We start from the raw sequence: 57,671 nt of genomic DNA on the forward strand, positions 1-57,671 counted from the left end.
AGTTGAAATAAAAAAGAGATTACCACCAAATTTGACGAAGAACCATATAAATGGTAATTATCTTGCACCTTGCACTTTTGACTGTTAATGGCTTGAATACGAATTGATTGGTGGCGTGCAAGATATGGTTGCAGATGCGTGTAAGATAAAGTGTCTTGCACGCATCTGTTTGTATTATGAAAGCCTTACAACATGGTAGAGAGTGCCTCGGTTGGCACGTTTGGAAGGTATATTGTGTTTGCAGAGTATCCGGCCGAATACGCTTGTCCGTTTATTAGACAATGATATAGTGCTGTTTTTGTTGATATCTTCCAGTATTTCTGCCGGAGAAAGCCATTCACCACCTTCTTCCTGCTCTTTGGCCGGACGAAAATAACGATAGAACAGTTGCTCTTCGGGTGTAGTCTGTTCAAACTCCCGGTTGTTTTCTGTCATCATCCGTTCCTCTTCCCGGTCAAACCAATAACGTTCGTTATGATCCAGTTCATACATGGCTTGTGCATAGAGTTGTTCATAATCTATGGCATGACTGTTGTCTATTGTATCCGTCACTTCTATACAGATAAAACGGCGGCTGCCCGAAGGATCGGTGAGCAAGTCTTTCTGGTTACTTGTAGCGATGAATGATGCATAGCGCCGCATTTCCAACACGGCATTCCCGTAGGGTTTACGCATATTTACCACCGGTTTTTGAAGAATATGTTTCAAGTATCCTTGCTGATTGGCGCTTATCTGGTCGAACTCGTCAATATTGATTAGTGCAAACCGGTTAAGGTACCTTTCGGCTTCCTTTTTCTGTGAGAAATCAATGCTGTCCGTATAATATGCCCGTATGGCAGGCGGGATAATGCTCCGGCAAAATGTAGATTTACGAGTTCCTTGTCCGCCGACCAATAGGGGAGACACATTGTTTGCATATTTTTTATCCGTTCCACGCCAGTGCATCACCATATTAAGGAACCAACGGTGAAACAATTCCGTCCAGTAGGGATTCTTACAGGGCACTGTTTGCGCCAGTCCACGGATACGGTCGCGTCCGTCCCAGACCGGGAGATGGTAAAGGAATTCTTCCAACGGATTGAATACCGGTACACGGTTGGAGTAGATATATCGGCTGATGTCTCTGTCCCACAAGGGGATACCTTCAGCTTGTGCGTCCAGTGCGATGCTGTTTAATACCCGTTTGTCAATCGGATTGAAGTAAAAACGGAATGAGTTTCGTTCGCGGTATTCCACCTCACCTATTTGGGTGTTGTAGCGGAATTCATAGCGTCGTTTCATAAATTCCTCGGTTTGAAAAGCCAGTGCCTGTTCTTTACCCAGGCTGCTTTTCTTGCCAAATCCTTCACACTCGTCATATACATTTCTGATTAACTGGCGGATAATCGCTTCCTGATTTCGCAAGTAGTAGTGAAAAATAGTACGTTTCACCGTTTCTTCTTCAGGAATACCCGACTGGAAACAGTTGACGGCCAATTGTGTCACTACTGCCTGAAAGTCTCCCTCTCTCGGGCGGGCGCCTTCATCTTCTGCTTTGTAAATCTCTTCATGAGTTTTCCTCAATGCCGCTTCAAAGAGCATAAATAGAGCTTTCTCCGTATCGTATTCCGGTACCGCTCGTGTCAGTGGCGACTTTTCCGAATGTACGGCTTCCCGATAAGATAGTTCCTCGGGCATTCCCATGGGCTGTGACAGATAAAACGGTACGGCATTCGGCCTGTACATGAGTTCTGTATCGTATGATAGTCGTGAATATTGTTCCAGCGTAGGTTCTTTCGATAAGATATTGAATGGAATTTGTGGTTGGTAACATTTCACGGCAAGCCGGTAGGCATGTGCATGGAATATTTCCGCTTCCTCTCTTTTTTGAGGAAGCGAATTGTCGGGGCGGGTAAATTTCACCCAGATCTTTACGCTCCGTTTGCTCGAACCGGTAAAAGCGCAGTACGTTTGCGGCTGTTCCCAAGCGAGTTGTTTCACTAATGCGATTTCTGAACTGCCTGCGAGCGGGCCGACGGTGAGTTCTACTATCCCGTTGTAACTTTTCATCTGTATGCCACCTTCCGTTCTGCGGAATTCTGCGGCAGGAAGAATCTTCGGCAATTTGTCTGCTTCATAGCAGCGTGAGTCGGGGAGGCTATATCGTAACACTTCTCTGAAAGCGGATACAGGCTGTGCCTTTGTTTCAGTTCGTGTTTTTTCTATCCATGTTTCAATTTCCATTGTAGTTAATGCAGTGGATTTGTCCTTGACTCTCAATTGAGTAACCTTCATCTTTTTTGTTGATTTAAATAGTTTATAAAGGTAACCATAACTATCCGGTCTGACAAGTAAATCCGGTTGTTTTATCCGTCAACTAGGACTTTTCCGTCATTACTGAACAGCTTGTTTCCGGTTGATTGCTGTTCCGGTTTGTTTCAAATGCTTGAAACACTTTGTTTAATTGCTTGAAACAAAGTGTTCACTATAGCGAAACACATTGTTTAGATATAGCAAACACTTTGTTCCAAAGCATGAAAACAGATTGTTTCTCGGCATGAACAACTCATTCTCTGCATAGATTCTATAAATTAATGCGTATCTTCCGTGGATGTAGTGCAGTTCTTTTTGAGTTTTATTCAGCGTGTAAGATATAGGTATCTTGCACGCATCTGCAACCGTATCTTGCACTCGATTAGAGTGTTGTATATTAGGGAAATAAGGCGAAAAAGTGCAAGGTGCAAGATGTTTCTGTGTTTTTCAAACTTTATTGTAGGGGGATTCAAGTGCACATCTTTACAAAAATAGAGGGGAACTCCTGAATGAATCCATTTGTTCCCCTCGAGGGTATAGCTAGCCTCTGTCTCTTATATTTTCAAAGGCAAGTAGTAACATCTAAATGTTACGTTTTCGACTTTGCAGTCGTTCGGGTGCCGCTCCATCCGAATTGACTTGCCTTTGTGATTATTGCTAATTTGTCGTTTAATTGCAAATTTATAGGCACAAAAAAAGCGGAGAGCATTTGCCTATCCGCCAGTGAGGGAGTCGAAGCCCTAAACACACACACAGGAAACACCCCCCGCATATTGCAAGGAGCATTTATCTGCTTCTCTGTGTGTTTGGAATTTTCGACTTTTCACTAGCACAGAAATCAGCTAAACGCTTTTTTTCTTAAAACAAACAATACAGTCGCACTACGACTGATTGTGCAAAGATAACAATTAATTAAGTTATACAGTCTTTCATCCTATGTTTTTTTCTCTGTGCAGAGTGTTTTTGTTCTATGTTCCATAAAATCGTTTGAAATAGTCTGGTTCCCTTGCTATGACTATATCTCATAAGATTCATATCGTTTATTTTTTATATTTTTACTAAACCTCTCGGAGTTGTGCGAATTATTATTATTTTTGCCTCACATAATTTCTAAACAATAATTAAATTATTTATTCGTATGAAAAAGGCCTTATTATTATTCGCTTTAGTAGCGATAAGTGCGGTGAGTATCAATGCTCAAGACAATCTGAAATGGGGTGTGATGGCAGGTATGAATGTTAGTAAATACACCATTACAGGTTTTGACAGCAGGATAGGTTTTCACGCAGGTGTTAAAGCGGAAGTGGGATTGTCGCAGGCTTCGAATGGCGGTGGTGCTTATATGGATTTCGCTGCATTGCTCACATTGAAAGGTGCTAAAGTTGATGGCGGATCACTTGCAAGTATAACATTTAATCCATACTATCTGGAAATACCGATACGTGTAGGATATAAATATGCTGTGAATGATGATTTCTCATTATTTGGTAGTGTAGGTCCTTATATGGCTGTCGGACTGTTTGGAAAAGCAAAAGCGAAGGTAGATGGTGATTATTTTGATTTCGATGAAATAGGAGGCAATTCTGCATCCGAAGATATATTTGGAGACGATGGTCTGAAACGATTCGACTTCGGTCTTGGACTGAAAGCCGGGGTTGAGTTCAGCAAGAAATATCAGGTTGCCATAAGTTATGACTTTGGACTTGTTGAGGTAATCAAAGAAGTAGGAATGAAGAACAGAAACCTGATGATCTCATTGGGATATATGTTCTAAAACGGATTTTGCAACTTTGTTGCATAAATCATTTGTTACCTTTGCGTCAACTAAATGATGAATGTTATGGGACATTGTAGTTGTGGCGCTCATTCATGCGCAGCAGAAAAAAAGGTTGATGCAAAGGTTTCGGTATTCCATGAATATGGGAAAGTGATATTTTCTCTCCTGCTTCTGGCAGGTGGAATAATTATGAATGCTCTCGATTTAGCATTCTTCCGTGAAGGATCTGTAGCCTTGATATGGTATATCGTGGCCTATCTTCCGGTAGGAATTCCAGTGATGAAAGAAGCCTGGGAAAGTATCAGGGAAAAAGACTATTTCAGTGAGTTCACTCTAATGATTATAGCTACTTTGGGAGCTTTCTATATTGGTGAATATCCGGAAGGAGTAGCCGTGATGTTATTCTATACAGTAGGAGAACTGTTTCAGGATAAAGCGGTAGATAAAGCCAAACGTAATATCGGAGCCTTATTGGATGTAAGACCCGAGAAAGCATTAGTGCTCCGGGAAGGCAATCTTGTTATTGAAAGCCCTAAAAAGATAAAAGTCGGTGAAATCATAGAAATAAAGGCAGGCGAACGGGTACCATTGGATGGAACCATGCAGAATGAAGTGGCTGCCTTCAATACAGCCGCATTAACGGGGGAAAGCGTTCCTCGTAATATTCGGAAAGGTGAAGAAGTACTTGCCGGAATGATTGTAACCGATAAGGTTATCCGGCTTGAGGTAACGAGACCTTTTGATAAGAGTGCACTTGCCCGAATATTGGAACTTGTTCAGAATGCTTCCGAACGTAAGGCTCCGGCTGAATTGTTTATTCGTAAGTTTGCGCGCATTTATACACCTATTGTTATAGCGCTTGCAGTGTTAATTGTTTTGTGTCCATTTGTTTATTCACTTATTAATCCTCCATTTGTATTTGCATTTAATGATTGGCTATACAGAGCTTTGGTCTTTCTGGTGATTTCGTGTCCCTGTGCGTTGGTGGTTAGTATTCCGTTGGGCTACTTTGGGGGAATTGGAGCGGCATCCCGGTTGGGAATTTTATTCAAGGGTGGTAATTATCTGGATGCTATCACTAAGATCAATACAGTGGTATTCGATAAAACTGGAACCCTGACAAAAGGAACCTTTGAAGTACAGGCCTGTAAAAGTGCAGGCGAGGTTTCGGAAGAAGAATTAGTGAAACTGGTTGCTTCGGTAGAAAGTGATAGTACTCATCCGATTGCCAAGGCTGTTGTGAATTATGCGAAAGAACAAAACATTGAATGTGTAGCTGTTACCGGTACAAAAGAATTTGCCGGCTATGGTTTGGAAGCAACGATAGACGGGGCTATGGTTCTGGTCGGTAATTGCCGGTTACTGTCTAAGTTTGATATATCCTATCCAAAAGAACTGCTGGAAATAACGGATACCATCGTGGTCTGTGCTGTTGGAAACCGTTATGCAGGTTATCTGCTGCTGGCTGATGCCCTGAAAGAGGACGCAAAGGTAGCTATTGACAATTTAAAAGCTTTAAATATTGAAAACATCCAGATACTATCCGGTGATAAACAGAGTATTGTTACTAACTTTGCAGAAAAGCTCGGTATATCGAAAGCTTATGGTGACCTGTTGCCGGAAGGAAAAGTGAATCATCTGGAAGAGCTGCGGCAGGATGAGGCAAACCGGATCGCATTTGTCGGTGATGGAATGAACGATGCACCGGTGCTCGCTCTAAGTCATGTTGGCATTGCTATGGGAGGACTGGGTAGTGATGCGGCTATTGAAACAGCCGATGTCGTGATACAGACAGACCAGCCGTCGAAGGTAGCCGAAGCTATCAAAGTAGGAAAACTGACACGAAGAATTATTTGGCAGAATGTATCACTGGCATTTGGAGTGAAATTACTTGTATTGATTTTGGGAGCCGGTGGAATTGCTACTCTTTGGGAAGCTGTCTTTGCAGATGTGGGTGTTGCGCTACTTGCCATTATGAATGCTGTCAGAATACAGAAAATGATAAAATAGGAGAAAGATGGAAGAAGATATTTATTTGGATAAGTTGGATAGAAGAGGTATCAAGCCAACTGCCATAAGGCTTCTGGTGATAAAAGCGATGATGCAGGCAGAGCGTGCGGTGTCATTGCTCGATTTGGAAACACTGCTCGATACAGTCGATAAATCGACTATATCCCGTACCATCGCTCTCTTCTTGTCTCATCACCTCATACATAGCATAGACGATGGGAGCGGCTCGTTGAAGTATGCCGTTTGCGACAACTCCTGCAATTGTGTGGTACAGGATTTACATTCGCATTTTTATTGTGAGAAATGTCATCGTACATTCTGCCTGGAAGGTACACATATCCCGGTGATTGATTTGCCTAAAGGATTTACTTTGCATAGTATAAACTATGTACTAAAAGGAGTTTGTTCCGAATGTACTTCTCAAAAATGACAGATATTTTATAAACTTCGATGCGCAGTTTTATTCCATTCACTAATTTGGATAGGATAATCACTATATTTCGCACTTTGAGTACCTGTAACTTCAGTTTAGGTACTTTCCCCATTTTGTCTATTTTTTTAATTGACGAATTATCCCCAACTTTGCATAGTCATTTGAATTGGAGTCTTGAAAGATTTATAGACTAAGTGGGGGGTATATGTGATATGTAAGTAATTGGAATAAAAGCCGAAAAAGAGATGTATTTTCTCTTTTTCGGCTTTTTGCTAATATTGTTTGATTAGTCAATATTGGGATTCAATGCGTGCCAGTCTTTAATAGCTGGGATGATCCCCATTTCAATCACTTCATCACGAAGTTTGCATAAATGCTCGTAGCTTTTTTCCAATTCTTCCTGTTCGGCAGGAGTTCCGGCTACTTCTTTATAAGTGACGCCGTCTTTAGTTATTGAAGTTTCCATCGCCATCATGATATGGTCGAACTTACTGTTAGAAACATACGTTCCGGCAGGCCAGCGGAAAGGTTGTCCACCCATAGCAGCGGCAATCATTTCGATAGAAAGATAAGCCGGGCTTTGGAAAGAAGAACGACCGCGCAGGTCGATAATATGCTTACCACCCTGGATGACACGTACTTTCAGTGCTTCCCAATCTGCCAATGGAAGACGGGTAGTGCCGATGAAATCGGTCAAAGGCTCTCCTTTTATTTTGGTTGTAGATGCGAATACAGCCATTTGTTCGCCATGACCACCATACGTACGGCAATTCTGAATGTCGGAAGCCGGGATATGGAAGAATTTCACCAGTTCGTTTTGCAGACGGGTGCTGTCCAAGGCAGCCAGTGTAGAAACTTGAGAGGGTTTCAAACCTGAATACAACAAAGTAATCAATCCGGTGATGTCTGCAGGATTAAAGATCACAACGATATGTTTTACGTTTGGGCAATATTGATGAACATCTTTACCGAATTGAGCGGCAATTTCTGCATTTCCCTTCAGCAAATCTTCGCGGGTCATACCTGCTTTACGGGCAGCTCCACCGGAAGAGACAATGTAAGAAGCTCCTGTCAGCGCTTCTTTGATATCGGAAGTAAATGTAAGGTTGACACCTTCAAAACCGCAGTGATACAATTCTTCAGCTACTCCTTCCAGAGCCGGGGCAAATGGATCATACAGGCAAATATTCGGAGTGAGTCTCATCATCATGGCTGTTTGTGCCATATTGGAGCCGATCATTCCGGCAGCTCCTACAATCGTAAGTTTCTCGTTGGTTAGAAATTCCATAAGTTTATATGTTTAAAGGTGAATAATTTACTTTTTCTTTTTGTCGCTACAAAGTTAACATATTAGAAAGCAGATTGTTCATTGCAAATAGTTTTGCCCGATAACGAAAAGTTATGGCTGACTGTTTGAGAGATCTATTCAAAATAGATTATCTTTGTGTCTTATTACAATAAATAGATAAGAATATGAGCATCGAATTAGAAAAGTTCAATCAGCTTGAAGTCGTGAAAGAAGTAGATTTCGGCGTATATCTCGATGGTGGGGAAGAAGGTGAGATTTTGTTGCCTACCCGCTATGTGCCCGAAGACTGTAAGATAGGAGATTTTTTGAACGTGTTTCTTTATCTGGATATGGATGAAAGACTGATTGCTACGACGCTGACTCCGTTGGTGCAGGTAGGTCAGTTTGCCTGTCTGGAAGTCTCCTGGGTGAATCAATACGGAGCTTTCCTGAACTGGGGATTGATGAAAGACCTGTTCGTTCCGTTCAGTGAGCAGAAGATGAAAATGCAGGTTGGGCGGAAATATGTGGTCCATGCGCATTTGGATGAAGAGAGTTATCGTATTGTGGCTTCAGCAAAGGTGGAACGTTATCTGTTGAAAGAAAAGCCGGAATATACTCCGGAAGCAGAAGTGAATATCCTTATCTGGCAGAAGACGGATTTGGGCTTTAAAGCGATTATAGATAATAAGTATAGCGGTTTGCTGTATGAAAATGAAATATTCTGTCCGTTGGAAACAGGAATGGAGATGAAAGCTTTTGTGAAACAGGTGCGTGAAGATGGTAAGGTAGACCTGATTCTTCAGAAACCCGGTTTTGAAAAGATTGACGATTTTTCGAAAACGCTGCTCGACTATATCAAAGCGCATGGAGGACGGATCAACTTGAATGATAAAAGTCCTGCGGAAGATATTTATGACACGTTTGGTGTTAGCAAGAAAACCTTTAAGAAAGGAGTGGGCGACTTGTATAAGAAACGTCTGATTACCTTGCATGAGGATGGCATTGCTTTGGCGGATTCCTAAACAGAATAGGGATTTCCCTACATACGAATAGAGAGAATCATTGGGGTGGGGAGTTTCCTCACCCTATTTTTGTGCTATCAGATTAAAGATATAAATAATAAAAACTAGATAAGCTATGCGTAAGATTATAATAAGTTTCTGCATCCTGTTCGCTGCCCTCTCCTTACAAGCGCAGTCTGTTAACGGAATCCGTATCGATGGCGGGAATACTCCGATTCTTGTTTACCTGGGAGGGAACCAGATATGTTTACCTACTACTACCTGCTTTATAGCCAATTTAAATCCCGGACATTATACTGTTGAAGTGTTTGCCACCCGCTTTACCCGTGCGGGAGAGCGAGTATGGAAAGGAGAAAAATTATATAAAGATCTCGTTTATTTTGATGGGAGAGGAGTGACAGAAATATGGGTAGACGGACGTGATAACATGCGCCCGGAAAGACCCAGCCGTCCCGAACAGGGAGAACATCGTCCGGGATATGGTTACAACAGGGTGATGAACGATCAGCTCTTCCAAACGTTTTATAAAGAGATGAAGAATGAGCCTTTTAAAGATGACCGTATGAAGTTGCTCAATGCTGCATTGGCTGGTTCTGATTTCACATCTGCCCAATGTCTCCAACTGACCAAACTATATACATTCGATGATGACCGGATGGAGATTATGAAGATCATGTATCCCCGGATTGTAGATAAGGAAGCTTTCTTTACGGTGATTAATACCCTGACATTTGGCTCCAGTAAGGAAAAGATGAAGGATTTTATCATAGGGTACGGTAAACGTTGATACTATTAACTAAAAACGATACGGTTATGAAAAAGATACATATTATGCTGTGTTTGGCATTGGGAATATTGGTCAGTGGCTGTTTTACCAGCTATGTGTCTACCAAACAGATGATGGGTATATATCAGGGAATGACTCAATCGCAGGTAGAGTCCGTTTTAGGAAAACCTGATTTCCGGCGTTTTGACGGTGATATGGAAGAATGGGAATTCCATCGTGATAACGGTACGCCTGTACTTACTTCGGAACCTGTGACGATAATCGTTCAGTTTGTAAATAGAGAGGTGGTTAGTATGGATACGTTCAAAGGTTATGGCAGACCTGCACCGATGCATTCCGTTGTAGTACCGCCTGCTGTGAACACTACCGTTGAAGTCTTTCCTAATCATGAACAAGTGGAAGAAGCTCGTTTGATGACTGATCCGGAGTTTGATGAATTTATCAATAAGCTCAAAATAACGGTTATGAATGAAGACCAGAAGAAGCTTGTCGATCGGATGTTGAGAACGTATGATGTCACTTCAAATCAATGTGTGAAAATAGTGAAGGAGATTTCGTATACTCCTGACCAGGTGGAGATGATGAAGAAGCTGTATCCTTATGTAAGGGATAAAAGAAATTTTAATAAGGTGATCGATATTTTATTTTCTAATGCATATAAAGATGAGATGCGTAAGTTTATTGAGGAATATCATCAGAATAATAAATGATAGGAGATTGAATTATGAAACGAATACTGTTTTTACTCTTTGCTGTCGGTCTGACTGCCAATATGACCGTAATGGCTGGAATGAGCACTAGCAAGGTACGTAAGGAGACGCGTTTTCTTACCGATAAGATGGCATATGAATTGAGCTTGAGTACACAGCAATATAATGATGCGTATGAAATTAATTACGACTTTATTTATTCTGTCCGTAATATCATGGATTACGTAGCACGTGGTTACGAATGGGCATTGGATGATTATTATGAAGCGTTGGATATCCGTAACGACGATCTTCGCTGGGTATTGAGTGATGCACAGTATCGCCGGTTCCTCGGTGCCGGGTATTTCTATCGGCCAATCTATGTAACCGGAGGGAAATGGAGTTTCAGGGTTTATGTTAATTACCCGAATCGTAGTTTGTTTTATTTTGGTGTGCCTTACCATTACCGTACTTATTGTGGAGCACATTATCGTCCACACTTTCACCATGTGAGTTATTATCGGGGCAGATATACTAATTTCAACCATTATTCTGCACCGCATCGGGTGAGAGATCAGCGAGTATTCCACTCTTATCGTCGTTCGGATTTCGGTTCTGTCCGGTTCCGTCCGAATACTTCCACTCGTCCGCATAATGCACCGACACGTCCGGGTAATTCTTCCCGTCCGGGTTCATCGACAACGCGTCCTGGTACGTCTCGCCCAAGTACCTCTACTCGTCCTGATACTTCTACTCGTCCCGGAACGACAACAAGACCTGGTACGTCAACACGTCCCCGTCCGGAATCTGGAGGAGATCGACCTTCGACTTCTGTCAGACCATCTACACCGTCCGGAAGTGGAAGACCTGGTAACAATGTTGCTCCTGATAAAAATGGGAATACGAATAGAGTAGAAAGTGATCGTAATTCTGGTCGTCGTCCGGAAACAGGTTCCGGTTCTTCAAGCTCTAATCGCAGACCAACAAGCGGAAGTTCAACTGGTTCCAGTTCCTCCAATCGTGAAAGTGGAAAAACAAGTAGCAGTTCGAGAGAAAGTTCAAGTAAACGAAACGATAGTGGTTCCTATAATAGAAATAACAGTTCCGAGAGAAATAATAGCTCTTCCGGTTCCAGTCGCGGTAGTTCCAATCGTAGTAGTTCCAGTCGCAGTGATTCTGGTCGCAGTAGCGGTAGTACTACCAGTCGTAGCAGCAGTACCACTTCTAACCGGAGTAGCGGTAGCTCGAGCTCTACCCGGAGCAATGTTTCTAGTGGACAAACAGAAAGACGCTCTTCTTCCGGAAGTACGAGAAGCAATAGCACTCAAAGTTCTTCCCGTTCCTCTGAAAGAAACAGCAGCAGTTCAAGAAGATAACCTATTCCTTTATTATTTATATCAATCTCATTACTCCTCAGCGGAAGGAGAACTAGACTCCGGGTTTTCACCGGCTAGACTATTCCGGGCAGCGCCCGTAACTTGGATATCGGGGCGGATACTATCCGCCTCGATTTCACTTATTACTCCTTTCTGTGCAAGCCGCTTGGCTATCAACTTATAATAGCCTTCCATATTCTCCTTTAACTGTCCGCCTTCAGCAAAAGAGCTGCGGAAATGCTTGGGCTTCGGGATAATGGAAGCCAGGAAAATACTTTCTTCCGTGTTCAGTTGTGAAGGGCGTTTATTGAAATAATAAGCAGAAGCTTCCTGAATACCATAAACGAGCGGTCCCCATTCAACAATGTTCAGATATACTTCGTACATGCGTTCTTTAGAAGTTAATCTTTCATTTTCTATTAGCCATACAATCAATGCCTCTTCCAATTTACGTGCAAAGTTCTTATTACGGTTCAGGAATACATTCTTTACGAGTTGCATGGTGATCGTGCTTCCTCCACGTGCAAAGCGTTTCACTTGCAGGTCGTAAATCAATGCTTCCCGTAGGGCGTCGGGCAGGAAACCGCGATGGTAAAAGAATGCTCCGTCTTCACTTTGCATAACGGACATTCTTAGGATGGGTGAAATGCTATCCAATGGTGTAAAGTGTTTGCACGAGGGACCAATAGGAAAAGTCCGCACCGGTATTCCATTCTCATAAGCTGTATAAATGAACTCGCCGGACATTTTGGAGAGTGAAGTGGCTCCATAGCTTGTGATGCGGAAGTCTTTCTCTTTCAGTTCGGATTCCAGTTTGAGACTATCTAGTTGTGCAAAATCAATATCTAATAGAAAATGATAGGCCAACTCGCCACTTGTCTTGATGCCTTCCAGATTGCTGAATAATCCTTTGGGGAGAGAGCTGAACAGATCATCTGCCGGAAACCAGGATTTGTTGACCGCAGCAGTGAAATGCCAGTTTCCTTTCTCTTTCTCGGCTCGCAAATAAGGATGAAACTGGAGTTTGTTGAAATCAACAATGGTCGTGCTATCCAGCTCGAGTGAGTGCCCGCTTATGTTCATCTCGTAACAGAGTTGTCCACGATTGAGATGAATTACTTCAGGAGAGAGAGCTTTATGAAATACGTCAAGTCCGTTCACTCTCGCTTTTCCTTTGAGGAGCAGTTGATTGGATGCACGCTTATCTTTAGTCATATTATAAGATAGGGTGTCGAAAGTGACTTCTGCTCCAAAACGGCGGGTAATATAAGGTAGTGAGATTTTTCTTTTTTCCGGGGCAAAGAGAGATGCTTTTAATGTATAGTCTCTTCTGTTTAGTTCGCCGGTCGCTTCCCATAGTTGTTGAGGAAGTGTATCTTCTTTTATCTGAATGGTTGATTGGAAATGATTGTTCTCAATAATAAAAGAAGGAATGTTGACTGCAACGAAATTACTATCTTTACGTTCGGTTATATTGATTTGCCTGAGTTGCCCGTTTTCAGGCAGGAAACCGTAAATGAGGTTTAATATCCGGTCAATACGGTTGGCATAGTCACTTTCTATGACAGGTTGGAGTTCTGCTTCTTGTTGCCGTTTAAAGAACAGGAAATCGTAGTTAGCTATGCTATCATGCTTGATGAAGTTGATTGCAAGGCCATTCATAAGCACATTCCGTACTTCGATTTCTCCTTTTAGCAATTCCCAAAAACTTAGTTTTACATTGACGGATTGTAATGTCAGGAGGGTATCCCGTTGGTTGGGAACAATAGAAAGTCCTTGTAAAGCCACTTCATTGTAGCCTTTCATTCGTAACTCCTGATAATGAATTTGTAGACCGTATGTTTGTTCGGCACGTGTAGCTCGTTTGTCAACGATATGGCATAAAATGACATTGCGGAATGCAAAGAGACAAATAAGGCTGGTAAGCAAGATACCGGTAGCCGATAGAATGATAATTCTTTTTTTGCTGGACGTTTCCATCTTCTTTTTCTTGATATGATAATCGCTGCAAAGGTAGATAATAATTCGGGCAACAAGCGGAGTATTTTCCCATTTTTAGAGTTATATTCATCAGTAGAAAGAAGAAAATGCGAAAAAAATGGTTAGTTGTTCGCTTTTAAGCGTACAACTGTTCGTTTTCGTACACCGTTCTGTTTTATGATTTCCTTGATTATTAGTTAGTTATCGTTTTGGCACGCTCGTTGCATCTCTATAGTCGCAAGCGGACAACGAAGAAAAATGAAAAAAACTTCAGAAGGTTGCAACCGTTTGAGACGCTTGATCCGTCTAATAAACAGAAGAACAAAAACAGAATGTTGAACAAATAAAAAATATACAATTATGAAGACTACAGTATTATTCAGAATGATCGTTTTAGTTGCTATGGTATTTGCAGGAATCGCTAATACAACAGTGAAGGCACAGGGTAATAACTTCATTACTAATGAAGAAAAAGTAGATGATCTTGTAGTATCGAAAGTGATTTACAGACTCGATGGTTCTCTCTATCGCCACATGAAATATGATTTTACCTATGACGATCAGAAGAGAATGTCCTCCAAAGAAGCTTTCAAATGGGATGCTTCTACTGAAAAATGGATACCGTACTTTAAAATTGATTATACTTATTCATCTAATGAAATCACTTTGGTATATGCACGCTGGAATGACTCTCACAGAGCTTACGACGCATCTGTTGAAAAGAGCGTTTATGAACTGAACGACGCTAATATGCCGGTTGCTTATATGAACTATAAATGGAATGATAAATGGATTGAAGAATCCGCTGCTAGCTGGACTATGAATGTATCTACTCCGGCAACTAATGAAGCAACTCTGCTGACTGCCAGCAGATAAAAATAAATCGGAGTTGTGAAACTCCTTCTCTCTCTTTTAATTTAACTACATTAAAAACGGTGGATTTCCTTATGGGATAATCCACCGTTCTGTTTTTCTAATGAACAGTTACGATTAGCTTTTGTAACTCTTCAATATCTATTTAACGAGTGGTAGATATTCTCCATAACCTTCCTCTTTCATTTTATCTTTCGGGATAAAACGAAGTGAAGCGCTATTGATGCAATAGCGTAATCCACCTTTCTCTTTCGGCCCATCTGTGAATACGTGTCCCAAATGAGCATCTCCGGTTTTACTGCGTACTTCCGTACGTATCATGCCGTGCGAAGTATCTTTCTTTTCTGCGATTAGATCTTTTTGAATCGGTTGGGAAAAGCTTGGCCACCCGCAACCTGAATCAAACTTGTCGGTAGAGACAAACAGAGGTTCTCCGGTAGTAATATCCACATAAATGCCGGGACGATGCTCATTCCAGTATTTATTGTGGAAAGCAGGTTCAGTGGCATTCTTTTGGGTTACGGCATATTGTTCCGCCGACAATTCCTTACGAAGGGTTGCATCATCCGCTTTTTGATACGCTTTAGCTTTCGGCGCATTCGCTTTGCGTGCCATTTCGAATAAAGCGGGATTGATATGGCAGTATCCACCCGGATTTTTATCCAGATAGTCCTGGTGGTAAGTCTCTGCCGGATAGAAATTTGTCAATGGCTTTACTTCTAGGACGATAGGAGTTTTATATTGCGCGGATAATAGTTGAATCGCCTGCTTGATGACAGGGAGATCTTCTTTATCTACATAATAAATTCCGGTTCTATACTGCGTTCCCCGGTCATTACCTTGCTGGTTGAGGCTGGTAGGATCGATTGTCTTGAAATATAGATCGAGCAGTAAATTCAAATCTACCGTTTTCGGATCATAAACCACCTTTACTGTTTCGGCAGCATTGGTTTTTCCTGAACAGACCTGTTCATAACTCGGATTGGCAACATTACTGTTGGCATACCCTACCTGAGTATTTTCTACTCCTCGAATTTGTTTCAGGAAATGTTCTGTCCCCCAGAAACATCCTCCCGCAAAATAGATTTCTGCTTGATTCTTCATTGGTTTAGCAACTCCTAAAAATGTATTACTAATCATTACAATCACTAGGACGATAAAATACTTCATATCCGTTAGTTCTTTCTATAATAACGAATGAACCAACGGATATGTTTTAAGGAACTACTATACTAAACTCAACTTTATTTTTTTTCATTCAATGACCTGTCCTTTGTAGAAATCCAGAATTTTAGTCCGGAACAGGTAGTCATATTTTGCCTGCAACTTATCCGAAAGAGCTTTCGTCAGATTAAGTTTGGCTTCATTGTATTCCACAAAGGTAGCCTTGCCGTTATTGAACTTCTCACTCATCAGGCGGAAAGATTCTTCGTTGGCTTTTACTGCCACTTCACTGGAGTTGTATTTACTTTCTGCTGCCAGAGCATTGTACCAGGCTTGCTGAATTTCTTTATAGAGTATTTTTTTACTGTTATCCAACTTCAAGGATAAATCTATTTGTTGCAAACGAGCGGTGCGTACCCGGTTTCTTGTGGCAAAACGGTTGAAGATTGGCACGCTCAAATTAAATCCTATATATTTATTCAGATTGTTTTTCATCTGACTGCCGAAGCTGCTCTCTGATCTTCCGCTAACCGTATAATAATTACTTCCCAGACCGGCACTGAAAGAGAGTTGTGGATAAAACGCACTTTGGGCAATACGAATACTATTAAGACTACCTTGTAAACGATATTCTGCAGCCTTAATGCTTGGTTTGTAAGTAAGCGCCTGTGTATATATGTCATCCGGTGGAGTGAGAGATTCGAACTCTAATTCTTCCTTAGGGCTTTCGAGTACAAATCCTTCAGGCGTGGGTAATTCCAAGAGTTGGGTGAGATCCAGTAAGGACAGTTTGTACGTATTGTCTGATTGTACAGCAGTCATTTCATCCTGTGCAACACGGGCTTGTGCTTCGGCCACTTCAGAAGAGGATGCCTTACCCACTCCCTGAAGACCTTGAATACGTTTTAACTGGTCTTTGCTTAAATCGACCTGATTATGAGCAATCTTACTTAATTCTTGATTGAATAAAACCTGTAAATAAGCCGAAGTGACATTGATTGCAATATCCTCTCTGGCTTTATTCAAATCTTCTATGGCAGCTTTTAAATCCAGTTTGGCAAGTGAATATTGGTTGGACAGTTGCAAACCGGTAAATATAGGTACGTTTGTTCCCAAGCTGAAACTGGTATTGGCGCTGTTGATGTCACTATACGAGTTGTCTATCGGAGAAGCAGTACGGCCCCAACTCCAGTTTTGGCTGGCACTACCGCTCAAATTCGGAAGGCGTGCCCATTTAGTAGTGTTTACACTCACTTTGCCTGCTTCGACATTATTGGCCGATTGACGGATTTCTATATTATGCTCAATGGCATAGTCGATACATTGCCGCAGCGTCCACGCTTGCGAAGAGTTGTTCTGTGCCTGGATGGAGGTGATTCCGACTCCGGCAAGCAGAATGGCTGATATGGTTTTACGAATTATTTTCATCGGATTCAATTATTTATCTTTTTTCTCTGCACCACGTATTTTGTCCTGAATGGTTACCCCTTTCTTGATTTCTATCTTGATTCCATCACTCATACCGGCAGTCACCTGTGTACGCTGGAACTTTTGTTCGGGCACTGAATCTGTCATGATGTACACAAATGTAGAGTCACCACTAAATTCAACAGTGCTTTCGGGCACTGCCAATACCTGATTGGCTTTTTGTAATACGATTTCCGCATTAGCCGAATATCCGGAACGAATCTGAACAGAATCCGGAATGGTAATCGCAGCCTTGATTTCAAACTGGTTGGCTCCATTGGTTTCCACCCCTTTCGGAGAGATATATTCCAGAATGGCATTGAAAGTCAGATTCTGTAAGGCTCCGATGGTCAGCTTGATTGGCATTTGTTCGTGGATACGTCCCACTTCTGTTTCATCAATATTGCCGCGGAAAATCATATCGTTCATGTTGGCTACCGTAGCAATCGTGGTTCCATCATTGAACGTATTACTCATAATCACCGAATTACCAGCTTTTACAGGTACGTCCAGGATTAACCCGTCAATGGTAGAGCGAATCATCGTGCTACTGAAAGAGGCACTGTTTTTGGTAATTCCTTCTTTTACGATTTCCAGATTGTCTTTGGCCGTCTGTCTCTCTTCGCGAGCCTGTTTCAAAGCCACTTCACTTTTCTCGTATTCCTCCCGGCTAATTAACTGACCGTCATACAACTTCTTCACACGGGCGAAATCCGTTTCTGCCTGGGTTGCATTAATTTCTGCCAGGCGCACACGGCTTTCTGCAGAATTCAGTTGTCCGAGTTCAGGGATTACTTTTACTTTGGCAATAACTTCCCCTTTTCTTACAGCTTGTCCGGCTTCTTTATATACTTCGTCGATAATACCCGAAATTTGCGGTTTGATTAAAATTTCGTCTCTCGGTTCCACTTTTCCGGTAGCTACTGTAGTTTTTTGGAGGTCAGTCATTTCCGGTCTAACTGTTTCGTAAGTGATTACCTTAGGCTTGGATTTCTGATAAAGGAATACGAATGTTCCGACAAGAATGATAGCAATGACTACCAATAATGTGATTTTCAGATACTTTTTCATGATTTTATTTATAATTTTATTATTTACGATTGATGATTGAAACTAAACTCCTCACATATCCAGATAACTGTTCCACTTCCTTATTCATCCCGAATCGCCTCAATCGGTTTGATAGCCATGGCCCGGTAAGCAGGTGCCAGACCTGCCAACATTCCCAGTGCGATTAGAAGGGCACAAGTACCGATTGCCAGTCCGAAAGTAACTTGAAAACGGGTGTCCCCTCCGTCAGCGTTGGCTCCCATTTCTACAAGTTGCAACACCATGACGGCAAAGGATATTCCACACATTCCTGCAATGGTGGTAAGTACCATACTCTCTGATAGAATTTGTTGCAGAATATCTTTCGGCCGTGCACCGATCGCCCGGCGGATACCGATTTCTGTGGTACGTTCTTTAACGGTCACCATCATAATATTGGATACTCCGATGGCACCTGCCAGCAAAGTTCCCAATCCTACCATCCAAACAAGTATGTTGATACCGGTAAACAGGTTATCGACCATAGAGAACATAGCTTCGGCATTCAGGCACATAACAGCCTGTTTGTCATCCGGGGAGATATAATGTGCGGCTTTAATGACCTGTTCCATTTTGGGTTGTATTTCAGACACTTTGACTCCATGCTTCGCAGTGAAACAGATCACATCAATTCGTCCTCCCAGATTATATGTTTGCTGCATCGTAGTAAAAGGAAGAGTGACGGCCTCCGAAGCCCGTCCCTGTATATTCATGTCCCCTTCGGAAGAAGACATGCCAATCACTTGATAATAAATGCCATCTACTCTTACATATTTGCCACACGGGTCTTCTCCCGGTTTGAAAAGACTTTCATAAATTCGTTTTCCGATGACACATACTTTGCGTGCTTCCTTTATATCCACCTCATTGATGAACCTGCCGTATGCCATTTCCTGTGATTCAATGTGGAGATAATCCGGATACAATCCTTTCACGCTACAATCATATTTCTTATCTTCGTATACGGCTTTGGAACCCCAACGGGCTACGGACGGAGTAATGATCTCCACCTCTTTCACTTGGGAGCGAAGACGGTCGATGTCGGTAGATTCCAGATTCCACCATCTTCCTTTGCGGAAGCCTTTGTAAGCCTCGCCCGTTCTTTGCGAGACAAGGAAACCGGAATTGGTGGCAAATCCTTCAAAGTTTTTTTTCATCATGTCCTCCAATCCTTGCCCGCCGCCGATAAGGGCTACGAGCATAAAGATTCCCCAGAAAACACCGAATGCAGTCAGCAGGCTTCTCGTTTTATTTCTTGTAATGGTAATGAGGATTTCCTCACAGGTATCCATGTCTATTCTCATAGTCTTAATCTGCTCTAAGTGCTTCGATCGGTCGGATGCTAACTGCTTTTCGGGCAGGGAATAATCCGGCTAACGTACCAGCTATTATTAATGTGAGTGTAGCCTGTATGGCGATTCTTATATCTACTGTCGGATTCAGGAAAACGGTTTCCGTCCACATTCCGGTGTCCATGGTCTGATTGCCGAAAGCGCTGTTCATCCATTCGGTCACTCCGATACCGGCTACCATCCCGATATATCCGAATATGGTGGTGATGGTGACACTCTCTACAATAATCAACCAGAGAATGGAAAGCGGTTTGGCTCCCAAAGCCTTACGAATACCAAACTCGCGGGTACGTTCTTTGACGGTAATCAGCATGATGTTGGAAACTCCAACGATTCCGCTAAGTAACGTAAAGATGCCGATTACCCAGATGGCGATACGCAGCATGCCCGAACCTTTTTGCTGTTGCAGATAGTTGGTAAACCGGTTCCATATCCAGATAGCACTGTGGTCCGTTGGGTCAAACCGATGGTTGGCTCCCAATACTTTACGGTAATGGGCTTCAAAAGCCTCATTAGCCTCTACTGTTTCCAGATTTTTGGTAGTCATGACCAGGTTATTCAGTTTGTCTCCTTTATTATAAATCGTTTGTAGAGTGGTAAAAGGAATGTAGGCATCGCTGTCTCCGCTATCTCCTTTATCATTATAAAGACCTACTACCTGATAAACCACATTTCCGGCGTTGACAAACTGTCCGATTGGCTCGGTATGAGTCTTGTTAAAAAGGATTTCTGCTGTTTTCTTATGGAGTACAATTACTTTCCGGCGTTCCTTGATATCGATTTCATTGATAAAACGTCCTTCGAAAAGCTTCACGACTTCTACCTCTGTATGATTGGGATATACGCCGGAAAGGTTCAGGCTGACGTATTCTTGCCCGAAACTAAGATTTACGCCTCCCTGCCACACGGTTGCTCCGGCCTTGATGACATGATTCGGGAAATAATGACTGGTAGCATCCATGTCTTTATTGTCCAGTTGCACCCGTCTTCCTTCTTTCAGTCCGTCGTATGATTTACTGGTCCATCCCGGAAAAATCTTGATGGAGTTCATGGCACGTTCGGAAGCCGATTGCTCGAATGCGTGGATCAGTCCGTTACCTGCACCTAGTAGGACGATAAGCATAAAGATTCCCCATGCCACGGCAAATCCTGTGAGAAAAGTCCTTAGCTTGTTGCGTTTGATGGTACTATATATTTCTTGCCAGATGTCAATCATGATAATGTTTGTATAGTGGTGGATTTTAGATTATTTCATGATACCGTCTTTTCCGAAAGGAGAAGCGTCATGGTCGATATTATCTTCAATACGTTCGATGATTCCATCTTTGATATGTATAATCTTGTCTGTCTGGTTGGCGACTCCACTTTCGTGGGTGACAACGACAATCGTCATTCCCAGTTTATGAAGATCTTTCAGAATCTGCATCACTTCTACGGAAGTTTTGCTGTCCAAAGCTCCTGTTGGTTCATCTGCCAGAATGATTTGTGGTTGGGTGATTAAAGCTCGTGCAATGGCTACACGTTGTTTCTGACCGCCACTCATTTCGTTCGGCATGTGATGTGCCCAGTCTTTTAAACCCAGGCGGTCGAGATATTCCAAGGCAAGCGCATTTCGTTTTTTGCGACTTATACCCTGGTAAAATAAAGGAAGTGCTACATTCTCTACGGCATCTTTAAAGGAAATCAGATTGAATGACTGGAAAATAAATCCGATCATACGGTTCCGGTATTCGGCAGCTTTGGTTTCGCTCAAGTTCTTGATAAGTACGTTGTTCAAGTAATAATCTCCGGTATCGTAGTTGTCGAGGATTCCCAATATGTTGAGTAAAGTTGATTTCCCAGACCCGGATGCCCCCATGATAGAAACAAATTCCCCCTGTTCAATGTTGAGATTGATACCTTTAAGTACATGGAGAGGCGCTCCGTTGTTGTAGGTCTTGTTGATATTCGTTAGTTGTATCACAATTTTCTTTATTTAGTTTCTGTTTTCTGATAATTTTCTACTATTAGACGTGCGAAAGATACGAAAAGTTGCAAACAGGTTGAACTTTTTTCAAAAAACATTTTGTAGACTCAATCTTCTTTACGTAATTTGTGTGCAGTAAACTTAATGATTAACTAACCCTTTTAAATAAAAGTATCATGAATTCAAACATGGAAAAACCCTACGTAGTAGGTATTGACATAGGCGGAACGAATACCGTCTTTGGAATTGTAGACGCACGCGGAACTATTATTGCCAGCAGTTCAATCAAAACATCTGGTTACCCTACAGTAGAAGAATACGCTGATGAAGTGTGTAAAAGTCTGCTTCCATTGATTATTGCTAATGGTGGTGTTGATAAAATCAGAGGTATTGGTATCGGTGCTCCGAATGGCAACTACTACACGGGAACGATTGAATTTGCTCCGAACCTGCCTTGGAAGGGAATTCTTCCGTTGGCTGCCATGTTTGAAGAAAGACTGGGTATCCCCACTGCTTTGACAAACGACGCAAACGCTGCTGCTATCGGTGAAATGACTTACGGTGCTGCCCGTGGTATGAAAGACTTTATCATGATTACACTGGGTACTGGTGTGGGTAGCGGTATCGTTATCAACGGTCAGATGGTGTATGGTCATGACGGTTTTGCAGGTGAATTGGGACACGTTATCGCCCGTCGCGATGGTCGTCTTTGCGGTTGTGGCCGTAAGGGATGTCTGGAAACTTACTGTTCGGCTACCGGTGTAGCTCGCACAGCCCGTGAATTCCTTGCTGCCCGTACGGATGCTAGCTTGCTTCGTAACATTCCTGCAGAAAACATCACTTCAAAAGATGTGTATGATGCAGCTGTACAAGGTGATAAACTGGCACAGGAAATCTTTAACTTTACAGGTAACATCTTGGGTGAAGCACTGGCAGATGCTATTGCATTCTCCAGCCCTGAAGCAATTGTATTGTTTGGTGGTTTGGCTAAGTCCGGTGACTATATCATGAAACCAATTCAGAAATCAATTGATGATAATATCCTGAATATCTATAAAGGCAAGACTAAACTGCTCGTTTCCGAATTGAAGGATTCTGATGCTGCTGTACTGGGCGCCAGTGCATTGGCTTGGGAACTGAAAGATTTGAAAGAATAACATTTCATTATTATAATAAAGGTAATGAAGCCTCGGGAGTTTATGACTTTCGGGGCTTTGTTTTATTTAGTCCTTTCTGACGTGTACGGCTTATTCAGACAAAGGGTTATTCTCACCGAAGTGAGAAAATATTCTTATACCTTTGAGGAATTATTCTCATTGCAATGAGAATTTTTTCTCATAGGCATGAGAATGTTTGAGAAAATATACAATAAAAAAGGGAACCTCATAATGAAGTTCCCTTTTTTATTTCGAATCGAAAAGTTCGGCTTATTAGTTAGCTCTTTTTTCTTTGATTCTAGCTTTCTTACCAGTAAGAGCGCGCAGGTAGTACAATTTAGCGCGACGAACTTTACCTACCTTGTTCACTTCGATGCTATCGATAGCCGGTGATTCGATTGGGAAAATTCTTTCTACGCCTATAGTTCCTGACATTTTACGTACAGTAAAACGTTTCTTGTCTCCGTGACCGGCGATTTTGATAACAACACCACGGTACAACTGTACACGTTCTTTGTTACCCTCGATAATACGATATGCTACTGTTACAGTGTCTCCTGCTTTGAAGCTCGGGTGCTGTTTTCCGGTAGCAAATGCTTCTTCTGCAATTTTAATTAAATCCATTGTTGTTATTATTAAATTGTTTCATCGTTACAACGCAACATACCAAGTATCTCTTCTCTTGACAGCGATTGCGCGAAAGCGGTGCAAAGTAACGAATTATTTGCCAGATAGCCAAATGTTTTTGTATATTTGTGGCATATCTAAAAATAGCGAACATGAAACAGACTTATGTAAAGTATCTGATGGTGGCGACGTTTGCAGGAGGCTTCCTGTTTACTTCCTGCCGGACCGCACGCGAGACTACGGCACAGTACGAAGTAACCAAAGTAGAGGGTAGCATGATAACGATTGATTCTGTTTGGGACACCATTCCCAACGCGAAAGCTGCCGAAATCTTAAAGCCTTATAAGGAAAAGGTGGATGCGATGATGTATGAAGTCATCGGCACCAGTGCGATGAAAATGGACAAAGGAGGTCCCGAAAGTTTACTTTCCAACCTTGTTGCAGGTGTTTTGCAGCAAGCGGCTGTTCAGGTGTTGGGGAAACCTGCTGATATGGGATTGGTAAATATGGGCGGCTTGCGTAATATCTTGCCCGAAGGAGATATCACGGTAGGTGATGTGTTTGAAATTCTTCCTTTTGAGAATTCTCTTTGCGTACTGACTATGAAAGGAACAGACTTGAGACGTCTTTTTGAAGCGATTTCATCTCTGCACGGAGAAGGAGTGAGCGGTATCCGCCTTGAAATCACCAAAGATGGAAAGTTGTTGAACGCCTTTGTCGGTGAAAAACCACTAAAGGATGACCAGCTTTACACGGTGGCCACTATCGACTATCTGGCAGATGGAAATGGACGGATGGATGCTTTCCTGCAGGCAGAAAAGAGAGTATGCCCCGAAGACGCAACCTTACGCGGACTATTTCTTGATTATGTACGCAAACAGACTGCCGAAGGCAAAGCGATTACCTCCAAACTGGATGGACGTATTACCATAAAATAAAAAGGAGAATCTAAAAATATTGAATATGAAAAGAATTCAGATATTATTCCTGTTATGTCTTGCATTGAGCTTTACTTTCTCAATTTTTGCGCAGGATAAGGATACCAAAGAAGTGATTATTTTACAAACAAGCGATGTGCATAGCCGTATCGAACCTGTCAATCAGAAGGGGGACGAATACTATAACAAAGGCGGTTTTCTTCGCCGGGCTGCTTTTCTCGAACAGTTTCGCAAGGAGCATAAGAATGTGCTGCTTTTCGACTGCGGAGATATTTCTCAGGGAACACCTTATTATAATATGTTCCGCGGAGAAGTGGAAGTTAAACTAATGAATGAAATGGGTTACGATGCTATGACTATCGGTAACCATGAGTTTGATTTCGATGTGGATAATATGGAACGTATTTTCAAGATGGCTAATTTCCCGGTTGTTTGTGCCAACTATAATCTGGATGCTACGGTATTGAAAGATATAGTTAAACCCTACGTCGTTCTTGAGAAATATGGTTTGAGAATTGGTGTGTTTGGCCTTGGAACCCAACCCGAAGGGATGATTCAGGCTAATAAATGCGAAGGAGTCGTTTATGAAGATCCTATCCGCGTATCCAACGAAATAGCTGCTTTGTTGAAAGACGAAGAAGGTTGTGATTTGGTAGTATGCCTGTCTCATCTGGGTATTCAAATGGATGAACATCTGGTTGCCGGAACACGCAATATCGACGTGATTCTGGGCGGGCACTCTCATACATTTATGAAAGGCCCCAAAACATACTTGAATATGGACGGAAAAGAGGTGCCTGTTATGCACACGGGAAAAAATGGTGTTCGTGTAGGCCGTCTCGATTTGACTTTGAAACATAAATGAAGATAATCCCCTCAATAGTAACGCTTTTATTCCTTATTGCGGCCGGCACGGTTTCAAGTCCGGCGCAGAATGCTACAATCGTTGAACCTCTGCTGGTATATAAAGCCCTTCAGGACAAGGACTGCCGGCACTGGGTTGATTCGGTTATGGATAAGCTTTCCTTTAAAGAAAAGGTAGGGCAGTTGTTCATCTATACCATTGCCCCGGTAGATACCAAACGAAACCTGGAACTGTTGCGCGAAGTCATCGACACCTATAAAGTGGGCGGACTTCTCTTTTCCGGTGGGAAGATGCAAAATCAGGTTGAACTGACAAACCGGGCGCAACGGCAGGCAAAAGTCCCTTTGATGATTACCTTTGATGGAGAATGGGGGCTGGCCATGCGTTTGCGTGGTATGCCTGTTTTTCCACGGAATATGGTATTGGGATGTATCCGTGACAACAAGCTGCTCTATGAATACGGGCGTGAAGTTGCTCGTCAATGCCGACAGATTGGAGTACAGGTCAACTTTGCTCCGGTGGCGGACGTGAATATAAATCCTGAAAATCCCGTAATCAATACCCGTTCTTTTGGAGAAGATCCGATACAGGTGGCTGATAAGGTAATCGCTTATGCTTCCGGTTTGGAAAGTGGAGGGGTTTTATCTGTGTGTAAACATTTTCCCGGACATGGAGATACCGATGTTGATTCGCATAAGGCGCTTCCGGTACTTCCTTTCACTCGTGAGCGTCTGGACAGTGTGGAACTTTATCCTTTTAAAGAAGCCATCCGTGCCGGATTGGGCGGTATGATGGTAGGACATTTGCAAGTTCCGGTGATAGAACCGATTGGTGGACTTCCGTCTTCCTTGTCCCGCAATGTCGTATACGATTTACTGACAGATGAACTGGCGTTCAAAGGACTCATATTTACGGATGCGCTTGCCATGAAAGGAGTGGCGGGAAATGGAAATGTCAGTTTGCAGGCTTTGAAAGCTGGTAATGACATGGTATTGTCTCCCCGAAACTTGAAGGAAGAGATACCGGCCGTACTGGAAGCCATTGAAAAAGGAGAGTTGACCCGCGAAGATATTGAAAGCAAATGTCGTAAGGTCTTGACTTATAAATATGTGTTGGGACTGAAGAAAAAGTCGTATGTACAATTATCCGGTCTGGAACAACGGATTAACAGTCCGCAAACGCGTGATTTGGTTCGCCGGTTGAATTTAGCGGCAATAACAGTTCTGAACAACAAGAATCATATTCTCCCCTTGCATACAGACAAAGAGCAGACGATTGCATTGCTCGAGGTAGGAGATCCCGGAGAAACTGATGCGTTGGCGAAACAACTTTCCCGCTATACGTCTTTGGCTCGTTTTTCCCTTCGTGCCAATCAGACGAAAGAGGAAAATCAGCGGTTGCGTGATTCTTTGTCTACCTATAAACGGATTATTGTAGCCGTCAGTGAACAGCGGCTGGCTCCTTATCAGCCTTTCTTTGCTAAGTTTGTTCCCGAAAGCCCGGCCATTTATCTGTTTTTTACTCCCGGGAAGATGATGTTGCAGATTCAGCGCGCGGTGGCTCATGCTTCGGCGGTGGTGCTGGGACATAGCTATAGTAGTGACGTGCAGCGCCAGGTGGCAGATGTGCTATTTGCCAAGGCATCTGCAGACGGACAGTTGTCGGCAAGTCTGGGAGAACTGTTCCCAACGGGAGCAGGAGTGACTATTACCCCTAAAACGCCGTTGCATTTCGTTCCGGAAGAATACGGGCTTTCCTCTGCTCATCTAAAACAGATTGATTCCATTGCATTGGATGGTATTCGTCAGGGAGCCTATCCCGGTTGCCAGGTGGTGGTGCTGAAAAACGGTCATATTATGTTCGACAAGGCTTTCGGTACTTATACGGGTAAAGGAAGTCCTCGTGTCGAATCTACGAATATCTACGATCTGGCTTCCCTTTCAAAAACGACGGGTACCTTGCTTGCCATTATGAAACTCTACGATAAGGGACGTTTTAATCTGACAGATAAAATTTCGGATCATTTGCCGTTCTTGCAACGTACTGATAAGAAAGATATAACGATTCAGGAAATTCTGTATCATCAGTCCGGTTTACCTTCCTGGATTCCTTTTTATCAGGAAGCCATCGATAAGGATAGCTATGACGGAAGATTGTTCAGCGCACGTAAAGATGTCCACCATCCGGTACAGATTGGTACGACTACGTGGGCGAATCCGAAATTCAAATTCAAGAGTGAATATATTTCTCCGGTCAAGACCGGTGATTATACTGTTCAGATCTGTGACAGTTTGTGGTTAAACCGTTCTTTCCGAAAGGTGATAGAAGAGAAAATTGCAGAAGCTCCGTTAAAGCAGAAGCGCTATGTATATAGTGATGTCGGATTTATACTCTTGGGAATGTTGGTGGAACAACTGGCCGGTATGCCTATGGAAGCCTATTTGCAACGTGAGTTTTATGAGCCGATGGGGTTGGAACATACAGGTTACCTGCCTTTACGCCGCTTTGCCAAATCGGAAATTGTCCCTTCCAACAAAGACCGTTTCTTGCGTAAAGAGACTTTGCAGGGATTTGTACATGATGAGGCTTCCGCTTTCTTTGGCGGATTGGCCGGAAATGCCGGACTTTTCTCTACTGCCCGTGATGTAGCCCGCGTTTATCAGATGTTGCTGAATGGAGGAGAAATAGATGGACAACGTTATCTTAGCAAAGAAACTTGCCAGCTGTTTACTACTGAAATCTCGAAGATCAGCCGGCGTGGCTTAGGTTTTGACAAGCCCGATGCAGACGATCCGAAGAAAGGAAATTGTGCGCCTGCTGCACCTGCCGAAGTATATGGCCATACCGGATTTACCGGTACATGTGCATGGGTGGACCCAATGAATGAACTGGTTTATGTATTTCTTAGCAACCGGATTTATCCGGACGTAACGAACCGCAAATTGAACCAGCTGCACATTCGTGAGCGAATACAGGGAGCTATTTATGATGCGATGAAGAAAAAATAAAAAAAGAAAGGTAAAAGGTATCTATATTAAAAGCTACCTTTTACCTTTTTTATTATTAACGTAATATTCTGATAGTTGCAGTTCTTTTTAGAACGATACACCCAGGCGGAAACCGAAGTTGCTCAATCCATCTACACTGTAATGCAGTACATCAGCCTTGTTGGTACCATAGCTGTAGTACAAAGCAAAGTGCAAGCCCGGTCCGTAAACCCATGGGAATACATTGATACCTACTTCAGGAGAAGCGTAGAATCCCCAACTGTTTTCTCTTGCTTCCAACATATTGAAGTTAGAGCGGACTTTTGCATATTCAGCACCTAATTTAGCACTGACATAAGGTTGGAAAGATCCACCGCGATTCCACTGGTAACGTGCAGCGGCACCGAAAGGCAATTGGAAAATGGTATGTTGCTGATCGGTAGTCACTTCACCGGCACCCATCTGGAAGGTTTCGCGACCTACATATTCGTGGTTGCTGTGATAGTTGAGGAAAAGCCCCAAGCCAATGTTAGGAGTCACAAAATAACCACCTTCAAAGTTCATACCCCAACCGCTTGCTTTATCTGCAAAGTGATTACTTAGCGGAGCATTGAACTGCCAGTCGATATTCGCATATCCGTTGTCTGATAGCTGTGCCTTAGCCGGCATGGCGAAGGCGATGGCAATAGCCGCCAAGGCTACTACCTTGAAGTATATATTTTTTCTTGTTTTCATAACAGTTGTAGTTGTTTATTTGTTAGTAAGATAAGGTGACTGTGTAAATGACTGGTTGACAGCTTCTACTGCAAGAGTACGGTTGATAGCTTTGGAACCAGTTTCAAATCCGGTCAGATAACTTGTCCATACAACAGGCAGTTTTTTACTGTCTCCCTGTTCGGCTTTCAAGTTCACCATTTCTGTCAGGAAGGAGTTGGTGCTATAACTATAAGTTACAGCGTACGGGTAGTACCATCCACCACCCCAGTTGCCACCCCAGTAGCCAGGTCCCCAGTATCCGGGATAACCCCACCACCATTCAGGTTGTGTGTAGCTGGTGAAATAATAAGTACTTGCGATGTAGCTCACTTGGATACCAAGATCTGCACTTTCTTGGTCTGCTGCTGCTTCGTAGCCTCTGGCTACCATATTGTCTGTATAAGCAGCCAGAATTTGTTCTGCGCCTTCACCTTCGAGATATTCCGGTTCTTTACTGTCACTAATCACCAGAATCTGGGGTGCCAGATAGAATGTAGGAACTTTGAAATCGGCTTTCTTGTCATAGTTAGTGTATACCAGATAATTGTCATCCAGTTTACCCATGTCCGGGTCTTTTTCACATGAAGCGAGTGCAAAGACCGCCAATAAAATAGGAATTAATTTCTTCATATCTTTTATAATGTTTAGGTTATATAAAAATCACGCCCAGGTACCTTGGGCTTTTGATACAAACAACAAGAAAGGTGGAAAAAGGTTCGCGTGGAAATTTCTTTTGCCGGAAAATTAACATATTTCTTTGGCCCGGCGGAAAGAAAAACGGTGAGCGCTCTGCCCTATTATCAGGGAGTTTGCTCACCGTTTATTATTTACAGATATTTATTTGAAAAATCCGTTTATTAAAACAGAGGTTTTAGTAGATCCGGTATTTCTACCTTATCAAGTTCCAGTTCAGTTACCCGTTGTTTACCCAATTGAGTCAGATGGAAATACATCTGTCTCCGGTCTTCACTTCCGAGTGATCGGACGATTAGTCCTTTTTCTTCCAGTATCCGCAGCATTTTGGATGTGTGTGAGGGGCTTAGTTCGGTTTGTTTAGACAGGTTGGTAGCCGTCACTTTGTCCGAAGCCTCTTTAAGGGCACACAATATCATTGCTTCATTAAGCGTTATCTGGTACATTTTTTCAAATGCTGTTTCAAAGTTTCCCATTGCTTTGAATACATCACGCATTGCACATATTGTTTTCATACCTTATTTAAATATTTCATTTGTTCATTTTTTAAATAAATAGATTAACGTTTGCGTTATCCGCCCGTTCCATATACGTTGCTACGCCGCCAATGGTCACCTCGTCCAGGAGTTCTTCTTGTTTGACTCCCATCACGTCCATTGACATCTGGCAAGCAATAAATTCCACACCGTTTTCCAGCGCTTGCTGGCGCAGGGATTCCAGTGAATCAATCCCTTTTTTGTTCATGATATACCGCATCATTTTTTCGCCTATTCCGCCCATGCTCATCTTAGAAAGTTTCAGTTTCTTGGAGCTGGAAGGCAGCATCATACCAAACATTTTTCCGAAAATATCCTTTTCGGTTTCCGGTTTGTGCAACTTCTTGATAACGTTCAGTCCCCAGAAAGTGAAGAAGATGGTGACTTTTTGTCCCGTAGCTGCTGCGCCGTTTGCCAGTACAAAAGTAGCCAAGGCTTTGTCCAAATCATCACTAAACATGATGAAGGTTTTTCCTTTGCCCTCACATGAAGTAACAATATTGCACGATTTTGGTTCTCCTTTTTCTATTACAACAATAGATTTTCCTCCGGAGGTATCTTTCGAAATCAATTGATTACCCGTCGAACTGCACCATGCGGCGGCGTCGCGCGGAAAGCCTGGATCGGTTGAGGTGATTTCCACCCGTTCGCCTGAAACCAGTGTATCCATTGTTTTCTTCATTTTCAGAATCGGACCGGGACACTGTAACCCGCAGGCATCCACCCGGACTGTTTTGGCAGGGGTAGCAGCAGTGACGGGAGCCGTAGAAACGTTGGGTTGACTGGTTTGGGAAGCGGTTTCCTTTTGTATGGGTGATTCGTCCATTTCGTTTCCATTTTCTTCCCGTATGATGATGGGAGCAGTGGCAGCCCGATAAGTCTTTAATCCTCCCGAGAGATTACGTACCTTGTCAAATCCGTGTTGTGTCAGTATACGGTAAGCAAGATACCCCCGTAACCCGACTGCACAGAATGTATAAATCATTTTATCTTTCGGTAATTCTGCCAACCGGTTGCGAAGTTCATCCAACGGAATATTCACGGCACCCGGTAAGCTACCCAATGAAAATTCATCCGGGGTGCGGACATCCAACAGGAACTTATTTTCCATTTCAATGTCTCGCAATTCTCTCCAATACACAGGATTGGTTTTGCCTGTGATGATATCTTCAGCTACATATCCTGCCAGTGCTACCGGATCTTTGGCCGAAGAGAACGGAGGAGCATACGCTTGTTCCACTTTCATCAGATCGTAGATTGTTCCCTCGTGCTTGATGACAAGTGCGAGTTCGTCAATCCGTTTGTCCACCCCATCGTAACCAACGATTTGTCCGCCATACAATCTTCCTGTCTTTTTATCGAAAGTGATTTTAATGCTCATCGGCATGGCATCCGGATAGTAACCGGCATGGGAAGCGGGATGAATGGTAGACGACATATAGTCTATCTCTTCCTGACGCAGACGCTTGCCGGGTAAGCCGGTTGAAGCAACGGTCATGTCGAAAACCTTTGCGATTGAAGTACCGATAGAGCCTTCGTAAGGAATCTTTGCTCCGAGGACATTGTCCGCAACGATGCGTCCCTGACGGTTGGCGGGTCCGGCGAGATAGTTGAGCCAGGGTTTGCCCGTGATCGGGTGGCGGAACTCGATCGCGTCACCGATGGCATAAATAGACTCGTCAGAGGTTTGCAGGTAATCGTTTACAGCGATACCTCCTGCAGGACCGATAGTCAGTTCGGCAGCCCGTGCCAGATTGGTTTCCGGACGTACGCCGATAGATAGAATAACGATGTCGGCAGAGATTGACTGGCCATTCTTGAAAGTAACTTTCAATCCTCTTCCATCCCGGCTAAAAGAGGCGACAGCTTGCTCCAAATAGAGGTTTACTCCTTTATCCATCAGATGTTGATGGACAAGTGATGCCATCGAAAAATCAATAGGGGCCATCACTTGATTGCCCATTTCCACAATCGATACTTTCGCTCCCTGTGCATGTAAGTTTTCCGCCATTTCAAGGCCGATAAATCCGGCTCCTACGACAACGGCTTTTCGTGGGGCGTGGCTCTTGATATATTCTTTGATCCGATCTGTGTCGGTGACATTCCTTAGTGTGAAAATTCCACTTAGGTCGATTCCGGGAAGAGGGGGGCGTACCGGAGAGGCTCCGGTAGATATGACTAACTTATCATAGCTCTCTTCATAAGTATCTTCACTGCTTTGCCGGATGGTCACTGTCTTTCTTTTCCGGTCAATGAAAATCGCTTCGTTTTCTGTACGTACATCTACGCGAAAGCGTGTAGAAAAGGCTTCGGGCGTTTGCACGAACAATTTATCCCGTTCCTCTATCACTCCCCCTATATAATAGGGCAGGCCACAATTGGCGTATGATATGTACTTTCCTTTTTCTAAAAGGACAATTTCAGCTGTTTCATCTATTCGTCTGATTCGGGCAGCAGTGGTGGCTCCTCCTGCAACTCCCCCAATAATAATTATTTTCATCTGTTTATAGCGTAAATAGTTTCCTTTGGAAAGAACAAACTGTATGGAAGAAATGTTCATGGATTCAGATAAAAAAACTATATTTGCACACCCTGTTTTTCATTCTTCTATTTAATGTAGATAAATTGTATGAGTAAAATTCTTATTATTGACGATGAAGTCCAGATTCGCAGTCTTTTAGCTCGTATGCTGGAACTTGAGGGCTATGAAGTGTGTCAGGCAGGTGATTGCAAAGCTGCCATCAAACAACTGGAAATTCAATCGCCCGACGTAGCTTTATGCGATGTTTTTCTTCCTGATGGAAACGGAGTGGATCTGGTGTTGAACATCAAGAAAATAGCTCCCAATGTAGAGGTGATTCTTCTTACTGCTCATGGCAATATTCCCGACGGGGTGCAGGCTATTAAAAACGGTGCATTTGATTATATAACAAAAGGAGATGATAATAACAAGATTATCCCTTTAATCAGCCGTGCCGTGGAGAAAGCAAAGATGAATGTCCGTTTGGAAAAACTGGAAAAGAAAGTCGGGCAGATGTACTCGTTCGATTCTATTCTGGGTGAGTCAAAGGTGTTGAAAGAGGCTGTATCTCTGGCGCAGAAGGTATCTGTGACAGATGTTCCCGTATTACTGACGGGGGAAACAGGAACAGGAAAGGAAGTTTTTGCGCAAGCTATACATTATAGTAGTAAACGGAGCAAACAGAATTTTGTGGCAGTCAACTGTTCGTCTTTCAGCAAAGAATTGCTCGAAAGCGAGATGTTCGGACATAAGGCCGGCTCGTTTACCGGTGCACTGAAAGATAAGAAAGGACTTTTTGAAGAAGCTAATAACGGAACGATCTTTCTGGATGAAATCGGAGAGATGGCTTTCGAACTGCAGGCAAAGTTACTGCGTATCCTTGAAACAGGAGAATATATAAAGATCGGTGATACCAAGCCGACAAGAGTCAATGTGCGTATCATTGCTGCTACCAACCGCAACCTGCAGGAGGAGATCAAAGCAGGACATTTCCGTGAAGATTTGTTTTATCGTCTTTCGGTTTTTCAGGTGCATCTTCCTTCGCTCCGTGAACGTACCGGTGATATCCGGATTCTTGCAACTGCTTTCGCCAAGAGTTTCTCCGAAAAACTTTCGTATGCCATCAATGAGATGACTCCTGCTTTTCTGGAAGCTCTGGAACAACAGCCGTGGAAAGGGAACATCCGTGAATTGAGAAATGTGATTGAGCGTAGCCTGATTGTGTGTGAAGGGGGGCGACTGGATATTTGTGATCTTCCTTTGGAAATCCAAAACACTCATTATGAATGTTCGGATGATAGTGTAGGCAGTTTTGAGTTGGCCGCAATGGAACGCAGACATATTGCACGTGTGTTGGAATATACAAAAGGGAATAAAACGGAAGCTGCCCGTTTGTTGAAAATCGGACTTACCACCCTGTACCGGAAGATAGAGGAATATAAAATCTAAGCATACATTTTCTTAAGTCCTTTTATGCTGGCTTTGGGATATATAGCATTTCAAAATAGGCAAAAAGGACTTGAGAAACCATACCATAAGGACTATCGGAAATTTTTTGCATCTTCTTCCTCTTTGTCAATCAAAGTTGTGGCACTGCTTTTGATGGCTTGAATAATAGAAGAAGTGAAGCCTTTGTGCTCCAGTTCGTTCAATCCTTTTATAGTGGTTCCGCCCGGAGTGGTTACTTTCTCTATTTCCAGCAATGGATGAGTGTTATGATTCAGAATCAGTTCTGTCGCTCCTTCCATGCTATACGCTGCCATTTGCATGGCATCCTTGCCGGGAATTCCTAGCTCAATCCCTGCCTGCATAACCGCTTGCATATATTTTAAGGCGAAAGCTATTCCGCTGGAGGTTAATGCGGAAGTGGTATCTAGTTGTTTCTCTTGCAGGAACAGGCATTTTCCTCCTTCTTCAAATATCTGTTTTATTAATTGCTGATATTCTTTATCGGTTCCGCGGGAAGCTATCAAAGTGAGGCTGGAACGTTCTGTAATGGCCATATTGGGAACTGCCCGAAAGATAGGCATCTCGGCTTCTGTTAAATGAGCCAGGTGGGAGATACATACTCCGGACACAAGAGATACGAGGATTTGTGTACGCGAGAAACGTAGAGGGGACAATACTTCATCTACTTTCCAGGGATTGATGGCGAGGACGATTACTTCAGCTTCCGATATGGCTTGTTGGTTATCGGTCGTTATGTGTATTGCAGGGAAATGTTCTTGCAGTCTCTCCAGTTTATCGATATTTGGATTGGAGACAATAATGTCTTTCTCATTGTAAAGATGTCCTTGCGCCAGACAAGTGACGATTGCACTCCCTATGTGTCCGGCTCCTATAATAGCTATTTTCATCTCTTTATTTTTTTTATTTGGCTTTCAGATGTCTCTTTTTATCCGGCTTTGAATCAGGCTGCGCACTGACTCTCGAAAAATTGTCTGGATAGCGAACTAATTAGTCTGTTTTTATCTGTGGTATGTACAGATAGTGTGAAACAATGATCGCTTCCTCCATAAGAAATGAGAGATACGGGGATATCTTTGATAGTATCCATAATATGGCTTTCTACTTGTGTGCGTTCCCAATGAAGGGAGCCGATGATATGTATTACAGACATATTTTCGTCCATAACCATTTCGGCATATTTGTGTAGTTCCCTTTGAATGATTCGCAGGGTGTCCCGGCTGGCTGTCAGCATCATCGAGATGGATACATTGGATGAGGCCATTGAGATGACATTGATTTGATATTTGTTGATAACTTCCAATATCTTACCCATAAACAAATATCCGGGCAATACATTCAATGAGGTAAAACGCACAAAAGTAGCCGAATCCTGTGAGAGGATGGCCTTGACACTGTTGCCTGTGTCATGGGAAGATATATAGAGTCGTTCTGTTGACAGATCGTGTGTATCGGTTAGGCGGATAACTATATTGGAGCGTGCCGCAAGGGTTATACAATCTGCGTAGAGCAGGTGTACTCCGCTGTTAATCAGTTGTTCGGCTTCTATGTAGGTTAGTGAATGTTGTTCTCGCAGGCAATTCCGGTTTGCGTAGATATGATTGATAGGGGTGGATAACAGTATTTCGTCCGCTTTGAATAGGGTGGCAAGCACTGTTGCATAGTAATCATTGCGTTGTTCGCTCATGAAGTCTATTTCACCATACACATTTCTGCAAATGGAAAGTGGGGCGATAAAAATATCTACATTCCGGTTCTCGTCAATGTATTGTTGGATAGATTCCTGAATATATGGGATATCCGGCTTTCTTTCCAGGTTGATCTGTATAAGTTTGCCGGTATCTAATGTTTGGGCACGAAGACCCTGTTGACGTAAGCAATAAGTGAATAAATCACTGGATAATCCGTATACTTCCGCTTTTATCATTTTATCAATCAGTAAATCTGCTTTGTCTTCTACAAGTATATGTATTTTCTTTATGCATTCCAGAATCCGGTTTTTAATTTCCTGATTTAGGTGCGAATCTGTAATGAGATGATTGGCAAGGGCACAGCAATATGTTTCGATGGCATTGACTGTGGCATGAGAAGCTTCATCTTCTTCGTGAAACCAACTGATGGAAATAGCCTGTAACCACTCCTGTAATTGTGCCAATATAGGGACTACAGCTACATAAGGATGTTCTTTCTGAATACAATTGATTACTTGCTTCATTTCATCCTCATCTTTAATTTTCTCGAATTTACAAACTTTCATTGTTATCTGGTTATTTATTGGTTACTACTCTTTTCAAAATGATATGCCTTTTTTCAAAAGAGAAAGATATTTAAGAATCATTCCTTAGCTTTAGAATATGGTATATCTGTATAAATCAATCTGTTAATGTTGCAATCAATGTTTTTAATACATTTCTTTACTATAAGTAATCTGCTAATACCATACCACATTGGGATATGAAAATAAGATTTCTTATCTTTGTTGCGTAATTGATTGATAAACCAGCTATATTCATCCATTTATGAAACTCTGCATATAGCTACGCTCAACGAATAGCATCATTTCTAACAGGGCTATTCAGCTATCCGACAGGCAACTACTCGCCTGCCAAAGAGTTTTATATCCATTTTTATAAATTTACGGAACTGTGTGCTGCTATGATGTGGTATACCGTATCGTGTTATTTTTAAGTTGAGCAATGAATTATACATATAAGCAAATATGGCTCATCAACTTTCCTGTGATGATGAGCATTCTGATGGAACAATTAATCAATATTACCGACGCTATTTTCCTGGGGCATGTGGGAGAAGTCGAACTGGGAGCTTCTGCGCTTGCCGGAATCTATTATTTAGCTGTTTATATGCTGGGCTTCGGATTCAGCATCGGGCTGCAGGTGATGATTGCCCGGAGAAATGGGGAACAACATTATAAAGAGACGGGACGTACATTTTTTCAGGGAGTATATTTCCTGTCGGGGATGGCAGTCATTCTTTGCCTATTGCTCCATTTGGCTTCTCCCTTGATCCTGCGCTGGTTGATAACTTCGGATGAAATTTATCAGGCAGTGATTCATTATCTGGATTGGCGTAGCTTCGGTTTGTTATTCTCATTTCCTTTTTTAGCTTTCCGGTCTTTTCTGGTAGGGATAACAACGACCAAAGCATTGTCCGTGGCAGCTATCATGGCTATCTGTATCAATATTCCTTTTAACTATCTGCTGATATTCAAACTGAATCTGGGTATATCCGGGGCGGCGATGGCTTCTTCTTTGGCAGAGTTCGGAGCTTTTATCGTACTCCTATTATATATGTGGGTGAGGGTAGATAAAGTGAAATATGGGCTGAAGGTCGTTTATGATGGGAAAGTGTTAATAAAGTTGTTGAGGATATCTGTATGGAGTATGCTTCACTCTTTTGTCAGCGTTGCTCCCTGGTTTCTGTTCTTCGTTGCTATCGAGCATCTGGGAAGGACAGAGCTTGCTATTTCCAATATTACTCGTAGTGTTTCTACCGTCTTTTTTGTGATTGTCAACTCTTTTGCATCCACTACTGGTTCATTAGTCAGCAATCTAATTGGGGCGGGGCAGGGGAAGGAACTTTTTCCCGTTTGCCATAAAGTTCTTAGGTTGGGTTATGCCGTGGGGGGGCCATTGATAGTTATGGCTCTTTGGGGTAACCAATGGGTTATCGGATTTTATACGAATAACGATAATCTGGTGAGACTAGCTTTCTATCCTTTTATAGTTATGCTGTTGAATTATGCTTTTGCACTGCCCGGATATGTTTATATCAATGCTGTTACCGGTACAGGAAAGACGAAGCTCGCCTTTATCTTCCAGTTAATCACCATTCTTGTATATTTGATTTATCTGTATCTGTTAAGTGAATGTTTTCATGCTTCTCTGACTGTGTATATGACGGCAGAATATTTGTTTGTTATTTTATTAGGGATACAATCCGTCATTTACTTAAAGAGGAAATCCAACTAGAATATGTATTTTTGTACTTTCAATACTTGATACTTTCTCGAAATGACTGAAGATATAAAGAATAAACTTTTAATGTGTGCGGAGATGTATCATCGCGCAGACTTTATACAAAGCGATCCGGTGCAGTTTCCCCATCGTTATACGCTGAAACAGGATATCGAAGTCAGCGGTTTGCTGACGGCGATTATGAGTTTTGGCAATCGCAAACAGATCTTGAAGAAAGCGGACGAATTGCACGGGCTAATGGGAGATTCGCCTTATCAGTATGTATTGTCCTGCCAGTGGGAGAAGGATTTTCCTTCAGGAGCAACCAATAGCTTTTATCGGATGTTGTCGTATGCTGATTTTTATGGATACTTTCGGCGATTATATATAGCTTATACACAGTTTGAAAGTCTGGAGGAAGCTTTGATGTTATATCCCGGAATACCAATGGAAAAGTTATGTGCATTTCTTGAAGTTTCTGCCAAAAGTCCTCAAAAGAAACTGAATATGTTTTTGCGTTGGATGATTCGTCGGGATTCGGAGGTCGATTTGGGGATTTGGGAAAGTTTTGATCGCAGAGATTTGATTGTTCCTTTAGATACACATGTATGCCGGGTAGCACATTATTTCAAGTTGACGGATACGGAAACTTTTTCTCTGAAAAATGCCCGTCAGATAACGACTGCATTGGCAGAGGTCTTTCCGGATGATCCTTGCCTGGGCGATTTTGCTCTGTTCGGCTTGGGGGTGAATGGGGAGATTTAAATAGATAAACTAATAGTACTGATTTTTCCGGCTATTATCGAAAATATAGTGTTTTCTTAAGTTATTTCGATTATAACCGGAAAAGTCGATATTAAACCAACTTTATTCGATTATAATCGAAAAACTGGAGAACTGTTAGAACGTTGTTATCTTGTTTGTGAAATCCCTCCAACCATTTGCGTTCTTATATTTTTCCACAGATTCGGCAGGAACACGAATGACGGTAATATCATCCGGAAATCCGTACCATACTTTTTCAAATACCTGCGGAGGTGTTGTCCCTTCTACCTTTACTTCTTTAATACCTGTATTATTGAAAGCCGAAAAATTAATCTGTGTGACGTTTGCCGGAATGGTTAATTGGGTCACTTTCCTATTACCACCCAGTAATCCCTGTCCCAATATCCGAATACTTTCAGGTATTTCGAAGCGAGCCAATTTCGGACATCCTTCAAGACAATAGGGGTGGATCATAGCTTCGGGGTCATCATTGAAAGTACTCCCGTAGGTGGTCACTTCCGCCAATTCCGGGCAGTAATAAAAGGCTCTTTGCGCCATGGTTGTAACGCCGTTCGGTAACTTCACGGTTGTAACGCTACTTTCCCGGAATGCTTCCAATCCGATTGTTTTTACATTTTCCGGAATCTCAATCGTTTTCAGTTGAGATGTCTTAAGGAATGCCTGTGCTCCGATTTCTTTCAGTGTCGCAGGCAGCAGCACTTCTTCAACGCCCGCATATACAAAAGTGCTGGCGGGAAGTTTGGTGAGTTTCGTTTGGCTTAAATCTGCTTTTTTCAAATTCCGGCAATAGTAGAAAATGTTTTCCTCCATCTGTTCCAGGCTTGATGGAAATACTATTTCCTGAATGGCCGAATTGAAGAAAGCCATATCTCCAATCGATTTTAATCCTTCATTGAGTACTACCTTTGCTGTTTGGCTGTTGCTGAAGGCAGCTTTCGGGATTGATCTCACGCTATTGGGAAGTATGATTTCATTGTATCCTTTCAATATTTCCGTCAATACTCCGTTTTCTATACGGACGGGTGAAACCTGAACAGAAAAGCTTTTCTGTTTTCCTTCCAGTGTGATGGTTACTTCTTGTTTTTCGACAGGCGTGGATGAAGAGAAACCGCTGATCTGTTCCGGGGTAACTTTTACAGGCCGTTGTTTCCCGTCATCATATTTGCCTGTCACGTTAAGGCCGGTTAAGTCTATATTCTCTCCTAATGCATAAATTGTTTTTGAGGGTAGCTGTTCTATGAAGAAATCTTCAAGTGAAGCCTCTATGGGTTCAACAGGATTTGCTGCCGAAGGTGAATCTTTCCTGTATTCGTCATTTTCGGTGCTGCAACTTAGTAATATTGTTCCCAAAAACATTTGCAGGCAAAGTGCTGTAATTATATAAAGTCTAGTTTGCTTCATGTGATAAAGGCTTAGTTAGGGAATTGGGTTAAACGTATTTCTACTTTTACGGCTTTTCCGGCTTCTACGGTTTTGCCGGAAGACCATATCTGATAGTTGTTAGGGCCGCCCCCTTCTTGTACCACGAATGTCAGGAACCGTTGCGACTGCGTTGCAAACCATTCCTCTCGTGGCAGTACAAAGGTGGCCATACCACTTTCATTTGTCTGTATGATTGCAGTTGGCAAAGTTAAATTATCTTTTTCAAAAACCTTATAATCCTTTTCATTATACATTTTTACGGGAACGCCCGTTGCAATTTTTCCATTCTCATCATAAACGGATACCACTACTTTTGCTTCTTTCATTTCTTCGTTTCCTTTTTCGCATGCTACCATGAAAAGCATGGCGCTTAATAGAATAACAATCTTCTTCATAATCTTTTCTTTTTTCTAATTTTTCGAATGCAAAAGTAATAAGATTGCATCAAATTCGGGTTGTGATGCAATCTCGCAAATCTAATACTTTGATTTAAAATATATTGATATTCAATGGGTTATGAAAGGTGTATTCTAAGATTTCTAACACAGGTCTAACACCTATCCGAAAAGTGCTAAAAACAACTCTTTATTGGCCGTTTCTGCCGATTTGATACGTGATTTGAGCCGTGACTTGCGAGCATATACATTAGCTACCGTATCTTTCATAAACAAACTGATTACTTGTGGAGAGAAACCTACAAAAATATAACAAAGCAGTCGTATGTCAGCTTCTTTCATTGACGAAAATTCATTCCGCAACTTCTCCATTGCATTATCATGGCAGGTATTTACGATAAGTTCCAGTTCTTGCAACATTGCATTGTTCTCTGCAAAATCGGTGATAATCTGTTTCACTTCGTGGAACATGGCTGCTTGTTGCGATGCGGTATTCTCACGTTCATAGTAAGTCTTTCCCAGTTTGTCAATGATGTCGAATCGTGAAGCTATCAAACCTTTTAAATGGCTTTCTGCATTGCGCTGTCCTTCCATATGTTCTGTCAGGGTTTTGTATTGGGCGTTGGCTTCTTCCGCCAATAGCAGGTAGCGGTCGGTACGTTCGCGTTGCAGGCGCAGACGTTGACGGATGATGTAGTATGCTACCCCTATTATTAGAAAAATTACGCTTGCTATGGTAATCTCCCAGGTAGTACGGTTCTTCATCCGGTATTCGGCAAATTTGGAGCGTTCCTTGAAATAGTCACGTTCCACCATACCGGCGGAGAATTGCATATTTGAACGTGTCAGCGAGTCAGTCAGATAGATATAATGGTGTATCTTCTCTGTCGCTTTCTCGAAGTTTCTGGCCTGCGCTTCAATCCGATAAGCGGTGTATTGCAGGTCTGCCATGTCACGTATATCGGTGGAATGTGTTTCTGCAAGTGCCAGATAGTAGCGTGCGCTGTCTATACGGTTTTTCAGTAGATTTACATCTACTAACGTATGGTATCCGTATAACGTATCTTGCTGGGCAGAGAGTTCGATACGTTGCAGCAGGTCATGGGGAATTTGTTTCTTTCCTGACACCACATAGAGAGAAGCAAGATTGGTGAGACTGGCTTTGGTTAATTTATCGTACTTGTGTTCATCAGCCAAATCAAGTGCGGCAGAATAGAGCCGCATGGCTTTCTCCATATCTTTCGAATTGAAAGTTGCGGCTGCCATATCGAGAGTTGCCTTTGTTTCTTCGCGAGTATTATCAGCCTGCCGGAAGTTATTGCGAGCTTCACGAAAATAATGATAAGCCCGGCTATAGTTCATCTGGTCATAATACACTTCACCGATTTGACTGTATAAAAGCCCTGCATAATAAGGCTCATTGGTATCCTTCAGTTTCTCTTCAACTTTCAGGTAAAGGCGTAACGCTCCCGGCTTGTCTCCTGCACGCAGTTTGACTTTTCCCCAATAATAGAGAGTCTTGCATTGGCGGCGTAAATCTTTGGGATGATGTTTGTAATACTCCCAAGCCCGGCGAATCAGCGAATCATTCGTTGCTTTGATGTGATTTTTGTCTAAAGCCTCTGAATAAAGCAACGCATACCTGGCCTGTTCAGCCTGGCCGCCTTCCGATTTGAGTTGTTGTAATATTGTTAAGGCACTATCCGGCTTATTTTGTAACAGTGCTTCCGCCTCATCAAGCCGGGAAATCTGTTCTCTGTTATAACATCCTGTAAAAAAGAGAATTACTAATAGTTCGAGTATAATTCTGCATTTCATGCTGTGAATGTAGTGAAAATATTTCGAGTTTAGTATGGAATCGTCATATCTTTATAATTCTTATGATGTTTAATTTTGTAAAGGTAGGAAAATAGATTCGAGTTGAATTTTTCGGACTAATATCAATATATCTTGAATATATAGTCTTTTAATAGTTCTTTTTCAACTTTAAAGTTGAATGTTTGTTGTGTTATACTACATTATTCATATCTTTGCATAAAGATATTTTAGATATGGATATAGAAACAGTCGATAAATTCTTGAAAGAATTTAAAGATAAGGCTAGGGTTTTCGGGATTATCTTTCGCATAGATAGAAAGAAGAATATACAAGCTTTGCTTGATTTGGAGATTTCGGCAATTATGCGTGAAAAGATAATAATGTCTTTGACAGTTGAGGACTATTATAAAGGTCCTACGGAAGATAAGTTGAATTATATGGGAGAACTTTGGGAGTTTGGCAAGTCCGTAGATAAAAAGGAGGTTTATATCAAAATAAGTAAAGGTACTGGAGCAAATTCTCCAATCTGTGTCTCCTTTCATTTGGCAGAGAGAAAAATAGAACATCCTTTCAAAAATAAAAAGTAGAAGTTATGAAAAGTCCGTTTACAGGTGGTGACGCTGCATTGTGTCATGAGAAGCAATCATTTGAATTTCGAAAAGACAATTTTGAGATAGTATATCATTTTTATAGATGTAAGGATACAAATGAAGAGTTTACTACAACTGAACTTGATCAACTGAATATGAATCAAGTTTATAATTTGTATCGTCAGAAATATGCGATACCATTTCCGGATGAAATAAAAAGAGTTCGGGAATTATATGGTATATCTGCACTTCGAATGTCTAAACTTTTAGGTTTTGGCGATAACCAATATAGAAAATACGAAGAAGGAGAGATGCCTAGTGTGTCTAATGGAAAAATGATTTCAGCTTTGAAAGATCCTCATTTCTTTTTGGAAATTCTGAAACTTGCTCAAAATCAGTTTCCAAATGATGAGATACTTAAAATTGAAAAAAGGGTAAAGGAACTGTTATTAAATAATTCTTGTTTTGAGAATAAAATAAATGAATTTATATTTCACAACCATTTGTCTTTACGTTCAAGTATGAATGGGTATGCTTCTGTCATTCCCGAGAAGGTTAAGCAGATTATTGTCTTTTTTGCATCTGCATTACAAGGAGTTTTTGAAACAAAACTAAATAAATTATTATTTTATTCTGATTTTCTTTCCTATAAGAAATATGGTAAAGGTATTAGCGGGTTACAATACCAAGCTATAAGTTATGGGCCTGTTCCTGTGCGTTATAGTACTATATATGAGAACTTGGACGGATTAAAAAAGGAAATTATAAATTTGGGAAATGGTTATTCTGGAAGTATGATTACAACTGTTGAGCAATTTGAACAGTCTTTATTTACAGTTGAAGAATTAGAGGTTTTACAATGTGTATTAGCTCATTTTGAGAAGAGTAAGGCTAATGAAATTTCAGAAATGAGTCATGCTGAAGAAGCGTGGCGTCAAAATGAAAAACAGCATAGCTTGATTGATTATAGTTATGCGTTTGATTTGAGACAGTTGTAATGTATGCTTCATTTTGATAAATGGTTAGCTGTGTTCTGTTAAAATGCATCCGACCGTTTTTCTTTATTTTTTCCTACGGATATTAGGTTTGTAATATATACGAAGGAAAGAAAGGAATCTTCCAACAGGCTGTTGGAAAAAGAGCGAATATAAAAAAGTTACCCCAATTTAAAAAGTAAAGGTAGTAGAACAAATAAGCAGGACCTTTTTAGAAGGTTTCTTCTTTATCTTCTTCGAGGCTTATGAGAGGACTATAGTAAGGAATTGGGAGAGATTTTACTTTACAACTGAAAAACTAAAAAAAATTAAAAATTCTAAGGTTGTCTCTGGAGCTTTTGCAAGTCTTTCCAAGAAAGATAGGAAATTTACAAAATAAGAGAAAATAATTATTTTGGCAAGATAGAGCTCTCCGAATGTTTACAAAATAGTTATATTTGTACTTGTAAACAAGGGGATATAATGGATATCTGGGATAAAAAGAAACGTTCCGACGTTATGGCAAAAATCAGAAGTAAGGATACGAAACCTGAATGGATCGTTCGTCGTTACTTATATTCTCGTGGCTACCGTTACCGTAAAAACGTAAAGGGGTTGCCGGGCACGCCTGATATTGTGTTGCGTAAATATGGTATTGTGATATTTATTCATGGATGTTTTTGGCATGGTCATGAAGTTGATGGGCATATTCCCCATTCTAATGTTGATTTTTGGAGGAAGAAAATAGAACGGAACAAGCAGCGTGATGAACATAATAAAGAAGCTTTAAAAAAAATGGGTTGGAAAGTCATGACCGTGTGGGAATGCCAACTGAAATCTGCGGTTCGAGAGAAAACGCTTTTGGAGGTGGAGTATTGGATTAATCATTCTTATTTGGAACGTTTTAAGCAGAAACCGTTTAGAATTTACGATGTTGAGGGAGCTAGTTTGCCTATTGTGGCTGAAGGATATATGAAATATGGAAAGCCCGAATAAAGATATTTCATAGTGTAAGAGTAAATGTCGAAATGTTAATAAGACACAGTGTTAAACTAATCTTTCATATCGGTTACCATAAACTTTGATATTCGTTTTGAATTTATATAATTCTTGTAAAAGAACTTTTTTATGTCTGTATTTAGAACTTGTAAAAAGAATAGATTGCATTTCTTTTGTCACTAGAATTTTCAATAATCTTATAAACTCGTCAATCGTGTATTCTTTTTTTATAGCAATGTATAGGCCGTTTTTTATCACTCTTGTGAGAATGCATTTATATGTTTCTATGGCTTTTAATGGAAAAGGTCTTCCTGCTATATAATCTGTTGGCATATCACCAAAACCTATAAAGGATTTTACTCCCTTCTGAATTGCGATCCGACTCAAACTTTTCGACTTGTTTTCATTAGAGTTACAAGAGAAACAGAATAATATTTTATTTTTAAAAAAGTCAATATTTTGTTCATGAATAAATTTCTCATTTTTATAAAAAAGTTCCTCGCTTAGTGCATCATTACTAATGAAATCTTCTGCCTTTTTGTTAAAAGAACCTAATAATTTGTCTCCTCGACCATGGCCCATAAATATGATAAACTTAGCTGCCGAACTTTGTGCTGAGTTTAAACATCTTTGATGGTCTTCATCTGAGAACTTTATTTTATAGCAATGCCAATCAGCTCCTAAATTTTTGCATAGAAACGTGTTTATCTTATTTAGAAATTTAGTGGAATCTTTTTTGTCAGTAGGATATATAGCAAATACTTTACACATAATCGGGTATTTCATTAAATGTGGATAAATAAGCGATAAATTGTTCCAATAGATCACGTTTGAGTTTTATACTGTCTGATGTGTTTTTAGATAATAGTATATCACCGATCTTGCAGCATGGAATTCCTTCATATGGTGGAAATTTATATATTAACTCGTTAGACATTAACCAATCACATAGTTCCCTTTCAAAATCAAAGTCCTTTTCTTTTTTTATGTGAGAGATTAAATTCTGTTGTAACTTTTCGTCGTTTTTTGCATATTCAATAGGAGTTTCGGATAAAAATTTTAAGGTTTTTTTCTGTTCTTCAAAGTCTTTGTTTTTTAGTAGAATATCTGATATCACATTTTCAATTTTTGCTGAATATAAAAGAATTTTCTTGTGATACGAAGGTACATTCTTTGCGAAAATTTTGACTACATCCAATCCGTTTAATTCATTCTCGATAAGATTATAATCGGAAGCAAATGCATCCAACTTTTTTAAAAAAGGAGTATTCTGTAGTTCCTCAATAAAGGATATTTTATCAAAAGAAGTGTTATAGCCTACTCGTTTTTGAAAATTAGCAGGATTGATTTCTTTATAGACAAGGTCTATGCCTTCATTCTTAAGTGTATTTTTTATAGCATCCAATGTCGCAGATTGAGATTGTTCGTCAACTATTATTAAGTGCTTTTGTTCCATCTATTTGAAAATAATTTTAAAATTCATACCTGTTTTGTTTACTGGAGAATCCACAATTATTGTAGCGTTCATTTTTCTTAATGACTCTTGAACTAAATATAATCCAAATCCAGTTCCATTATTTTTTCCAGTTTTTCTAAATTGAAATATCTCATTTGGGTTATTGCTGAATTCTTGCGATAATCCTTCACCATCATCATATATGTTTAATATCATATTATCATTTTGCAGATAACAGGAGAACCAAATATTTTTAGCTTTCCACGCTTCAGAATTATCTAAAAAGTTATCTATGATTAATGCTAAATCTAGTTTACTTCCAAAAACCATAAAATATTCAATTTTAGTTTTATAATGAACCTTTAGTTTAGTATCTATGGTTGAAAGATAACCCGAGATGAAAGACGGAAGATTGATCTTCTGAATATCAGCTTCTGAAAGATCGCTCTCTAGAATTAGGTCAGTAGCCTTTAATGATTTATTGGATAGTCGTAAAATTACGAATAAAGATTCTAATAGTTTATTCTTATATGTTTTCTCTATTGGCATCATATTTAAATTAGCCATTAGATTGTTTATTTCTTGTTTAATTTTACTATTGTTGTTTTTGACATGATGTATTAATGCATCTGTTTCAGGAGTTGATTGTTTTTTGTAGAATTCAACTTTAAGACGTTCAATCTGAACTTCTTTTTCTTTTTCAATTTTTATTTTATCTGCATATTCTTCAGCCTCTTTTCTTTTCTGGGCTTCTTTAAACTTTTCATCAATGGCAGATGAGAGATGCTGTTGTAAATTATAAACTTCACTCCTATGTTGTTCGTCTATTTCTCTCAATCTTTTCTGAAGCTCTAAAATCGTTGCAGTCTGTTTCTCTACTATACTTTTATAGTATTGTAATTCTGCAATAGCTTTTGTTGTAGCGTCAACAGTAGAATATTTAGAAAGCTCTTTTATTTGTCTTTGTAAATCTTCGTTTTCTAAGGCTTTTTTCTGTAGAATTCTATTCAATGCATCACCATCGATCTTTTTTGATTCAAAATCAGAAAGTAGTTGTTCAAATTCTCTTTCTGAATTGATTTTTTCTTCTTGAATTTTATTCAGAATGAGTTCTTCATTAACATATAATTCAATAACATCAGTTGCTTTTGCTGCAATTATTGAATGAATAGATGAGTATGTGCGTCGTTTTTTTGTAATTTCATCTTCTCTGTATTGCAGATCATTTTCTGAAATAGCTCCTGAAATAATTTTTTTTTCGATATCGCTAATATTTAGATCTTTAGGAATACTATCCCATGCTAATCCATCAACGACATATTTTTCAAGACGTTTCAATGTCTTATTAAAAAAACCATTAGTTAGTTTTTTGTAACACTCATTCTCTACAAGACCTTCTCTGCTTGATACTATTCTAAAATAATCGTCACGATCCAATACTTCAATGCGTCCCACAATATCGCGAGTGCCTAGAAATCTTGCATATCCCTGCTGTTTCCTAAATTCTAATCCTAACCAGTCATCGCCTTCTTCACCATATGGTGGTATTCTAAATCCATTTAAAAACAAGTATATTGAGCCGTAATTGACAGGCCTAATGCCTGTTTGTTTCGTAAAAAAGGCTTTAGAATAGGGATTGAGATAGAATATTATGCATTTTGCGTCTTTTATAAAATCAGAAAATTCATTTTTCTCTTTTATCCAAAAAATAGTTTCTCCTTTGTCTTTGAGTGTTGTTAGTGTTGTGGCTCCATTATCTTGAACTTCACACTCAATGCTTGTTGCCTTAAAATTTAATTTTTCAAATACTGAGTTTTCTATTCGTCCTATAAACTTAGCTTTTTCTTCTGCATTTTTATTTTCTTCCTCAAATTCAGGGGCATTAAGATATATTCCAAAGTCATTTTTTTCAAAAGCCTGATTGGGATTAATCAGACGTTCTAAATATGTTCTTAGATTAACCAATTTTTCTGTATTCCACTTTGGCTGTTCCCAGTAAACCCATTGACTTCTTAACTTAATAATTTCTAGCACCACTCCATGTTTAAAAGGTTTGATACCTCTCATCTCTAATTCTGTGGTAGAAAGTATTTCGTATTCAAGGACTACATCTTGAATCTCTTTCTTTTCATCATCTACTTCAAATTGACGCCAGTTTAATTGCAATAATATAAATTCTGATGATTCTTCTTTTTTGGTATATAGGTTTAGAAATTCTCCAAGCCTATCACAAGAAAACCGTCCTACTCCTTTTGCTCCAGCCATCATGCGATTATGCTGATAAGACTTTTTCTTTTTCTCGGAGTATGCAATGTTAAGCCATTTGTTTTTTATGTCATTTATGTCCATTCCAACACCATTATCCCGGATAATAAGTCGGGAGGTCCTAGAAGAATATTTTTCTATTGATAGATCATCATTATTTACCAGATTTATAAAGTAAAGCCCTAAAATGAAAACAAGAGCTAAACAAGTGCAAATAAAACCGCTTATTTACAGTCGATTATAGGGTGCTTGATGTTTTCAGTTGTTTTCTTTCTTTTCAGTTGATTGGTTCTTTTTCGGTGCAATTTTGTTTCTTGTTTGTTTCTCAATATCGACCTTTATTCATATCTTTGCAACAGAAACAAAATTATGAAGGGATCGATATGCCACGAGTAAAGAAGCCTACAAAAGTAAAAGAGCCTGTCCGCCTTCGGACAAAGAAGCTGGCAGATGGAAGCCAAAGTCTGTATCTTGATATATACCGTTTCGGAAAACGAACATACGAATATCTCAAGTTGTATCTCATTCCGGAAACGGACAACAATGCCCGTCGGCAGAATCAGGCGACCATGAATGCCGCCAATGCCATCAAGTCCAAACGTATTATCGAGTTGACCAACGGCGAGGCCGGTATAGAAACCAAAGAGAGAGTTTACCTGCTTGACTGGATGAACACCTACAAGGAGAACCAGGCCAAACGTGGCAAAAAGGACGGTTATCAGATTGACATCACTATACGCATCTTGAAGGATTATGCGGGAGAACGTATGTTGATGGATCAAATAGACAAGACATTCTGCCAGAATTATCTTGACTACCTTCAGTCCGAATACCGTTCCAGAGGCAAACGAGTGTCGAATTACACACTGCATACTTATTACCGGGTATTGAACGGAGCCTTGAATGCGGCTGTCAGGGCCGAGATCATCAAGTCCAATCCTTTCACGAAAATCAGCAAGTCGGAAAAGATCCGTCTGCCTGAAAGCAAACGGTCATACATGACCATTGAAGAGGTGCGTGCATTGATCGCAACCCCGATGAAAAATGAATCCGTGAAAGGTGCCTATCTGTTCTCTTGTTTCTGCGGTCTGCGAATCAGTGATATAATCAAGCTGCAATGGAAAGATGTATTCGTTGACCGTGGACAATACCGTCTGTCGGTTTCCATGCAGAAAACCAAGGAACCGATTTATCTCCCGCTTTCCCCGGAAGCGTTGAAGTGGATGCCTGCACGTGGGGACAAAGCTCCTGATGACAATGTGTTTGACCTGCCGTCCCCAGCAATGGTCAATATTCTTATCAAACCATGGGCAAAAGCGGCGGGAATAAACAAGCGTTTTACATTCCATACGGCGCGGCACACGTTCGCGACGATGATGCTGACACTCGGAGCAGACTTATATACGACATCCAAGCTGCTCGGCCATGCTGACGTGAAAATGACACAGGTGTACGCCAAAATCATCAACCAGAAAAAGGATGATGCGGTCAACCTGGTCAACGGATTGTTTGAGTGACCAATGATATACCATATCATGTCAAATTTACAAGTAGATATTTTAAGGGCGTCATCGATGCAGATACAATCGAAAAACGATACCTTTATGATGATATATTATTATAAACCAATAAAATGTAAATCGACATGACAAGAGCTGACATCAGCCTTCTCTCTTTTTGAGGGGAGCAAACACCCGCATCACATTGAAGCGGCACAGGACGTGGCGGAAGAACTTTTCGCCCTGCTTACCGAAGCAAAAACAGTTTATCTCCAGGAGGTCAAAATCTACGGCAAACAGTATTGCCGTTATGTGGAGGATTTCGTGAACAGTCACCGGTATATTGACTGCAACAATGCTGTCTGCCGGAACTGCCACGAAATGAACATCCACATCGTCAAGGGACTGCTGACTGACTGTCCCCACCTTATCCAACCGCTTTTTTCCGCCCCGAGCCTTTCTTTCGAGGAGTGCATGGAACTGAAGCGGAAGTATGACACATCGGAACTGGCATCCTCCGATTGTAATCCGGCAAAGTTTTCATTTCTTTCTTTTGACTGCAGCCTTTCACGCGAACAACTGGCCGGTATCGTTTCTTGCGCCAACACTTATCATCTGTTCTGCTCTTCCGTAACCATTGACGACATGGAATCTCTCTTCTCCTGCAAGAGAGGTTTCAGCCTTCGGGTGAACAGCGTGCGCCGTGTGGCTATCCTGTTCGATGCCCTTCTTGAGCATTCCTTTATTCAGGCCCAATGGCAGACAGTTCTCAGCAAGGGAAAATTTCTGCGGACCAAGGACGGGAAAGGATTCGTTTCAGCCACGAGTCTTTCATCCGCGTTGTCTGCCATGCGAAACGGCATGACGTCGGCGGCCTACGCAATCAAGCGGACCGTCGATGAACTGAGGTGGTGCCAATAAGTGCAAAAAAATAAAGCATGTGAAAGGTAAAAGCGTGATAGTTGCCGTGATACGTGGCAACTATCACGGTATAAATTTCCGTCAAGCAATTCACTTGTCCTACCTTTGACTACAGTTAGCGCTATATGACGGAAAGCATGCTTCCATTGTCTAATTTTTAATCAATGTCTTATGCAGAATAGTAACAGATTGACATTCATGGAAAGGTTGAGCGAACGGCTCACGGCCCTTGAAGCGATTATCCGGAAACTGGAGCCGGTCGAGAGCTTTCTGGAACGGGTGGAATTGCTGGAAAAGAACATTTACGCGACCAAAAAGGTCTTTACTTTTTCGGAAGCCTGCATGTACATCGGGGTATCAGAAAGTATGCTGTATAAACTTACGGCCAACAAGGAGATTCCTCACTACAAGCCTCGCGGCAAGATGATCTACTTTGCCAAGGAGGAACTGGACGAATGGCTCCTGCAGAATCATGAACTTGCCGTCGATGATGCCACGCGGATGGCACACGAGGCGGCAGCAGTACAACCCTTCTTAAACGAGAAACGCCATGGAAAACGAAAGAAGAACTGACCAGAAGACGGGAATGGGATTGGAAGAGACGCGTCTGTCAGATATTCTTTCAGCTTCCCAAATCAAGGCGACGGATACATACGAGACCCCGCCGCAAATTATCTGGATTGACAATTCGACCATAGCGACTCTCGGCAATTTCAGTGCATCGACCGGCAAGGCAAAATCCAAGAAGACATTCAATGTCTCCGCCCTTGTCGCCGCTTCCCTGGCAGGAAAGCAGGTGCTGAACTACCGGGCGCATCTGCCGGAAGGCAAACGCCGGATCCTGTATGTCGATACCGAGCAGAGCCGCTATCATTGTCACACGGTGCTGGAACGTATTCTGCGGTTGGCCGGGCTTCCTACCACAGCAGACAGCGAGAACCTTGATTTCATCTGCCTGCGGGAGTATTCTCCGACAGTCCGTATAAGTGTGATAGACTATGCCCTGCGTCAGGGTAAAGGTTACGGGCTGGTTATCATTGACGGTATCCGCGACCTTATGCTGGACATCAACAGCACCAGCGAATCGGTGGAGGTAATCAACAAAATGATGGAATGGTCCTCTCGTTACGACCTGCATATCCATTGCGTGCTGCACCTGAACAAAGGGGACAACAATGTACGAGGCCATATCGGTACGGAGATGAGCAACAAGGCGGAAACAGTACTGGTCATCAGCAAATGCAACGAGAATCCGTCTGTCAGTGAAGTCCATGCCCTGCATATCCGGGAAAAGGAGTTCAAACCCTTCGCGTTCACCGTGGACGACAACGGGCTCCCGGTCATCGCCGAAGGGCACACGTTCGGTGACACCCCGAAACCCAGGCAACGGACAAGCTTTACGGAGCTGAGCATCGAGCAGCACCGGGAAGCCCTTTCCGCTGCCTTTGACGGCAAACCCATCAGGGGCTTTGAGAATGTACTGCAACGTCTGATCGCCTCTTATGAAAACATAGGCTTCAAACGTGGCCGCAGTGTCATGATAAAACTGCTGCAGTACCTGACGGACAACCTTAAACTTGTTGTCAAGCAGGACAAGCTGTTCTACTATGACATGACCCCCGCGGAAGCAAGGCTTTTTGATGAAGAATGAAGCCGGGCGCGGGCATATATATTTCAGTTTACTTTAGTATGTATATATATAGGGAATAAAACTAAACTAAACCATTTCCGTGTGAACAAGTGAAAGAAAACAGCCATGACTATAGAAGAAGCAAAACAGGTACGCATAGTGGACTTCCTGGCGCAGCTCGGCCACCATGCGCAATACGTTAAATCGGATCAGTACTGGTATCTCTCGCCGTTAAGGGATGAACAGTCGCCGTCGTTCAAGGTAAATGACCGGTTGAACGAATGGTATGATTTTGGGGCGGCCACCGGAGGCGACCTCGTGGAATTGGGTAAATACCTTTACCAGACTGAAAGTGTAAGCGAGGTACTGGCATACATCGGGCGGCATTCCAGCGATATGCCTTTGCCGAAAGTCCGTTTCCAGGCTCTTCCGCCCCGTCCCGTGGAATCGGATATGAAAAATCTGATTGTCGTCCCGTTACGGCATCACGCGTTATACTCTTACCTTCAGTCCCGGAAAATAGATGCTGACATAGGACGTATGTTCTGCAAGGAAATCCATTATGAATTGCGTGACCGGCATTATTTTGCCCTCGCGTTCGGTAATGTTTCGGGCGGATATGAAATGCGCAACGCCTATTATAAAGGATGTATCAAGAACAAGGACATCTCCCTGATCGGACATCAGTGCGGAGAGATACAGCAACGGGTCTGCGTGTTCGAGGGGTTCATGGACTTTCTGTCTTACCTGACATTGAAGCAGTCATGCAACTGGACCATTTGTATAGACCAGCCTTGCGACTACCTTATCATGAACTCCGTAAACAACCTGAAAAAGGCATTGATGTACCTGCAGAGATACCTGCATATACATTGTTATCTCGACAACGACCTTGCCGGGCAAAAGACCGTGGAAACCATAGCCGGACTATACGGCGAACGGGTCAGCAACGAAGCTGTCCGATATAGCGAATACAAGGATCTGAATGATTGCTTGCGAGGCAAGAAACGCTGACCTAAAAATGCGAATCTGCCAATGGAAGCCCTCCTGAACGGAGGGCTTTTTTTTATGCCCTGACTTCTACATTTTTTCCGTTCATTAAGGCGATATAGTACGATTTTATAGTACGATTTTCAAAATCGATATAAATCTTGTAAAGAAAACATCCGTTTAATACACAATTATTTCGTAGTTCGGAATTCTCCTTTTTTATTTGTGAAATCAAACTAATACAAAATTCAATATCCATACTAAAAGATATGAGATCATATTTCATTTTTGCCATTGTTCTGACGGTCGCGTACCTCATTTATTACGCGGTCATCATTATGCAGGATCTCTATGGAAAAAGGAGAACCGGCAAGACAGAGGAGGAAGTTTTCGACCTCGGCACACTGGAGGACGAAGAGAGTGTTGCCGTGAGCGAGAGTGAAACCGGGTTCCGTGTCGGCAACGAGCAATACGATACTGAAACAGCATCAGGCGGCGATTCTGCCACCGACCAGAAGCCGGCGGACAAAAAGCCGGAGACAAAGGAGACCCCGGAAGAAAGACTGGAGCGTCTCAAAGCCAAGGCGGAGGAAAAGATGGAGGAAACCACGCCCTACCTGTCTGATGGCTTCAGTGCAGATGAAATGTACAAGGCGATGCTTTCCAGGGGCAAACTGGAAAATCGTCCGGAGATGGCCTGGAAACCAATTAAAGACAAATTGTAGCATGTCGATTAAGCAAAAGATAGTATGCCTGTTAATTCTTGTACCCTATGCGGCTTTCGCCAAGAGCGGCAGCGTGAACTACAGCTGGGGAGCGGATGCGCTGGCCACGATGCACGACTTCGTGGTCACGATGATGCTGTATGTCCTGTATATATGCTACTCCATCGCATCCGTTCTGGTCATCGTGTCCGCCTTCCAGATCTACATCAAGATGAACACTGGAGAGGACGGTATCGTCAAATCCTTTTTATCGCTGCTTGGCGCGTGCCTGTTCATCATCGGGGCCTCCATCGTACTTCCGGCATTTTTCGGTTATCGCATATAAGGCTGTTTAACAATCCAATACATAAATATTAACTCAAAAACGATCAAGTATGTTTCAGAAAGTAAAACAAATGTGCCGAAAGGCAAAAGGATTCATCCAAGGTGTTTCCACCAAAGTGAAGATGCTTGCACTCACTTTGTTCTCTGGTACCACGGCAATGGCCCAGAGTACGGCCGGCGACTATTCAGCCGGTACTACCGCACTTTCTACCGTGGCGGAGGAAATTGTCAAGTATGTACCAGTCATGGTCAAGCTCTGCTATGCCATCGCCGGTGTAGTCGCCATTATCGGCGCCATCTCCGTTTACATCGCCATGAACAACGAAGAGCAGGATGTCAAAAAGAAGATCATGATGGTGGTTGGTGCATGTCTTTTCCTGATTGCAGCAGCACAGGCTCTTCCTTTGTTTTTCGGCATTGACGCATAAAAGTACCGAGGGATGAAAAGCAAGGAAACACGTTATCCGGACTATCCGCTGTTCAAGGGGCTGCAACGTCCTCTTGAAGTGATGGGATTGCAGGGCCGCTACATCTATTGGGCGGCAGGAACGGCAGGCGGAGCCATCGCGGGCTTCATAGCCGTTTACTGCCTTGCCGGATTCGTGGCCGGGCTGGCCGCGCTGACAGTCATTCTGTCGGTGGGCATCGTGCTAATCATCTTCAAGCAGCGGAAAGGTCTGCACAGCAAGAGAACGGACCGAGGCGTGTTCGTCTATGCCTACTCGCGTAAGGTCTGACAAAATTAAACCATCACAGCAATGTGTGGCTATATTGAATGTTGAACGCGGGTAGGTTCGTATGAGATACGGGCCTACCCCTATTTAATTGAACGAATATTGAAATGACCCTATACATTATCCTGATTTTCGTTGCCTTATGCGCGGGTATGGCCATATCCGTCCATGCGTTCGGTACCGGAGGCAAGCGCAAGCGTATCTTCCAGGACATCTATTTCTCGGTGGAAGACACGGAAGGCGTGGGTGTCCTGTACACCAAGACTGGCGAATACTCCGCCGTGCTGAAGATCGAGAATCCGGTACAGAAGTATTCGGCGAACATAGACAGCTACTACGATTTCACGCATCTGTTCTCCGCCCTTGCCCTGACCTTGGGAGAAGGTTATGCCATTCACAAGCAGGACATCTTCGTGAGGAAGCGTTTTGTCAACGAGGATACCGGGAAACAGGAGTACCTTTCTGAATCGTATTTCCGGTATTTCAAGGGAAGGGCGTACACGGACAGCATGTGTTACCTGACCATCACGCAGGAAGCCAGGAAAAGCCGCCTTTTCTCGTTCGACAACAAGAAATGGCGTGATTTCCTTGTCAAGATCCGCAAGGTACAGGACCAGTTGCGGGACAGCGGCGTGCAGGCGCGTTTCCTGAACAAATCCGAGGCAAGCGATTACGTGGACCGGTATTTCGCCATGAACTTCAAGGACCGTATCATCTCGATGACGAACTTCAAGTCGGACGACGAGAGCGTCTCGATGGGTGACAAGCGCTGCAAGGTGTACAGTCTCGTGGACGTGGACTGCATCTCGCTGCCTTCGATGATCAGACCCTATACCAATATAGAAGTGAACAACACGGAAATGCCCGTGGATCTTGTCTCGGCCATTGACAGCATTCCGAATGCCGATACAGTGGTCTATAACCAGGTCATCTTCCTTCCCAACCAGAAGCGTGAACTATCGCTGCTGGACAAGAAGAAGAACCGGCACGCGAGTATTCCCAACCCGAGCAACCAGGCAGCGGTCGAAGACATAAAACGTGTACAGGAGGTGATTGCCCGCGAGAGCAAGCAGCTCGTGTACAGCCATTTCAACCTTATAGTGGCCGTGTCCGGCGATACGGACCTGCAGAAGTGTACGAATCATCTGGAGAACGCTTTCGGTAGAATGGGAATCCATATTTCCAAACGAGCCTACAACCAGCTGGAGCTGTTCGTCGGCTCGTTCCCGGGCAACTGCTACAGCCTGAATGAAGAGTATGACCGGTTCCTGACCCTATCGGACGCGGCGATGTGCCTGATGTACAAGGAACGTGTGCAGCACAGCGAAGACACCCCGGTGAAAGTCTATTACACTGACCGCCAGGGAGTGCCTGTCGCCATCGACATCACCGGCAAGGAAGGCAGACAGAAGCTGACGGACAACTCGAACTTTTTTGCCCTCGGGCCGAGCGGTTCCGGGAAATCCTTCCACATGAACTCTGTTGTGCGCCAGCTGCACGAACAGGGTACAGACATCGTAATGGTCGATACCGGAAACTCCTACGAGGGATTGTGCGAGTATCTGGGAGGCAAGTACATCAGCTACACGGAGGAACGCCCCATCACGATGAACCCGTTTCGTATCCACAAGGAAGAGATGAACGTGGAAAAGACCGGCTTCCTGAAGAATCTTGTCCTGCTGATCTGGAAGGGCACGCAGGGAACAGTCACGAAGACGGAAGACCGTCTGGTGGAAAATGTAATCACCGATTATTACGATGCGTATTTCAACGGCTTCGACGGCTTCACGCCCATGCAGCGGGAAGACCTGAGAAAAAGCCTCGCCATAGACGAACGCAACCGTGACGGGAACCGTGAGGAAAGCGAGCAGGAACGGAACAGCCGTATCGAGTGCATGATAGACGAAATGGAACGCAGGCGCAAGGAGTTGAAGGTGGAAGAACTCTCGTTCAATTCATTTTACGAATACTCCGTCCAGCGTATTCCGGACATCTGTCACGAGAACCACATTTCGGGCATAGACCTCTCGACTTACCGCTACATGATGAAGGAC

50 protein-coding genes (1 of these 50 running past the window's edge) are annotated in these 57,671 nt (G+C 42.2%); 28 read left to right on the plus strand and 22 right to left on the minus strand.

What is annotated here, in order from left to right; genetic code table 11:
* Window positions 1-174: 174 nt before the first annotated feature.
* Window positions 175-2,274: a BT4734/BF3469 family protein gene (locus DXA54_RS20705; RefSeq protein ID WP_120080567.1), complete on the minus strand. Its 2,100-nt coding sequence runs from the start codon at window positions 2,272-2,274 to the stop codon at window positions 175-177.
* A gap of 1,156 nt (window positions 2,275-3,430) precedes the next feature.
* On the opposite strand from DXA54_RS20705, the gene DXA54_RS20710 reads away from it, so the two are divergent.
* From DXA54_RS20710 to DXA54_RS20720, 3 genes are all read left to right on the plus strand, one after another.
* Window positions 3,431-4,066, plus strand: coding sequence for a porin family protein (locus DXA54_RS20710; RefSeq protein ID WP_008649804.1), 636 nt, complete (start codon window positions 3,431-3,433; stop codon window positions 4,064-4,066).
* A 66-nt stretch (window positions 4,067-4,132) separates the two neighbouring features.
* Window positions 4,133-6,079, plus strand: coding sequence for a heavy metal translocating P-type ATPase (locus tag DXA54_RS20715; protein WP_032852801.1), 1,947 nt, complete (start codon window positions 4,133-4,135; stop codon window positions 6,077-6,079).
* A gap of 7 nt (window positions 6,080-6,086) precedes the next feature.
* On the plus strand, window positions 6,087-6,509 hold the full coding sequence (locus DXA54_RS20720) for a Fur family transcriptional regulator (protein WP_004296218.1): 423 nt from the start codon (window positions 6,087-6,089) through the stop codon (window positions 6,507-6,509).
* 289 nt (window positions 6,510-6,798) lie between these two features.
* Here the strand turns inward: DXA54_RS20720 and DXA54_RS20730 are convergent, their stop codons facing one another.
* A complete protein-coding gene (locus DXA54_RS20730) occupies window positions 6,799-7,800 on the minus strand; it encodes a malate dehydrogenase (RefSeq protein ID WP_004296217.1) in 1,002 nt (333 codons plus the stop codon).
* Window positions 7,801-7,985: 185 nt separating this feature from the next.
* On the opposite strand from DXA54_RS20730, the gene DXA54_RS20735 reads away from it, so the two are divergent.
* The 4 genes from DXA54_RS20735 (at window position 7,986) to DXA54_RS20750 (ending at window position 11,677) form a co-directional block, all read left to right on the plus strand.
* Window positions 7,986-8,825 carry a S1 RNA-binding domain-containing protein gene (locus DXA54_RS20735; RefSeq protein ID WP_120080569.1) on the plus strand — a complete coding sequence of 280 codons (840 nt, stop codon included), beginning with the start codon at window positions 7,986-7,988 and terminating at the stop codon, window positions 8,823-8,825.
* A 115-nt stretch (window positions 8,826-8,940) separates the two neighbouring features.
* Window positions 8,941-9,612 carry a DUF4476 domain-containing protein gene (locus tag DXA54_RS20740; protein WP_008774592.1) on the plus strand — a complete coding sequence of 224 codons (672 nt, stop codon included), beginning with the start codon at window positions 8,941-8,943 and terminating at the stop codon, window positions 9,610-9,612.
* A 26-nt stretch (window positions 9,613-9,638) separates the two neighbouring features.
* Window positions 9,639-10,322 (plus strand): DUF4476 domain-containing protein, encoded by a 684-nt coding sequence (locus tag DXA54_RS20745; RefSeq protein ID WP_004306992.1) that lies wholly within the window; start codon window positions 9,639-9,641, stop codon window positions 10,320-10,322.
* Window positions 10,323-10,336: 14 nt separating this feature from the next.
* Window positions 10,337-11,677 carry a hypothetical protein gene (locus tag DXA54_RS20750; protein WP_004306993.1) on the plus strand — a complete coding sequence of 447 codons (1,341 nt, stop codon included), beginning with the start codon at window positions 10,337-10,339 and terminating at the stop codon, window positions 11,675-11,677.
* 30 nt (window positions 11,678-11,707) lie between these two features.
* On the opposite strand, the gene DXA54_RS20755 is transcribed toward DXA54_RS20750, so the two are convergent.
* Window positions 11,708-13,657, minus strand: a complete 1,950-nt coding sequence (locus tag DXA54_RS20755) for a transglycosylase domain-containing protein (protein ID WP_004306994.1) — start codon at window positions 13,655-13,657, stop codon at window positions 11,708-11,710.
* Between the two features lie 360 nt (window positions 13,658-14,017).
* Here DXA54_RS20755 and DXA54_RS20760 point away from each other — a divergent pair, with 360 nt between their 5' ends.
* Window positions 14,018-14,533 (plus strand): DUF3836 domain-containing protein, encoded by a 516-nt coding sequence (locus DXA54_RS20760; protein ID WP_008649818.1) that lies wholly within the window; start codon window positions 14,018-14,020, stop codon window positions 14,531-14,533.
* 138 nt (window positions 14,534-14,671) lie between these two features.
* On the opposite strand, the gene msrB is transcribed toward DXA54_RS20760, so the two are convergent.
* The 6 genes from msrB to DXA54_RS20790 all read right to left on the minus strand — a co-directional run bounded on the left by msrB (window position 14,672) and on the right by DXA54_RS20790 (window position 21,565).
* Window positions 14,672-15,700: a peptide-methionine (R)-S-oxide reductase MsrB gene (msrB, locus tag DXA54_RS20765; protein WP_008649821.1), complete on the minus strand. Its 1,029-nt coding sequence runs from the start codon at window positions 15,698-15,700 to the stop codon at window positions 14,672-14,674.
* 84 nt (window positions 15,701-15,784) lie between these two features.
* Window positions 15,785-17,122: a TolC family protein gene (locus DXA54_RS20770; RefSeq protein ID WP_004306997.1), complete on the minus strand. Its 1,338-nt coding sequence runs from the start codon at window positions 17,120-17,122 to the stop codon at window positions 15,785-15,787.
* 9 nt (window positions 17,123-17,131) lie between these two features.
* Window positions 17,132-18,232: an efflux RND transporter periplasmic adaptor subunit gene (locus DXA54_RS20775; RefSeq protein ID WP_004306998.1), complete on the minus strand. Its 1,101-nt coding sequence runs from the start codon at window positions 18,230-18,232 to the stop codon at window positions 17,132-17,134.
* Window positions 18,233-18,312: 80 nt separating this feature from the next.
* A complete protein-coding gene (locus DXA54_RS20780; RefSeq protein ID WP_004296204.1) occupies window positions 18,313-19,554 on the minus strand; it encodes an ABC transporter permease in 1,242 nt (413 codons plus the stop codon).
* A 4-nt stretch (window positions 19,555-19,558) separates the two neighbouring features.
* Window positions 19,559-20,818 (minus strand): ABC transporter permease, encoded by a 1,260-nt coding sequence (locus DXA54_RS20785; protein WP_008649823.1) that lies wholly within the window; start codon window positions 20,816-20,818, stop codon window positions 19,559-19,561.
* A 30-nt stretch (window positions 20,819-20,848) separates the two neighbouring features.
* Window positions 20,849-21,565 carry an ABC transporter ATP-binding protein gene (locus tag DXA54_RS20790; RefSeq protein WP_004296202.1) on the minus strand — a complete coding sequence of 239 codons (717 nt, stop codon included), beginning with the start codon at window positions 21,563-21,565 and terminating at the stop codon, window positions 20,849-20,851.
* A gap of 179 nt (window positions 21,566-21,744) precedes the next feature.
* On the opposite strand from DXA54_RS20790, the gene DXA54_RS20795 reads away from it, so the two are divergent.
* Window positions 21,745-22,725 carry an ROK family protein gene (locus DXA54_RS20795; protein WP_004307000.1) on the plus strand — a complete coding sequence of 327 codons (981 nt, stop codon included), beginning with the start codon at window positions 21,745-21,747 and terminating at the stop codon, window positions 22,723-22,725.
* A gap of 273 nt (window positions 22,726-22,998) precedes the next feature.
* Here the strand turns inward: DXA54_RS20795 and rplS are convergent, their stop codons facing one another.
* The gene (gene rplS, locus DXA54_RS20800) at window positions 22,999-23,349 is read right to left on the minus strand and encodes a 50S ribosomal protein L19 (RefSeq protein ID WP_004296199.1); all 351 of its coding nucleotides are present in this window, start codon (window positions 23,347-23,349) and stop codon (window positions 22,999-23,001) included.
* Between the two features lie 155 nt (window positions 23,350-23,504).
* Here rplS and DXA54_RS20805 point away from each other — a divergent pair, with 155 nt between their 5' ends.
* Genes DXA54_RS20805 through DXA54_RS20815 form a run of 3 tightly spaced genes read left to right on the plus strand, consistent with a single transcriptional unit; the run spans window position 23,505 to window position 28,163 of the window.
* A complete protein-coding gene (locus DXA54_RS20805) occupies window positions 23,505-24,290 on the plus strand; it encodes a 5'-nucleotidase C-terminal domain-containing protein (RefSeq protein ID WP_008649824.1) in 786 nt (261 codons plus the stop codon).
* 25 nt (window positions 24,291-24,315) lie between these two features.
* Entirely contained in the window at window positions 24,316-25,155 is an 840-nt protein-coding gene (locus DXA54_RS20810) for a bifunctional metallophosphatase/5'-nucleotidase (RefSeq protein ID WP_008649825.1), read from the plus strand.
* Window positions 25,152-28,163 (plus strand): glycoside hydrolase family 3 N-terminal domain-containing protein, encoded by a 3,012-nt coding sequence (locus DXA54_RS20815; RefSeq protein WP_008649827.1) that lies wholly within the window; start codon window positions 25,152-25,154, stop codon window positions 28,161-28,163. Before DXA54_RS20810 ends, DXA54_RS20815 begins: the two co-directional genes overlap by 4 nt.
* Before the next feature lie 87 nt (window positions 28,164-28,250).
* Here the strand turns inward: DXA54_RS20815 and DXA54_RS20820 are convergent, their stop codons facing one another.
* The 4 genes from DXA54_RS20820 to DXA54_RS20835 form a co-directional block, all read right to left on the minus strand.
* Entirely contained in the window at window positions 28,251-28,877 is a 627-nt protein-coding gene (locus DXA54_RS20820; RefSeq protein WP_004307005.1) for a porin family protein, read from the minus strand.
* A 15-nt stretch (window positions 28,878-28,892) separates the two neighbouring features.
* Complete coding sequence (locus tag DXA54_RS20825; protein WP_004307006.1) at window positions 28,893-29,528, minus strand: DUF4136 domain-containing protein; 636 nt, start codon at window positions 29,526-29,528, stop codon at window positions 28,893-28,895.
* Between the two features lie 227 nt (window positions 29,529-29,755).
* Complete coding sequence (locus DXA54_RS20830; RefSeq protein ID WP_004314299.1) at window positions 29,756-30,106, minus strand: winged helix DNA-binding protein; 351 nt, start codon at window positions 30,104-30,106, stop codon at window positions 29,756-29,758.
* A 31-nt stretch (window positions 30,107-30,137) separates the two neighbouring features.
* Entirely contained in the window at window positions 30,138-32,627 is a 2,490-nt protein-coding gene (locus DXA54_RS20835) for an FAD-dependent oxidoreductase (RefSeq protein WP_032852802.1), read from the minus strand.
* A 129-nt stretch (window positions 32,628-32,756) separates the two neighbouring features.
* On the opposite strand from DXA54_RS20835, the gene DXA54_RS20840 reads away from it, so the two are divergent.
* Window positions 32,757-34,097, plus strand: a complete 1,341-nt coding sequence (locus DXA54_RS20840) for a sigma-54-dependent transcriptional regulator (RefSeq protein ID WP_004311972.1) — start codon at window positions 32,757-32,759, stop codon at window positions 34,095-34,097.
* Window positions 34,098-34,189: 92 nt separating this feature from the next.
* Here the strand turns inward: DXA54_RS20840 and proC are convergent, their stop codons facing one another.
* Window positions 34,190-35,005, minus strand: a complete 816-nt coding sequence (gene proC / locus DXA54_RS20845; RefSeq protein ID WP_004307010.1) for a pyrroline-5-carboxylate reductase — start codon at window positions 35,003-35,005, stop codon at window positions 34,190-34,192.
* Window positions 35,006-35,058: 53 nt separating this feature from the next.
* On the minus strand, window positions 35,059-36,372 hold the full coding sequence (locus tag DXA54_RS20850) for a lysine-sensitive aspartokinase III (protein ID WP_008649829.1): 1,314 nt from the start codon (window positions 36,370-36,372) through the stop codon (window positions 35,059-35,061).
* A 439-nt stretch (window positions 36,373-36,811) separates the two neighbouring features.
* On the opposite strand from DXA54_RS20850, the gene DXA54_RS20860 reads away from it, so the two are divergent.
* Together DXA54_RS20860 and DXA54_RS20865 are read left to right on the plus strand one after the other, a co-directional pair.
* Complete coding sequence (locus DXA54_RS20860; RefSeq protein ID WP_120080573.1) at window positions 36,812-38,104, plus strand: MATE family efflux transporter; 1,293 nt, start codon at window positions 36,812-36,814, stop codon at window positions 38,102-38,104.
* A 42-nt stretch (window positions 38,105-38,146) separates the two neighbouring features.
* On the plus strand, window positions 38,147-38,854 hold the full coding sequence (locus tag DXA54_RS20865) for a TIGR02757 family protein (RefSeq protein WP_004296184.1): 708 nt from the start codon (window positions 38,147-38,149) through the stop codon (window positions 38,852-38,854).
* Window positions 38,855-38,989: 135 nt separating this feature from the next.
* Here DXA54_RS20865 and DXA54_RS20870 read toward each other — a convergent pair whose 3' ends face one another.
* From DXA54_RS20870 to DXA54_RS20880, 3 genes are all read right to left on the minus strand, one after another.
* Entirely contained in the window at window positions 38,990-40,276 is a 1,287-nt protein-coding gene (locus tag DXA54_RS20870; protein ID WP_165863278.1) for a leucine-rich repeat protein, read from the minus strand.
* A gap of 11 nt (window positions 40,277-40,287) precedes the next feature.
* Window positions 40,288-40,692: a hypothetical protein gene (locus tag DXA54_RS20875; RefSeq protein ID WP_008649835.1), complete on the minus strand. Its 405-nt coding sequence runs from the start codon at window positions 40,690-40,692 to the stop codon at window positions 40,288-40,290.
* Between the two features lie 162 nt (window positions 40,693-40,854).
* Entirely contained in the window at window positions 40,855-42,510 is a 1,656-nt protein-coding gene (locus tag DXA54_RS20880) for a hypothetical protein (RefSeq protein WP_009040195.1), read from the minus strand.
* Between the two features lie 233 nt (window positions 42,511-42,743).
* Between DXA54_RS20880 and DXA54_RS20885 the strand changes: the two genes are divergently transcribed.
* The 3 genes from DXA54_RS20885 to DXA54_RS20895 all read left to right on the plus strand — a co-directional run bounded on the left by DXA54_RS20885 (window position 42,744) and on the right by DXA54_RS20895 (window position 45,070).
* Window positions 42,744-43,097 carry a type II toxin-antitoxin system MqsR family toxin gene (locus tag DXA54_RS20885; protein WP_120080577.1) on the plus strand — a complete coding sequence of 118 codons (354 nt, stop codon included), beginning with the start codon at window positions 42,744-42,746 and terminating at the stop codon, window positions 43,095-43,097.
* Between the two features lie 5 nt (window positions 43,098-43,102).
* Entirely contained in the window at window positions 43,103-44,098 is a 996-nt protein-coding gene (locus DXA54_RS20890) for a type II toxin-antitoxin system antitoxin SocA domain-containing protein (protein ID WP_120080579.1), read from the plus strand.
* Window positions 44,099-44,557: 459 nt separating this feature from the next.
* Window positions 44,558-45,070 (plus strand): very short patch repair endonuclease, encoded by a 513-nt coding sequence (locus tag DXA54_RS20895; RefSeq protein WP_004296177.1) that lies wholly within the window; start codon window positions 44,558-44,560, stop codon window positions 45,068-45,070.
* A 51-nt stretch (window positions 45,071-45,121) separates the two neighbouring features.
* Here the strand turns inward: DXA54_RS20895 and DXA54_RS20900 are convergent, their stop codons facing one another.
* The 3 genes from DXA54_RS20900 to DXA54_RS20910 are packed head-to-tail and all read right to left on the minus strand — an operon-like array spanning window position 45,122 to window position 49,022.
* Window positions 45,122-45,844: a hypothetical protein gene (locus DXA54_RS20900; RefSeq protein ID WP_004296176.1), complete on the minus strand. Its 723-nt coding sequence runs from the start codon at window positions 45,842-45,844 to the stop codon at window positions 45,122-45,124.
* Window positions 45,837-46,529 carry a hypothetical protein gene (locus DXA54_RS20905; protein ID WP_004296175.1) on the minus strand — a complete coding sequence of 231 codons (693 nt, stop codon included), beginning with the start codon at window positions 46,527-46,529 and terminating at the stop codon, window positions 45,837-45,839. Before DXA54_RS20905 ends, DXA54_RS20900 begins: the two co-directional genes overlap by 8 nt.
* On the minus strand, window positions 46,530-49,022 hold the full coding sequence (locus tag DXA54_RS20910) for a sensor histidine kinase (RefSeq protein WP_371682967.1): 2,493 nt from the start codon (window positions 49,020-49,022) through the stop codon (window positions 46,530-46,532).
* Window positions 49,023-49,177: 155 nt separating this feature from the next.
* Here DXA54_RS20910 and DXA54_RS20915 point away from each other — a divergent pair, with 155 nt between their 5' ends.
* The 10 genes from DXA54_RS20915 to DXA54_RS20965 all read left to right on the plus strand — a co-directional run.
* Window positions 49,178-50,311: a site-specific integrase gene (locus DXA54_RS20915; RefSeq protein ID WP_117707140.1), complete on the plus strand. Its 1,134-nt coding sequence runs from the start codon at window positions 49,178-49,180 to the stop codon at window positions 50,309-50,311.
* 204 nt (window positions 50,312-50,515) lie between these two features.
* Complete coding sequence (locus tag DXA54_RS20920; protein ID WP_050551112.1) at window positions 50,516-51,214, plus strand: hypothetical protein; 699 nt, start codon at window positions 50,516-50,518, stop codon at window positions 51,212-51,214.
* A 171-nt stretch (window positions 51,215-51,385) separates the two neighbouring features.
* Window positions 51,386-51,787 carry a helix-turn-helix domain-containing protein gene (locus DXA54_RS20925; protein ID WP_032528634.1) on the plus strand — a complete coding sequence of 134 codons (402 nt, stop codon included), beginning with the start codon at window positions 51,386-51,388 and terminating at the stop codon, window positions 51,785-51,787.
* Window positions 51,765-52,865, plus strand: a complete 1,101-nt coding sequence (locus tag DXA54_RS20930) for an AAA family ATPase (RefSeq protein WP_005807066.1) — start codon at window positions 51,765-51,767, stop codon at window positions 52,863-52,865. The genes DXA54_RS20925 and DXA54_RS20930 overlap by 23 nt, the downstream gene beginning before the upstream one ends.
* 105 nt (window positions 52,866-52,970) lie before the next feature.
* Window positions 52,971-53,858, plus strand: coding sequence for a toprim domain-containing protein (locus tag DXA54_RS20935; protein ID WP_120080581.1), 888 nt, complete (start codon window positions 52,971-52,973; stop codon window positions 53,856-53,858).
* Window positions 53,859-54,103: 245 nt separating this feature from the next.
* A complete protein-coding gene (locus DXA54_RS20945) occupies window positions 54,104-54,559 on the plus strand; it encodes a hypothetical protein (protein ID WP_005807070.1) in 456 nt (151 codons plus the stop codon).
* Between the two features lies 1 nt (window position 54,560).
* Complete coding sequence (locus DXA54_RS20950; RefSeq protein WP_005807072.1) at window positions 54,561-54,884, plus strand: DUF4134 domain-containing protein; 324 nt, start codon at window positions 54,561-54,563, stop codon at window positions 54,882-54,884.
* A 49-nt stretch (window positions 54,885-54,933) separates the two neighbouring features.
* Window positions 54,934-55,311, plus strand: a complete 378-nt coding sequence (locus DXA54_RS20955; protein WP_005807074.1) for a DUF4134 domain-containing protein — start codon at window positions 54,934-54,936, stop codon at window positions 55,309-55,311.
* A 12-nt stretch (window positions 55,312-55,323) separates the two neighbouring features.
* Window positions 55,324-55,620: a DUF4133 domain-containing protein gene (locus DXA54_RS20960; RefSeq protein ID WP_007216022.1), complete on the plus strand. Its 297-nt coding sequence runs from the start codon at window positions 55,324-55,326 to the stop codon at window positions 55,618-55,620.
* Between the two features lie 104 nt (window positions 55,621-55,724).
* On the plus strand, window positions 55,725-57,671 hold part of the coding region annotated (locus DXA54_RS20965; RefSeq protein ID WP_120080585.1) for a helicase HerA domain-containing protein (this coding region is incomplete at its 3' end). 251 nt of the annotated region lie beyond the right edge of the window; 1,947 of 2,198 annotated nt are visible.

The organism is Bacteroides sp. OF03-11BH (assembly GCF_003604005.1).
Classification (GTDB): Bacteria; Bacteroidota; Bacteroidia; order Bacteroidales; family Bacteroidaceae; genus Bacteroides; species Bacteroides ovatus.

Coding starts and splice junctions, on each gene's coding strand:
- DXA54_RS20705 (WP_120080567.1), bottom strand. CDS start 2,274: ATGAAGGTTACTCAATTGAGAGTCAAGGACAAATCCACTGCATTAACT.
- DXA54_RS20935 (WP_120080581.1), top strand. CDS start 52,971: ATGACTATAGAAGAAGCAAAACAGGTACGCATAGTGGACTTCCTGGCG.
- DXA54_RS20950 (WP_005807072.1), top strand. CDS start 54,561: ATGTCGATTAAGCAAAAGATAGTATGCCTGTTAATTCTTGTACCCTAT.
- DXA54_RS20760 (WP_008649818.1), top strand. CDS start 14,018: ATGAAGACTACAGTATTATTCAGAATGATCGTTTTAGTTGCTATGGTA.
- DXA54_RS20710 (WP_008649804.1), top strand. CDS start 3,431: ATGAAAAAGGCCTTATTATTATTCGCTTTAGTAGCGATAAGTGCGGTG.
- DXA54_RS20840 (WP_004311972.1), top strand. CDS start 32,757: ATGAGTAAAATTCTTATTATTGACGATGAAGTCCAGATTCGCAGTCTT.
- DXA54_RS20785 (WP_008649823.1), bottom strand. CDS start 20,818: ATGATTGACATCTGGCAAGAAATATATAGTACCATCAAACGCAACAAG.
- DXA54_RS20875 (WP_008649835.1), bottom strand. CDS start 40,692: ATGAAGAAGATTGTTATTCTATTAAGCGCCATGCTTTTCATGGTAGCA.
- msrB (WP_008649821.1), bottom strand. CDS start 15,700: ATGAAGTATTTTATCGTCCTAGTGATTGTAATGATTAGTAATACATTT.
- DXA54_RS20960 (WP_007216022.1), top strand. CDS start 55,324: ATGAAAAGCAAGGAAACACGTTATCCGGACTATCCGCTGTTCAAGGGG.
- DXA54_RS20770 (WP_004306997.1), bottom strand. CDS start 17,122: ATGAAAATAATTCGTAAAACCATATCAGCCATTCTGCTTGCCGGAGTC.
- DXA54_RS20865 (WP_004296184.1), top strand. CDS start 38,147: ATGACTGAAGATATAAAGAATAAACTTTTAATGTGTGCGGAGATGTAT.
- DXA54_RS20885 (WP_120080577.1), top strand. CDS start 42,744: ATGGATATAGAAACAGTCGATAAATTCTTGAAAGAATTTAAAGATAAG.
- DXA54_RS20890 (WP_120080579.1), top strand. CDS start 43,103: ATGAAAAGTCCGTTTACAGGTGGTGACGCTGCATTGTGTCATGAGAAG.
- DXA54_RS20720 (WP_004296218.1), top strand. CDS start 6,087: ATGGAAGAAGATATTTATTTGGATAAGTTGGATAGAAGAGGTATCAAG.
- DXA54_RS20730 (WP_004296217.1), bottom strand. CDS start 7,800: ATGGAATTTCTAACCAACGAGAAACTTACGATTGTAGGAGCTGCCGGA.
- DXA54_RS20755 (WP_004306994.1), bottom strand. CDS start 13,657: ATGGAAACGTCCAGCAAAAAAAGAATTATCATTCTATCGGCTACCGGT.
- DXA54_RS20895 (WP_004296177.1), top strand. CDS start 44,558: ATGGATATCTGGGATAAAAAGAAACGTTCCGACGTTATGGCAAAAATC.
- DXA54_RS20870 (WP_165863278.1), bottom strand. CDS start 40,276: ATGAAGCAAACTAGACTTTATATAATTACAGCACTTTGCCTGCAAATG.
- DXA54_RS20860 (WP_120080573.1), top strand. CDS start 36,812: ATGAATTATACATATAAGCAAATATGGCTCATCAACTTTCCTGTGATG.
- rplS (WP_004296199.1), bottom strand. CDS start 23,349: ATGGATTTAATTAAAATTGCAGAAGAAGCATTTGCTACCGGAAAACAG.
- DXA54_RS20955 (WP_005807074.1), top strand. CDS start 54,934: ATGTTTCAGAAAGTAAAACAAATGTGCCGAAAGGCAAAAGGATTCATC.
- DXA54_RS20805 (WP_008649824.1), top strand. CDS start 23,505: ATGAAACAGACTTATGTAAAGTATCTGATGGTGGCGACGTTTGCAGGA.
- DXA54_RS20740 (WP_008774592.1), top strand. CDS start 8,941: ATGCGTAAGATTATAATAAGTTTCTGCATCCTGTTCGCTGCCCTCTCC.
- DXA54_RS20900 (WP_004296176.1), bottom strand. CDS start 45,844: ATGTGTAAAGTATTTGCTATATATCCTACTGACAAAAAAGATTCCACT.
- DXA54_RS20905 (WP_004296175.1), bottom strand. CDS start 46,529: ATGGAACAAAAGCACTTAATAATAGTTGACGAACAATCTCAATCTGCG.
- DXA54_RS20820 (WP_004307005.1), bottom strand. CDS start 28,877: ATGAAAACAAGAAAAAATATATACTTCAAGGTAGTAGCCTTGGCGGCT.
- DXA54_RS20830 (WP_004314299.1), bottom strand. CDS start 30,106: ATGAAAACAATATGTGCAATGCGTGATGTATTCAAAGCAATGGGAAAC.
- DXA54_RS20810 (WP_008649825.1), top strand. CDS start 24,316: ATGAAAAGAATTCAGATATTATTCCTGTTATGTCTTGCATTGAGCTTT.
- DXA54_RS20825 (WP_004307006.1), bottom strand. CDS start 29,528: ATGAAGAAATTAATTCCTATTTTATTGGCGGTCTTTGCACTCGCTTCA.
- proC (WP_004307010.1), bottom strand. CDS start 35,005: ATGAAAATAGCTATTATAGGAGCCGGACACATAGGGAGTGCAATCGTC.
- DXA54_RS20735 (WP_120080569.1), top strand. CDS start 7,986: ATGAGCATCGAATTAGAAAAGTTCAATCAGCTTGAAGTCGTGAAAGAA.
- DXA54_RS20945 (WP_005807070.1), top strand. CDS start 54,104: ATGAGATCATATTTCATTTTTGCCATTGTTCTGACGGTCGCGTACCTC.
- DXA54_RS20880 (WP_009040195.1), bottom strand. CDS start 42,510: ATGAAATGCAGAATTATACTCGAACTATTAGTAATTCTCTTTTTTACA.
- DXA54_RS20815 (WP_008649827.1), top strand. CDS start 25,152: ATGAAGATAATCCCCTCAATAGTAACGCTTTTATTCCTTATTGCGGCC.
- DXA54_RS20715 (WP_032852801.1), top strand. CDS start 4,133: ATGGGACATTGTAGTTGTGGCGCTCATTCATGCGCAGCAGAAAAAAAG.
- DXA54_RS20850 (WP_008649829.1), bottom strand. CDS start 36,372: ATGAAAGTTTGTAAATTCGAGAAAATTAAAGATGAGGATGAAATGAAG.
- DXA54_RS20925 (WP_032528634.1), top strand. CDS start 51,386: ATGCAGAATAGTAACAGATTGACATTCATGGAAAGGTTGAGCGAACGG.
- DXA54_RS20835 (WP_032852802.1), bottom strand. CDS start 32,627: ATGAAAATAATTATTATTGGGGGAGTTGCAGGAGGAGCCACCACTGCT.
- DXA54_RS20915 (WP_117707140.1), top strand. CDS start 49,178: ATGCCACGAGTAAAGAAGCCTACAAAAGTAAAAGAGCCTGTCCGCCTT.
- DXA54_RS20795 (WP_004307000.1), top strand. CDS start 21,745: ATGAATTCAAACATGGAAAAACCCTACGTAGTAGGTATTGACATAGGC.
- DXA54_RS20745 (WP_004306992.1), top strand. CDS start 9,639: ATGAAAAAGATACATATTATGCTGTGTTTGGCATTGGGAATATTGGTC.
- DXA54_RS20780 (WP_004296204.1), bottom strand. CDS start 19,554: ATGAGAATAGACATGGATACCTGTGAGGAAATCCTCATTACCATTACA.
- DXA54_RS20775 (WP_004306998.1), bottom strand. CDS start 18,232: ATGAAAAAGTATCTGAAAATCACATTATTGGTAGTCATTGCTATCATT.
- DXA54_RS20750 (WP_004306993.1), top strand. CDS start 10,337: ATGAAACGAATACTGTTTTTACTCTTTGCTGTCGGTCTGACTGCCAAT.
- DXA54_RS20930 (WP_005807066.1), top strand. CDS start 51,765: ATGGAAAACGAAAGAAGAACTGACCAGAAGACGGGAATGGGATTGGAA.